The 57671-nt window shown below is 51.2% G+C and carries 50 protein-coding genes and 1 riboswitch (2 of these 51 running past the window's edge); of the genes, 26 read left to right on the top strand and 24 right to left on the bottom strand.

The window, feature by feature from the left end; genetic code table 11:
• On the bottom strand, positions 1 to 988 hold the beginning of the coding sequence (gene uvrA / locus FHS90_RS11385) for an excinuclease ABC subunit UvrA (protein ID WP_182513133.1). Its footprint begins 1832 nt before the window's first position; only the first 988 of its 2820 coding nucleotides appear in the window; its start codon is at positions 986 to 988; its stop codon lies off the left edge, out of view.
• Positions 989 to 1265: 277 nt separating this feature from the next.
• Between uvrA and FHS90_RS11380 the strand changes: the two genes are divergently transcribed.
• Complete coding sequence (locus tag FHS90_RS11380) at positions 1266 to 1403, top strand: 30S ribosomal protein THX (protein WP_182513132.1); 138 nt, start codon at positions 1266 to 1268, stop codon at positions 1401 to 1403.
• A gap of 788 nt (positions 1404 to 2191) precedes the next feature.
• On the opposite strand, the gene FHS90_RS11375 is transcribed toward FHS90_RS11380, so the two are convergent.
• The 4 genes from FHS90_RS11375 to FHS90_RS11360 all read right to left on the bottom strand — a co-directional run bounded on the left by FHS90_RS11375 (position 2192) and on the right by FHS90_RS11360 (position 10519).
• Positions 2192 to 3352 (bottom strand): efflux RND transporter periplasmic adaptor subunit, encoded by a 1161-nt coding sequence (locus tag FHS90_RS11375; RefSeq protein WP_182513131.1) that lies wholly within the window; start codon positions 3350 to 3352, stop codon positions 2192 to 2194.
• Between the two features lies 1 nt (position 3353).
• A complete protein-coding gene (locus FHS90_RS11370; RefSeq protein WP_182513130.1) occupies positions 3354 to 7724 on the bottom strand; it encodes a CusA/CzcA family heavy metal efflux RND transporter in 4371 nt (1456 codons plus the stop codon).
• A gap of 442 nt (positions 7725 to 8166) precedes the next feature.
• Positions 8167 to 8550 carry a hypothetical protein gene (locus FHS90_RS11365; protein WP_182513129.1) on the bottom strand — a complete coding sequence of 128 codons (384 nt, stop codon included), beginning with the start codon at positions 8548 to 8550 and terminating at the stop codon, positions 8167 to 8169.
• A 706-nt stretch (positions 8551 to 9256) separates the two neighbouring features.
• On the bottom strand, positions 9257 to 10519 hold the full coding sequence (locus FHS90_RS11360) for an MFS transporter (RefSeq protein ID WP_182513128.1): 1263 nt from the start codon (positions 10517 to 10519) through the stop codon (positions 9257 to 9259).
• Positions 10520 to 10849: 330 nt separating this feature from the next.
• Between FHS90_RS11360 and FHS90_RS11355 the strand changes: the two genes are divergently transcribed.
• Both FHS90_RS11355 and FHS90_RS11350 read left to right on the top strand, forming a co-directional pair.
• Entirely contained in the window at positions 10850 to 11284 is a 435-nt protein-coding gene (locus FHS90_RS11355) for a hypothetical protein (protein WP_066833048.1), read from the top strand.
• Between the two features lie 227 nt (positions 11285 to 11511).
• Positions 11512 to 11907 (top strand): group III truncated hemoglobin, encoded by a 396-nt coding sequence (locus tag FHS90_RS11350; RefSeq protein ID WP_066833046.1) that lies wholly within the window; start codon positions 11512 to 11514, stop codon positions 11905 to 11907.
• A gap of 292 nt (positions 11908 to 12199) precedes the next feature.
• Here the strand turns inward: FHS90_RS11350 and FHS90_RS11345 are convergent, their stop codons facing one another.
• Positions 12200 to 12607, bottom strand: coding sequence for a DUF202 domain-containing protein (locus FHS90_RS11345; RefSeq protein WP_066833044.1), 408 nt, complete (start codon positions 12605 to 12607; stop codon positions 12200 to 12202).
• A gap of 182 nt (positions 12608 to 12789) precedes the next feature.
• Between FHS90_RS11345 and FHS90_RS11340 the strand changes: the two genes are divergently transcribed.
• The 4 genes from FHS90_RS11340 (at position 12790) to FHS90_RS11325 (ending at position 15479) form a co-directional block, all read left to right on the top strand.
• On the top strand, positions 12790 to 13428 hold the full coding sequence (locus tag FHS90_RS11340; RefSeq protein ID WP_182513127.1) for a DUF6799 domain-containing protein: 639 nt from the start codon (positions 12790 to 12792) through the stop codon (positions 13426 to 13428).
• Between the two features lie 23 nt (positions 13429 to 13451).
• Entirely contained in the window at positions 13452 to 14342 is an 891-nt protein-coding gene (locus FHS90_RS11335; protein ID WP_241498958.1) for a YitT family protein, read from the top strand.
• 332 nt (positions 14343 to 14674) lie between these two features.
• Complete coding sequence (locus tag FHS90_RS11330; protein ID WP_066833039.1) at positions 14675 to 15274, top strand: RNA polymerase sigma factor; 600 nt, start codon at positions 14675 to 14677, stop codon at positions 15272 to 15274.
• Positions 15249 to 15479 (top strand): hypothetical protein, encoded by a 231-nt coding sequence (locus FHS90_RS11325; RefSeq protein WP_066833036.1) that lies wholly within the window; start codon positions 15249 to 15251, stop codon positions 15477 to 15479. The genes FHS90_RS11330 and FHS90_RS11325 overlap by 26 nt, the downstream gene beginning before the upstream one ends.
• Before the next feature lie 54 nt (positions 15480 to 15533).
• Here the strand turns inward: FHS90_RS11325 and FHS90_RS11320 are convergent, their stop codons facing one another.
• Complete coding sequence (locus FHS90_RS11320) at positions 15534 to 16139, bottom strand: hypothetical protein (protein ID WP_182513126.1); 606 nt, start codon at positions 16137 to 16139, stop codon at positions 15534 to 15536.
• Positions 16140 to 16267: 128 nt separating this feature from the next.
• Here FHS90_RS11320 and nth point away from each other — a divergent pair, with 128 nt between their 5' ends.
• The 5 genes from nth (at position 16268) to FHS90_RS11295 (ending at position 19954) form a co-directional block, all read left to right on the top strand.
• Positions 16268 to 16942, top strand: coding sequence for an endonuclease III (gene nth, locus FHS90_RS11315; RefSeq protein WP_066833030.1), 675 nt, complete (start codon positions 16268 to 16270; stop codon positions 16940 to 16942).
• Between the two features lie 131 nt (positions 16943 to 17073).
• Positions 17074 to 17172, top strand: a riboswitch (TPP riboswitch).
• A 68-nt stretch (positions 17173 to 17240) separates the two neighbouring features.
• A complete protein-coding gene (locus tag FHS90_RS11310; RefSeq protein ID WP_182513125.1) occupies positions 17241 to 17963 on the top strand; it encodes a class I SAM-dependent methyltransferase in 723 nt (240 codons plus the stop codon).
• Position 17964: 1 nt separating this feature from the next.
• Positions 17965 to 19020 (top strand): AIR synthase family protein, encoded by a 1056-nt coding sequence (locus FHS90_RS11305; RefSeq protein WP_182513124.1) that lies wholly within the window; start codon positions 17965 to 17967, stop codon positions 19018 to 19020.
• A complete protein-coding gene (locus FHS90_RS11300; RefSeq protein WP_246386928.1) occupies positions 18978 to 19655 on the top strand; it encodes a thiamine phosphate synthase in 678 nt (225 codons plus the stop codon). The genes FHS90_RS11305 and FHS90_RS11300 overlap by 43 nt, the downstream gene beginning before the upstream one ends.
• 2 nt (positions 19656 to 19657) lie before the next feature.
• Positions 19658 to 19954, top strand: coding sequence for a Trm112 family protein (locus FHS90_RS11295; protein ID WP_066833018.1), 297 nt, complete (start codon positions 19658 to 19660; stop codon positions 19952 to 19954).
• A 264-nt stretch (positions 19955 to 20218) separates the two neighbouring features.
• Here the strand turns inward: FHS90_RS11295 and FHS90_RS11290 are convergent, their stop codons facing one another.
• A complete protein-coding gene (locus FHS90_RS11290) occupies positions 20219 to 21418 on the bottom strand; it encodes a glycosyltransferase family 4 protein (RefSeq protein ID WP_182513123.1) in 1200 nt (399 codons plus the stop codon).
• A 383-nt stretch (positions 21419 to 21801) separates the two neighbouring features.
• A complete protein-coding gene (gene gldB / locus FHS90_RS11285) occupies positions 21802 to 22800 on the bottom strand; it encodes a gliding motility lipoprotein GldB (protein WP_246386925.1) in 999 nt (332 codons plus the stop codon).
• Positions 22801 to 22857: 57 nt separating this feature from the next.
• Here gldB and FHS90_RS11280 point away from each other — a divergent pair, with 57 nt between their 5' ends.
• The gene (locus FHS90_RS11280; protein ID WP_182513122.1) at positions 22858 to 23568 is read left to right on the top strand and encodes a porin family protein; all 711 of its coding nucleotides are present in this window, start codon (positions 22858 to 22860) and stop codon (positions 23566 to 23568) included.
• Between the two features lie 899 nt (positions 23569 to 24467).
• Here the strand turns inward: FHS90_RS11280 and FHS90_RS11275 are convergent.
• From FHS90_RS11275 to FHS90_RS11265, 3 genes are all read right to left on the bottom strand, one after another.
• On the bottom strand, positions 24468 to 26072 hold the full coding sequence (locus FHS90_RS11275) for an Rne/Rng family ribonuclease (protein ID WP_066833007.1): 1605 nt from the start codon (positions 26070 to 26072) through the stop codon (positions 24468 to 24470).
• 218 nt (positions 26073 to 26290) lie between these two features.
• Entirely contained in the window at positions 26291 to 27175 is an 885-nt protein-coding gene (locus tag FHS90_RS11270; RefSeq protein WP_182513121.1) for a tetratricopeptide repeat protein, read from the bottom strand.
• 61 nt (positions 27176 to 27236) lie between these two features.
• Positions 27237 to 27542 carry an HU family DNA-binding protein gene (locus FHS90_RS11265; RefSeq protein ID WP_066832997.1) on the bottom strand — a complete coding sequence of 102 codons (306 nt, stop codon included), beginning with the start codon at positions 27540 to 27542 and terminating at the stop codon, positions 27237 to 27239.
• 191 nt (positions 27543 to 27733) lie between these two features.
• Between FHS90_RS11265 and mutY the strand changes: the two genes are divergently transcribed.
• The 6 genes from mutY (at position 27734) to FHS90_RS11235 (ending at position 32750) form a co-directional block, all read left to right on the top strand.
• Positions 27734 to 28810 (top strand): A/G-specific adenine glycosylase, encoded by a 1077-nt coding sequence (mutY, locus tag FHS90_RS11260; protein ID WP_182513120.1) that lies wholly within the window; start codon positions 27734 to 27736, stop codon positions 28808 to 28810.
• Between the two features lie 46 nt (positions 28811 to 28856).
• Positions 28857 to 29345 carry a single-stranded DNA-binding protein gene (locus FHS90_RS11255; RefSeq protein ID WP_066832993.1) on the top strand — a complete coding sequence of 163 codons (489 nt, stop codon included), beginning with the start codon at positions 28857 to 28859 and terminating at the stop codon, positions 29343 to 29345.
• A gap of 26 nt (positions 29346 to 29371) precedes the next feature.
• Positions 29372 to 30727, top strand: coding sequence for a transporter associated domain-containing protein (locus tag FHS90_RS11250; RefSeq protein WP_246386923.1), 1356 nt, complete (start codon positions 29372 to 29374; stop codon positions 30725 to 30727).
• Positions 30714 to 31316 carry a gliding motility lipoprotein GldD gene (gldD, locus tag FHS90_RS11245; RefSeq protein ID WP_182513119.1) on the top strand — a complete coding sequence of 201 codons (603 nt, stop codon included), beginning with the start codon at positions 30714 to 30716 and terminating at the stop codon, positions 31314 to 31316. The genes FHS90_RS11250 and gldD overlap by 14 nt, the downstream gene beginning before the upstream one ends.
• 182 nt (positions 31317 to 31498) lie before the next feature.
• A complete protein-coding gene (locus tag FHS90_RS11240; protein ID WP_182513118.1) occupies positions 31499 to 32278 on the top strand; it encodes a hypothetical protein in 780 nt (259 codons plus the stop codon).
• Positions 32268 to 32750 (top strand): type II toxin-antitoxin system VapC family toxin, encoded by a 483-nt coding sequence (locus FHS90_RS11235; protein ID WP_182513117.1) that lies wholly within the window; start codon positions 32268 to 32270, stop codon positions 32748 to 32750. The genes FHS90_RS11240 and FHS90_RS11235 overlap by 11 nt, the downstream gene beginning before the upstream one ends.
• 76 nt (positions 32751 to 32826) lie before the next feature.
• Here FHS90_RS11235 and FHS90_RS11230 read toward each other — a convergent pair whose 3' ends face one another.
• Positions 32827 to 33978, bottom strand: coding sequence for a serine hydrolase domain-containing protein (locus FHS90_RS11230; protein ID WP_182513116.1), 1152 nt, complete (start codon positions 33976 to 33978; stop codon positions 32827 to 32829).
• 585 nt (positions 33979 to 34563) lie between these two features.
• Between FHS90_RS11230 and FHS90_RS11225 the strand changes: the two genes are divergently transcribed.
• Together FHS90_RS11225 and recG are read left to right on the top strand one after the other, a co-directional pair.
• Positions 34564 to 34905 (top strand): zinc ribbon domain-containing protein YjdM, encoded by a 342-nt coding sequence (locus FHS90_RS11225; RefSeq protein WP_182513115.1) that lies wholly within the window; start codon positions 34564 to 34566, stop codon positions 34903 to 34905.
• 185 nt (positions 34906 to 35090) lie between these two features.
• Positions 35091 to 37187, top strand: coding sequence for an ATP-dependent DNA helicase RecG (recG, locus tag FHS90_RS11220; RefSeq protein ID WP_182513114.1), 2097 nt, complete (start codon positions 35091 to 35093; stop codon positions 37185 to 37187).
• Positions 37188 to 37241: 54 nt separating this feature from the next.
• Here the strand turns inward: recG and FHS90_RS11215 are convergent, their stop codons facing one another.
• The gene (locus FHS90_RS11215; protein ID WP_182513113.1) at positions 37242 to 37475 is read right to left on the bottom strand and encodes a hypothetical protein; all 234 of its coding nucleotides are present in this window, start codon (positions 37473 to 37475) and stop codon (positions 37242 to 37244) included.
• 447 nt (positions 37476 to 37922) lie between these two features.
• Between FHS90_RS11215 and FHS90_RS11210 the strand changes: the two genes are divergently transcribed.
• Positions 37923 to 39374: a hypothetical protein gene (locus FHS90_RS11210; RefSeq protein ID WP_182513112.1), complete on the top strand. Its 1452-nt coding sequence runs from the start codon at positions 37923 to 37925 to the stop codon at positions 39372 to 39374.
• Positions 39375 to 39472: 98 nt separating this feature from the next.
• Positions 39473 to 40111 (top strand): hypothetical protein, encoded by a 639-nt coding sequence (locus FHS90_RS11205; protein WP_182513111.1) that lies wholly within the window; start codon positions 39473 to 39475, stop codon positions 40109 to 40111.
• Positions 40112 to 40225: 114 nt separating this feature from the next.
• On the opposite strand, the gene FHS90_RS11200 is transcribed toward FHS90_RS11205, so the two are convergent.
• From FHS90_RS11200 to FHS90_RS11155, 10 genes are all read right to left on the bottom strand, one after another.
• Positions 40226 to 40681 (bottom strand): hypothetical protein, encoded by a 456-nt coding sequence (locus tag FHS90_RS11200; protein WP_153042638.1) that lies wholly within the window; start codon positions 40679 to 40681, stop codon positions 40226 to 40228.
• An 11-nt stretch (positions 40682 to 40692) separates the two neighbouring features.
• Positions 40693 to 42072, bottom strand: coding sequence for a SusD/RagB family nutrient-binding outer membrane lipoprotein (locus FHS90_RS11195; protein ID WP_182513110.1), 1380 nt, complete (start codon positions 42070 to 42072; stop codon positions 40693 to 40695).
• Between the two features lie 71 nt (positions 42073 to 42143).
• Positions 42144 to 45236: a SusC/RagA family TonB-linked outer membrane protein gene (locus FHS90_RS11190; RefSeq protein ID WP_066832966.1), complete on the bottom strand. Its 3093-nt coding sequence runs from the start codon at positions 45234 to 45236 to the stop codon at positions 42144 to 42146.
• A 372-nt stretch (positions 45237 to 45608) separates the two neighbouring features.
• Positions 45609 to 47396 (bottom strand): acyl-CoA dehydrogenase FadE, encoded by a 1788-nt coding sequence (locus FHS90_RS11185; protein ID WP_182513109.1) that lies wholly within the window; start codon positions 47394 to 47396, stop codon positions 45609 to 45611.
• Between the two features lie 37 nt (positions 47397 to 47433).
• A complete protein-coding gene (locus tag FHS90_RS11180) occupies positions 47434 to 47796 on the bottom strand; it encodes a four helix bundle protein (RefSeq protein WP_066832961.1) in 363 nt (120 codons plus the stop codon).
• A 37-nt stretch (positions 47797 to 47833) separates the two neighbouring features.
• Positions 47834 to 49012 (bottom strand): acetyl-CoA C-acyltransferase, encoded by a 1179-nt coding sequence (locus FHS90_RS11175; RefSeq protein ID WP_182513108.1) that lies wholly within the window; start codon positions 49010 to 49012, stop codon positions 47834 to 47836.
• A gap of 175 nt (positions 49013 to 49187) precedes the next feature.
• A complete protein-coding gene (locus FHS90_RS11170; RefSeq protein ID WP_066832954.1) occupies positions 49188 to 49484 on the bottom strand; it encodes a GIY-YIG nuclease family protein in 297 nt (98 codons plus the stop codon).
• A 280-nt stretch (positions 49485 to 49764) separates the two neighbouring features.
• Complete coding sequence (locus FHS90_RS11165) at positions 49765 to 52167, bottom strand: 3-hydroxyacyl-CoA dehydrogenase/enoyl-CoA hydratase family protein (protein WP_182513107.1); 2403 nt, start codon at positions 52165 to 52167, stop codon at positions 49765 to 49767.
• A 265-nt stretch (positions 52168 to 52432) separates the two neighbouring features.
• Complete coding sequence (locus tag FHS90_RS11160) at positions 52433 to 52891, bottom strand: MarR family winged helix-turn-helix transcriptional regulator (RefSeq protein WP_182513106.1); 459 nt, start codon at positions 52889 to 52891, stop codon at positions 52433 to 52435.
• 183 nt (positions 52892 to 53074) lie between these two features.
• Positions 53075 to 54841 (bottom strand): AMP-dependent synthetase/ligase, encoded by a 1767-nt coding sequence (locus tag FHS90_RS11155; RefSeq protein ID WP_182513105.1) that lies wholly within the window; start codon positions 54839 to 54841, stop codon positions 53075 to 53077.
• A 149-nt stretch (positions 54842 to 54990) separates the two neighbouring features.
• Between FHS90_RS11155 and FHS90_RS11150 the strand changes: the two genes are divergently transcribed.
• The 3 genes from FHS90_RS11150 to FHS90_RS11140 form a co-directional block, all read left to right on the top strand.
• Positions 54991 to 56139, top strand: a complete 1149-nt coding sequence (locus FHS90_RS11150; RefSeq protein WP_066832946.1) for a formimidoylglutamase — start codon at positions 54991 to 54993, stop codon at positions 56137 to 56139.
• A 547-nt stretch (positions 56140 to 56686) separates the two neighbouring features.
• On the top strand, positions 56687 to 56920 hold the full coding sequence (locus tag FHS90_RS11145) for a cytochrome b5 domain-containing protein (protein WP_066832942.1): 234 nt from the start codon (positions 56687 to 56689) through the stop codon (positions 56918 to 56920).
• A 48-nt stretch (positions 56921 to 56968) separates the two neighbouring features.
• A protein-coding gene (locus tag FHS90_RS11140) for a BadF/BadG/BcrA/BcrD ATPase family protein (RefSeq protein WP_066832939.1) crosses the window boundary here: on the top strand, positions 56969 to 57671 show its 5' portion. 149 nt of this gene lie beyond the right edge of the window; only the first 703 of its 852 coding nucleotides appear in the window; it begins with the start codon at positions 56969 to 56971; its stop codon lies off the right edge, out of view.

Here is a 57671-nt window from a genome sequence, read left to right as displayed (position 1 = left end):
CGGTGCGCCACGGCGCGATGGCTCCCTCAAACACGGTCAGGCTTTTGTCTGGAATCACCAGGTCTGGGTCAATGCCAAGGACGCTGCCCCAGCCTTCGCAGGTCTGGCAGGCGCCGTACGGGTTGTTGAAGCTGAAGAAATTGACGCTAGGCTCCTCAAACACCATTCCGTCCAGCTCAAAACGGTTAGAGAAGATGCGTTTCTCGTCGCCCAGCTGTACGTGGCATTCGTCGTGGCCCTCGTAAAACGCGGTCTGCACCGAGTCAGCGAGGCGCATCTGCAGGGTTTTGGCTTCCTCGTCATGCCTGATGACGGCGCGGTCAATGAGAATAAAGACCTCGCCCTTGGGCTCCGGTTTTCCTTCTGAGATGAGTTCCTCAATAAAGAAGGGCTCGCCGTTCAGAATGACGCGGGAATAGCCTTTCTGCAACAGCAAATCCAGCTCTTTGCTCAGTTTGCGGTCTTTGTTTTGCTGCAGCGGCGCCATAATCATGACGCGGGTTCCGTCTTCCAGCGCCATGAGGTAATCTACCACGCTGGTCACGGTGTCTTTCTTCACCTCTTTGCCGGAGACCGGCGAAATGGTCTTGCCAATGCGCGCGTACAGCAACTTGAGGTAATCGTAAATCTCGGTGCTGGTGCCCACGGTGGAGCGGTTGTTCCTTATGCTCACCTTCTGCTCAATGGCAATGGCCGGGCTGATGCCCCTGATGTAATCCACGTCGGGCTTGTCCATGCGGCCCAGGAACTGGCGCGCGTACGAGCTCAAACTCTCCACGTACATGCGCTGGCCTTCGGCGTAGAGCGTGTCAAACGCCAGCGACGATTTGCCGGAGCCGGAAAGGCCGGTGACCACAATGAACTGGTTGCGCGGCAGGGCCACGCTCAGGTTCTTTAAATTATGGACGCGGGCCCGTTTAATGATGATGTGCTCGCGGGCGTCCAGCGCGTCTATTTGGGTATCTTGCGGAATGATGTCTTCTGTCATATAGAAATATAGCCTCTCTAGAACATAAACCGCTCAAGAATAATTCTGTTGCGCGGCCACAAAACGGCGGAAGGCTAAACCGCAAAGGTAGGCATACGCCGCCGCATTTAGAAGCCTGACCGTCAATTGCGTTTTTGGCCTGTTTTCCCAAAAGTAGGCCAAAAACGGCGGAAGAAATTTGCGGGTATTTGGCAGAGTTTGTAACTTTCTTCCCTTCCGTCTCGGAAAAGATTACTTGTCATTTGATTGTTTCACTTACCAATTAATCAGTACCACTATGGGAAAAGGAGATGCTAAAAGCAAAAGAGGAAAAATCAGCAAGGGTTCGTTCGGCAACAGCCGCCCCAAGAAAGCCCAGAACAAAGCGACCAAGTTGGCGAAGCTAGCCCCTAGCAAAGCCGCGGCCAACGCGTAATCATTCTCTCGGCTCACGCCGAAAACAGGAATCCCCGCCAGATTTGGTTCTGGCGGGGATTCCTGTTTTTGACCTGTTTTTAGAAAAACAGCCCCGAAACGCAACTGGCGCAGACACTCGCAGGTGCTGCGCACGCTACGAGGTCTTAGGAGCGGACGATAATGCGGCGGCCAGCGGATTGAACCCACCCCTACCCCTCCCAGGAGGGGAGTCTTGTTGCATAGGAACGGAGTCTCATATCAGTAGAAGCCTTTCCCATGGAATGGTAGAGCACGAAAGCTACACCCGTGATGATGGCTTTGACCACACTTTAGCTGATACTCCCCCTTTGAAGGGGGCGAAGGGGATGTTGACACCTGCTGATCCGCGCATCGCAGAGGCATGGCCATACGGCAGATGCCCTACGCATTCCAGATATTCCCCTCCTCGGAGGGGTAGGGGTGGGTTCTACGCATGGCAGATATTCCCATGGCTCCCGGCGAGTCTGGAGACTCGCACCACTACATGTCACGAGTCAGAGACTCGCGCCAGTGTTTTTTTTCAATGAGCCTATTTAGCATTTCCAAAAATGAGCTTTAGATAGCTTCTGTACTGGCGCCAGCACCCGCTTGTGTCGCTGTTTTGGCTCTTCTTTTGCGAAAACAGGCCAGAAGCAAACAGCTTCAAAAGACTACAAAAAAGCAGACACTTGCGCCAATGATCAGAAAATACTAAACAGGCTCAATAACCAATCAGCGATTCTCCCAAGACCTCGTAGCGTCCGGAGGACCTGCGAGCGTCTGCGCCCATTACTCTTCCTCCTCCTTGTTCTCCTGCATGGCCAGCAAATTATGCGCGCCTTTCACAGCAATGCGGTTAGAATTTTGCAGTTCCGCGGGTAGCTGCACTTCTACAAAGCCATTTCCCTTGAGACCCGTCTGCACCTCTACGCGTTTAAATGTGCGGTTGCCAGAACTCGCATAGATGTAGGAAACCCCTTGAAACTGCACCACGGCGCTTTCGGGTAGGGCGGTGACTGCGCGTTCTTTGGTGGGTACGGTGGCCGTCACGTACATACCGGGGAGCAACTTGTGTTCATCATGGTGGTCCAGGTGCGCGTGCACAGGCACTGTCTTGTCACCTTCCACGCTGTGGCCTACCAAGATGATTTCCGCGGAGCGGGGAGTGGCGTCATTGGGCAGGGTGTAGGTGAGGCGCTGGCCGGGGCTCAGGCACGGTACGTCTTTCTCAAAGGCGTTGAGCTTGAGGTGCAGGTCATCGGTGTTCACCAGTTCAAACAGCACATCGGTGGAACTCACCATCTTGCCCACATTCACCAATGTGTTTTTTACGAAGCCGTTGATGGGCGAGACGATGTTGATGGTGCGGCTGATTTTCCCGTTTTGCAGGCGGGCCGGGTTGATGTTGATCATGAGCAGTTTCTCCCGCAGCGCGGCCAGGCTGTTCTGCAAGACTTCACGCTCAGTCTTCACCTGTTGCAGGTTCTTGAGGGCGCTCACCTTCTCCTGGGTGAGTTCCTGCTGACGGGCATACTCCAGATTGGCCAGTTGCAGGCGGGCGCGGGTGTCCAAGTAATCCTGTTGCAGCTGCACGTAATCTTGGTGCTGGAGGGTGGCCAGCACCTGGCCTTTGTTGATGTGCTGACCCGGTAGCAGGTTCATGGTTTTTACGAAGCCGCCATAGGGCACCGAGACACTCACCAAACTGGTGGGCGGCACGTCAATTTCCCCGGAGAGCTGCAAAGTGTTGCCCAGTTTCTGCTGCGAAGGCGCGCCTAACTCAATGCCGGTGTTCTGCATCTGCTGCTCGGTGAGCGTAATCACGTCCGGGTTTTCTGGGGCAGCGGCGGATTGGGCGGCAGGCGTTTCCGTTTCGGGGCTGTTTTTCTCAGAACAGGCCGAAACCAGGAAAAGCCCGGCGATGGCGAAGGATAAAAAGTTAGTTCTCATATTAGTTGCCTCCTAGGTATTGGAGTTGAAAGACGTTTAACTGATAATCCAGCAGGAGCTGGAGGTAATTCTGCTGGGTGCGCAACTGCTGGTCGGCGGCCTGAAGGTAGCTCAGGTAGCTGGCCTCGCCGCTGCGGTAGGCTTTGTCGGCTTGAGTGAGGGCCAGGCGGGCGTTCACCAGCACCTGTTCCCGGTAAAAGTGCAGGCTCTGCCGAAGCCGCTGGTGTGTTTCCTGCGCCGCCTGCCACTCACTCTGCAAGAGGTGCTGCTGGTTTTGGAGCGAGGCCTCGGCGGCCTGTTTGCCCAAAGCGGCGGCTTTCACGCGCGCCCGCTGCGCCCCTTGCCAGAGCGGCACCGCCACCCCCGCTTCCACGCCCTGGAACCGCCGGCTTCTATCTGCGGCCGTTTCTGCCCGCCCGTTGATGTCATAAGTGCCAATCAACGATTGGTTGAAATACCCCAAGGTAATATCAGGGGCTAATCTGCTTTTCTCCACCTGCCGCTCGCGGTCGGCTACGGCAATCTGCTGTTGGTGCACTTGCAGGAGCGGGTGGTTCTGAGTTTCGGCTGCGCCGATGGAAGTGCTGTCCAGTTGCAGCGGCTGCGGCGTGATGTGCAAGGGTTGCGGGGCCTGTACCAAGGCATTCAGCTGCGCCTGGGCCACGGCTAAAGCGCTCTGGTTCTGCCGGAGGCGGTCAGTGAGTTCCAGCCGTTGGGTGGTGGCGGTGGTTTTCTCCAGCAGCCCCGTCTCACCCGTCCTGAACCTAACCTCGGCGGCTCGCTCCAATACTTGAAAAATGCTGTCTTGCCGCTGTAGCAGTTGGTGGGTCTGGTACAGAAATGCCAACCGGGCGTAGGCCTGCTTCACCTGGTACAGCAGTTCGTGCTGCTCCAGATTCAGTTGCTGCTGGCTCAGGTTCTTCTGCTCCTGCAACAGCTTACTCTGCGCCTTCCACACCGTGGGGAACGGAATGGTCTGGCTTATACCTATGCGGTCATCGGTGACGGGGCTGTTGATTTCGCCCTGGCTGTAAGAAAGCTCGGTCTTGGGAATATCCACCGCGGTTTTCTGCAAGGCTCCCCGCATTTCCACCTCCAAGGCCGCGCTTTTGAGCTGTTGGTTGTGCTGCTTAGTCAATTCCAGCACTTGCGGCATTGACAAGGTTTGCGATGGAGTGCCTTGTGCCTGCGTGTTCAAGGGTAATGCCAGACCGAGCGGCAGAAACCACAGCGCTGCTGATTTCTTCAACCCACCGAAGCCTTTCTCAGAGAAATAATAGATGATGGGCAGCACCACCAGCGTGAGCAGCGTGGCCGAGAGCAGTCCGCCAATGACCACGGTGGCCAAGGGTTTCTGCACTTCGGCGCCCGCCGAGGAAGACAAGGCCATGGGCAGGAAACCGAGGGAGGCCACGGTGGCCGTCATGATAATGGGCCGCAGGCGGGCGGCCGTTCCTTCGCGTATGATTTGTTCCAGGTTGGTCATGCCGCTGGCTTTTAATTGGTTGAAATACCCTATCATCACAATGCCGTTGAGCACCGCTACCCCGAAGAGCGCAATGAAGCCCACGCCCGCCGAGATGCTGAACGGCATGTCGCGCAGGAGCAAGGCAAACACACCACCAATGGCCGATAGCGGAATGGCCGTGAAGATGAGAATAGACTGTTTAATGGATTTAAAGGCGAAAAACAGCAACACAAAGATGAGCGCCAGCGCCAGCGGGACCGCCACCGAGAGTCGTTCTTTGGCTTCAATCAGGTTCTGGAACTCGCCGCCGTAAGTGATGGTGTAGCCGGGCGGTAACTGAATCTGCGCCTCAATTTTCTGCTGAATCTCGGTGACAATGCTCTGCACATCGCGGTTGCGCACGTTAAACCCAATGGTGATGCGGCGGCGGGTGCCGTCGCGCTGAATCTGGTTGGGACCTTCCTTCATCTCCACCTGGGCAATGTGCTCCAGCGGAATCTGCAGGCCGTTTTCATTGCTGACGTACAGGCGCTGCACGTCAGCAATGTCCTGCCGGTTCTGTTGGTTCAGGCGCACCACCAGGTCAAAGCGTTTCTCGCCTTCATAGACCTGCCCCGCAATCTCGCCGGCAAACGCCGAGGTCACGGTGCGGTTCACGTCTTCAATGGTGAGGCCGTAGCGGGCAATCTGCTCGCGGTCATACTGCACCACCACCTGCGGCAGTCCGCTCATTTCCTCAATGTATAGGTCTTGCGCGCCTTCAATGGGCTGCACCAGTTTGCCAATTTTCTGGGCGTACAGGGCCAGTTGGTCCATGTCTTCGCCGTAAATTTTGAGCACCACGTCTTGCCGCGCCCCCGTCATCAACTCATTAAACCGCATCTGAATGGGCTGCTGCACGCCAAAGGTGGCTTGAGGCAAGTTCTGGTGCAGCACATCAGACATTTTGTTGGCGAGTTCTACGCGGGAGCTGGCGCTGGTCCATTCAGCGCGTTCTTTCAGGACCACAATCATGTCGCCCAGCTCTACGGGGTTGGGTTCGGTGGGCACTTCGGCAGAGCCGATTTTGGTGACCACTTTCTCTACCTCGGGGAAGGTCTGCTTGAGCACTTTAGAGGCTTTCTGCACCACCTCAATGGTCTCGTTGAGGGAGCTGCCCGTGAGCACGCGGGTTTCAATGGCAAAATCGCCTTCGTCCAAAGACGGAATAAACTCGCCGCCCATTTGCGTGAACAGCACCAAACTCAATGCGAACAGGCCCAAAGCAATGCCCAACACCAACGTTTTGGCGCGCAGCGCGAAGTTGAGCAACGGCTGGTACGCCCGGTTAATGGCCTGCATGATGCGGTCTGAAATGTTCTCTTTGTGCTGGGTTTTTCGGCTCAAGACCAGCGAGGCCATCATGGGCACGTAGGTGAGCGACAACAGGAAAGCGCCCAGAATAGCGAAGGAAACCGTCTGCGCCATGGGTTTGAACATCTTGCCCTCAATACCCACCAGCGCCAGAATGGGCAGATAGACAATGAGAATAATAATCTGCCCAAACGACGCAAAGCCCATCATTTTGCTGGCCGAGCCCTGCACTTCGTCGTCCATCTGCTTGCGCGAGAGCTTGAACACGCCCTGCTGCGCGTACTCGCTGGTATGGATGCTGTGAATGACCGCCTCCACAATAATCACGGCCCCGTCCACAATCAGCCCGAAATCCAGCGCGCCCAAGCTCATGAGGTTACCAGACACCCCGAACACGTTCATGAGCGAGATGGCAAACAGCATGGCCAGCGGAATCACGGAGGCCACCAGCAAGCCCGCCCGCCAGTTGCCCAACAGCAGCACCAGCACAAACACCACAATCAACGCGCCCTCCGCCAGGTTTTTCTCTACCGTATTGATGGCGCGGTTCACCAGTTTAGTGCGGTCCAGGAACGGCTCCAGCACCACGCCCGGCGGCAGGGTTTTCCGGATTTCGGATACCTTGTCTTTCACCCGCTGGATCACCTGGGACGAGTTTTCGCCTTTGAGCATCATCACAATGCCGCCCGCCACTTCGCCCTGCTCGTTCACCATGGCGCCGTACCGAATGGCCGAGCCCTCGCGCACCTCGGCCACGTCCCTGATTAAGACCGGCGCGCCGCCCGCGGTGTTGGTGACCACAATACGGCCAATGTCCTCGGGGCTCTGCACCAGCCCTTCGGTGCGGATGAAGTAGGCGTTGGGGTCTTTCTCAATGTAAGCGCCACCCGCGTTGGCGTTGTTTTTCTCCAGCGCGTTAAAAATATGGGTGATGGTGAGGTTGAAACTGCGCAGCTTCTCGGGGTTGATGGCCACTTCGTACTGCTTCAGCTTACCCCCGAAACTGCTGACTTCAGCCACGCCGGGCGTTCCCAGCAGTTGCCGCCGCACAATCCAGTCCTGAATGGTGCGCAGTTCGGTGGCGTTGTATTGGCTTTCATATCCGGCCGCCGGCCGAAGCTCGTACTGGTAAATCTCGCCCAAACCGCTGGAAATAGGGGCCAAGGTGGGCGAACCCATGCCTTCGGGAATCTGCTCCTCTGCTTCTTTCAGTTTCTCGGTGATCTGCTGGCGGGCCCAGTAAATATCGCGGTCCTCGTCAAAGACCACCGTCACCAGAGACAGCCCGAAACGGGAAAACGACCTGATCTCGGTCACGCCCGGCACGCTGGCCACCGACTGCTCCACGGGGAAAGAGATGAGCCGCTCCACCTCCTGCGCCCCCAACGACGGCGACACCGTGATGACCTGGACCTGGTTGTTGGTGATGTCGGGCACGGCATCAATGGGCAGGCGCTGCACGTTGTACACGCCCCACGCCACCAGCGCCACCGTAAGCAAGCCAATCACCAGCTTGTTCTTGATGGAAAACTCTATAATCTTCTGTAACATGTTCTTGATTGGGGATGACGCTGTTTTCGGCCTGTTTTCTGAAAAACAGGCCAAAAACGGCAAGACCGGAGAACGCCTGAACGGTTGCCGTCCGGGCGGTTCTTAGGGAAATAAGGTTGATTGGGGAATTGGCATAGACGCTCGCAGGTCCTCCGGACGCTACGAGGTCTTTTGAGTAGGCGCTTTTTCGTTTTCGGGCTGTTTTTCAGAAAATAGGTCAAAAACGGAAATGCGCCTCGTGTGCAGGACTGAATGCACCAGATCTTCCTTTAAGAACCAAATCTTTCTTTGTCATCCTGGAAGGAACTTGGTTGCGAACGGTAGTGACGTATCTTGAACGCTAATCTAGTTTGCTCACAAGGTTCTTTCAGAATGACAAAAAGTGAGAAGCCTGGGCTTTTGAAAGTAGCCAGACTGCTGATGCTGCCAATAAAAAGGAGATTTACGCCACTTGCGGCGGTTGCCAGATGCTGCCGGTAAAAGCGTCTGCGACCCGGGGTTGAGGGTGGGAAAGGTAGTGCTGCGGCTCCTGCGTTTCCTGTAGCTGAAAGGTAGGCTGCAGCAGCGGCATGGCCACAAAGTAATCATACGCCGAGTTGCCCATCTGCTTGAGCGGGAGCCGGTCGTGGTTTTCTGAGGGAGTATTTTCAGAACCCTGGTAGTGCATGTGCAGGAACTCGGAGAAGCTCAACTGTCCGTTCAGGGCCACATGCGTCTGGTAGTGCTGCAGCAGGTCAGAGATTTTGGAAAGCTCATGCAGGTCAGAGTTGGGCAGCAGGGAGCCCAGGAAAAGATACACCGCAAAAAAGATAACCCTGATTTTCAAAGCAGCTGCCTAAGTTCTATAAGCAAAGATAGCGGGAATAGTAGAAAGATGGAAGCCAAAGATGAAGAGAGAGGGCGTGGGTACAGACGCTCGCAGGTCCTCCGGACGCTACGAGGTCTTGGGAGAATTGCTGATTGGTTATTGAAAAGAAAAAACAAGCACTGGCGCGAGTCTCTGACTCGTGACATGTAGTGGTGCGAGTCTCCAGACTCGCCGGGAACCATGGTAATATCTGCCATGCGTAGAACCCACCCCTACCCCTCTGAGGAGGGGAATATCTGCCATGCGTGGAGCATTTGCCGTATGGCCATGCCTCTGCGATGCGTGGTTCGGCAGGTGTCAACATCCCCTTCGCCCCCTTCAAAGGGGGAGTATCAGCTAGGGTGTGGCCACCGCCATCGTCACAGGTGTAGCTTTCGTGCTCTACCATTCCATGGGAAAGGCTTCTACTTGTATGAGGCTCCGTTCCTATGCAACAAGACTCCCCTCCTCGGAGAGGTAGGGGTGGGTTCAATTAGCTGGCCGCCGCATTATCGTCCGCTCCCAAGACCTCGTAGCGTGCGCAGCACCTGCGAGCGTCTGCGCCAACGGCTTTTGCCCAGACTTAAGGTCATTCGGCAAAGGTCACATAAAAGCGTGTTCCCGTTTAGGGTCTGTTTTTAGAAAAACGGCCCCTAAACGGGAAGAATTTTACTTTCAGCTTTTTCTACAAACTCAACTTACGGAGCTTATCTGCTTTCCAGGCGGTAAACGCCACAATCAAAATGGTCATAGAACCACCAAACACCACTGACGGCACCACACCCAGCAGCTTGGCCGCCAGACCAGACTCAAACGACCCGATCTCGTTGCTGGACCCCACAAAGATGTTGTTCACGCTGGAGACGCGGCCTTTCATGTGCTCTGGCGTGAGCGTGTGAATCAACGTAGACCTGATAATGACCGAGACACTATCCAGCACGCCACTCATCAGCAGCAGCGCAAATGACAGCCAGAACAACTGCGACAGCCCGAACCCAATGATACAGGCGCCAAACCCGGCCACTGCCCACAGCATCTTCTTCCCGGCGTTAAAGGTAATCGGCCGGTAGGCCATGAACACCGCCATGGTCACCGAACCAATGGCCGGAGCCGACCGTAGCGCGCCCAATCCCTGCGGACCAATCTTCAAAATGTCAGACGCAAAAATAGGCAGCAAGGCCACGGCTCCGCCGAAGAGGACCGCAAACATATCCAGCGCCAGCGCACTCAAAATAATCTGGTTCCCAAACACAAATTTCAGCCCCGTCTGCAAACTTTCTTTGATGTTGAGTTTGGGACCATCACTCAGCGGCAGCGGCCTACCCGCAATAAAACCATAGAGCACCAGCGCCAGCAATACCAGCGCGGCATCAACACTGAACGCGGCCGTCACTCCGCCAAACGCATACACCAACCCGCCAATGGCCGGGCCCGCCACTGAGGCCGCCTGCCAGGTAGAGCTGCTCCAGGTAATGGCATTGGCGTAGAACTTCCGGTCTGGCAAGAGCTGCGGCATAAATGAGAACGTGGCCGGCCCCATGAACCCGCGCGCCAACCCGCTCAGGAAAATGACCGAGTAAATGGGCGTGGTGCCGAACTGGTGCAGCACCTGCCCCACATCTAAGGTATAGAACAGCAGTGCCAGCGAACAGAACAACAGCACGCTCAGCACCGTCATGATAATGCGCTTGCGCGGAACAATATCGGCCACGTGGCCGGCGTAGAGCGCCACCGTGATAGACGGTATGGCTTCTACCAACCCAATCAAGCCCAGCGCCAGCGGGTCTTTGGTGAGGTCATAGATCTGCCACCCCACCACCACCGCCTGTATCTGCATGGCCAGGGTAATGCAGAAACGGGCCGAGATATAAAGCCGGAACTCAGGAATGCGGAGCACGGCGTACGGGTCATGCCGTTCTTCTTCTGGGGGATTTACAGGTGTAGCCACTGGTAAAATTAAGTATGAGCCTGTTTAAAATTTGTCTTTCGTGCTGCCAAGAAACCTGACTTCACGCTATTCTCGCCTTAGTCATTGCTACGAGGCTCTAAAACCGCACAGGCAGAAACTTACGCTGACACTCTCCGCTTACGAATTCAGGATGTGAATAAGGTCAAAGGCAAAGGTACGGCAATTTCCAGTTCCAGATTTATTTCAGATGTTCTTGAACGATTCCCTTCAGGGTAGATGTTGGCTATATAACCATCCTCCTATTTTTTAAGGAGGTATTGCTATGTTGAGGACAATCTTTTGTAAGTTTACATCTGATACTATTAGCTTATGTCTCCTATCTTTTTAGACGCCATTGCACTAGCTTACCGCCCAGACCTGGACGTGCTGTTCCTGCGTTGGCCACAGCCAGTATATGCCCTCTCGGTACGGGAGGTGTATCAGCAGGTGCTGGAATTAGCCCAGGAGACCAACGCGCGGTATTGGCTCTTTGACGTGCGCAGCCGGGGGCCTTTGTCTCCGGAAGACCAGAAATGGGTGAATGAGACCTTTTACCCACAGTTACACGCGCAGTTAGACCGCGCCGTGCATGTGGCGTACCTGCTTACCCCAGCCCACGCTGAAGACACTTTTACAATTGAAAGTGCTGAAAAACTGCGGCAGGCACCCTGGTATGGCCAATCAGTAGATTTCGAGGGCTTCACCTCAGAAACCGATGCGCTGCACTGGCTAAAGAAATGCCAGTTGGTAGAGGTTGAGCATTAACTTCTCTTATATTTCTAAAAGCATAGCCCCGTCTGTTCTTAAAGCAGACGGGGCTATGCTTTTACAGGGAGTGCACCCACCTCAAGAACCATGCTTGCCGGCTACTTCCTGTTTTTGAGCTGTTTTCAGAAAAACAGGCCAGAAATGACCTTTATCATTTCAACCTTGGGGCAGAAGAAGTATTCTTGCAGCGTTAACATAAAGGAAGCCAGCGCTTCCCAATTGGTATGAGCGAAGGATTGAAAACAGATATTGCCACTGAAGATGACATTAAACTTCTGGTGGATACATTTTATAACAATGTAAATCAGGATGAGCTGCTGGGCCCTGTCTTCAATGACGTTGCCCACGTTGACTGGGCGCACCACCTGCCCAAGATGTACAACTTCTGGAGCACGGTGCTGTTTGGGTCCATGGCCTACAAAGGGCAGCCGTTTCCCAGACACTTGTCACTGCCCATTGAGCGGGCGCACTTCACCCGCTGGATTGTCCTGTTCACCCAAACCGTAGAAGATCTTTTTGCCGGCGAGATGGCTGACCAGGCCAAACAGAAAGCCACCAGCATTGCCAACATCTTCCAGATGAAGATGGGCCTCTGGGCAACTCCCCTGGTGAAGCCATAAATCTGTTTTTAGCCTGTTTTTCTAAAAACAGGCTAAAAACAGGATGTTGAAAAGGGAACAACCGCATTTCTTATAAAGCAAGAAGCGGCTGCCTTACAGGGCAGCCGCTTCTTGCTTTATGGAATATGATCTATGTTCAGATGGAAGGCCCCACGATCCGGAGTCGCGCCTGCCATTCGGGAAGAGAACAGAAAAAGAAGTGGGCGGTTTTGCACTCCAACTACACCTTCATCGGCCCGCCGCCGCACTTCCAATATTGTTTATATACAATAATTCAACTTCTGCTATATTACTAGATGGCCATGTTGTGGTGACCGCCACTGAGTTCTTTCGCCTTTTCGGCTTTTAAAATAGCCAGCATCTGCTTGGCCGGCACGTAGGCTTCACGCTTGCGTTTGATCAGCTCCCGCTTGGCCAGGAACTTTCTCACCCCTACAAAGCCTATTCCCAGCCCTACCGGAATTAAAACGGCAGCCAACCACATAGAAGCAGTGGTGTTAAAAAACTGATGAAGCGAAAACCCTGCAATAACCAGTGAGAGTGCAGTGCGCAGATACGCCAGAAACGTACGCTCATTAGAGAACTCGGTGCGCTCAATGGCGAGCGTCTCCTTGATCTCAGTGTTCGCTTTTTCCTTTATCTTGAGGTCTCTCTTTACCTCTTTCCTGAAATCTGGTGTCATGTAAATGTTATATTCCATAGCACATTCATATACGCCCCCGTGCCAGTAAAGATTAGCCCCATCATTGAACATTTAAAAGAACATAATTGCATATTTGAAATAAATTACGTATTCTGAATCAATTTATTTTAGTTTGCTCTTTTTGCTCCTGCGCCAAGGCCTACGTATAGAGACTATTTATTACCCTAAGCACTACTTACATGAAAGCATTTGTTCTGCCTCTCTGCTTCCTGGCGGCCGCCCTCTGCGGCACATCAACAGTGGCTCTGGCCCAGCAAACCACTGCCACCTCTGACTCACTGGTGACCAGGGCCAACATCAAAGACAACACCATCTTCTGGCGTGACGGCAAACTGGTACAGAACAAAGGCGGCAAGCTGCATGAAGTACAGGAGCCAATTGTGTATGACAACGGCACCACCGTACTGCCAGACGGCCGCGTACGCACCAAAGACGGCAAAACCCTTACCCTGAAACTAAAACATGCGGTGAGCCCGCAGGGACGGGTGGTATTGGTAGCCGATGATATTTTTACCTACGGCGCCATTGTTGACCATGAGCGCCAGGTGGTAGGCGACACGGAGACCAGAATTGTGGTCATTGACGGGCAGGTGTCCAGCGTGAGCAACCACAAAGAGAAACAGGTGTACAGCCTGGGGCAGGAGAAAAGAATCCAGCTGCTGGAACAGCTGGCACAGCTCCTGGAGCAGCGCAGCAAGCTGCTGGAGGCCGCCCTCTCAGACAGTGACCGCAAGAACATGGAGGCATATTACAACGGCCTGAACAAGCAACTGTCTGCGGTTGAGCTACAGCTAAAAAACCTGCCCGCCGCTAAGTAAGCCACAATTAGAACCTAGCTATTTTGAGTTCCTCACTGATTACGCCTTCTACTTCTGTTGTAAAACGCCGGCAGCCCTGGGGGGCCGTGCGTGATGCGTTGTTGATTTGCTTCGGGATTGGCTCTGCGGGCCTGGGCCTGAAAGGATTCCTGATCCCCAACCATTTCATTGACGGCGGGGTGACCGGGGTTTCCATGCTCTTGTCTAAGGGCAGCGGTCTGCCGTTGCCGCTCCTCATTCTGGCAATGAACGCCCCTTTCCTTATTGCCGGCTACCGGCAGGTGGCGCGGTCATTTGCCCTGAAGAGTTTGCTGGCGGTGGTAGGCCTGGCGTTGCTCCTGCTGTTTGTAGAGTTCCCCACCCTCACAGATGACAAACTGCTGACCGCTGTATTTGGCGGGTTCTTCCTGGGCGCGGGCATTGGGCTCTCCATCAGGGGCGGAAGCGTCTTAGACGGCACCGAGATCCTGGCGCTCCTGGTCAGCAAGCGCACCAGCCTCACCATAGGTGACGTGATCCTGGTCATCAACCTGATCATTTTCCTGGTGGCGGCCTTCCTGCTGGGCCTGGAACCGGCCATGTACTCGGTGCTCACGTACCTGACCGCCTCCAAAACCATTGACTTCATCATTCACGGGATTGAGGAATACACCGGCGTGACCATTGTCTCAGTGCACAGTGACAGCATTCGGCAGGGCATCTTGACCCAGCTTGGCCGTGCCGTGACCATTTACAAAGGCCAGCGCGGCTTCTCTGGTGACGAGGTAGACATTTTGTTCTGCGTGGTGACGCGCCTGGAGGTGCAGCGCCTGAAGACGTTGATTGCTGACATGGACCCCAGTGCCTTTATGATTATGCACAGCATCAATGACACCTCTGGCGGCATGATCAAAAAACGCCCACTTTCACACTAACTTTCTTGTTTTAAAGCCTTTCCTTCTTATTTCTGGCGCTGTTTTTGTGGAAATTTCTTTAGAACGAGTTAAAATTGGGCCGCATTGGCCTCTATTCTTTTTAGAGGCTGATCTTGGCATAGAAGCGCTGTGTCTTTACTTACGCTGTTTCTGACCTGTTTTTCTGAAATCAGCAGAAAAACAGAAAAATATTTTTCTACAGGTCTACCAACTGTTGTATTTGATTTTCACTCTTTCTATATTTGATACACATAGAAACAGAAATCACATCAATTCACGCTAACCTCACAATATGGCTTAAACCTCTACGTTACCTAATATGTAGATTTTAGATGAACATAGTACAGCTCAGCGATTCGGCGCTTGTAACGTCGTACATCGCAGGTAACGAGAGTGCGTTTGAGGAATTGGTTAGCCGTCATAAAAGTAAGGTTTTCACCACCATTCTACTTATAGTTAAAGATACCTATACCGCAGAAGACCTCCTGCAGGAGACATTTGTGAAGGCAATCCATACTATGAAAAGCGGCCGTTACAATGAAGAAGGGAAGTTTTCATCCTGGATCTGCCGTATCGCCCATAACCTGGCTATTGACTATTTCCGGCGGGAGAAGCGGAGCCCCATGATTACCCTGGAAGACGGCAGCAATGTGTTCAACACGTTGAGCTTCTCTGAGGAGTCAGTGGAATCCATCAGGATCAAAGAGGAAACCCACGCCCGGCTGCGTGAATTAATTCAGCAGCTGCCGGCGGCGCAGAAAGAGGTGCTCATCATGCGCCACTACGCTGACATGAGTTTTCAGGAGATTGCAGAGGCTACCGGGGTTAGCATCAACACGGCTTTGGGCAGAATGAGATACGCATTAATCAACTTGCGGAAAAAAATGTCCCTAGATACAAAAGCCTATGATCAAAACCTTTACTCAGAATGATCTGGTACAATACCTCTACAACGAGCTGCCCAGACGGCAGCGCCAATTGCTGGAAGACGCCTTGATGGTAGACCAGGGCCTGGCAGAGGCTTGTGCCGATTTACTCATTGCGCAGGTGAACCTGGATGACGCCTTCGCCCAGCCCAGCCAACGGGTGTGTGACGCCATCATCAGCTACTCCAGAACGGTAAGTTTGCATCCGTAGCAGGTTCTGCAAAAAACAAAAAAGCACCAGTTTTAGAGCTGGTGCTTTTTTGTTTTAATCTACTCGGTTAATGGATTTTCCGTTAGGAAGCAAAAGTTGAATAAGGCCATGCGTTTTATTGTAATAGGCTGTTGCAGAGTCTTTTCTTGCATATTCTGGTACAACTCTGTAGGCTCTTAATGAGTAAACATGGTCATACCTTAGGCCATTGATTAACATTGTTCCAGCAAATGGCTTCACTGTATTTGGGTTTGCGTAAACATGATAATCATTTATCTTCATGAAGAAGCCGCCTCCAAATGAACCTTCTTCTGTTTTAAGGTCAATGTTTAACATGAGTTCACCATTACCTATTGGACTGTAACTTACTTCAAAGCTTTCTTGGTAAGAGGTGCCAAACCATCCAGACATCTGAAAGAAGTCTCTGGAGTAATCAACTTGTACTAACTCATTGACAACATTGCTTGTATCAGAAAACTTAAGTACTTGCCCTTCCTGGTATGCTAAAAATTCTAACTCCCTATCATTGAATTTATAATACTTTTCCTTGAAACATGAAGTCAAGCTTACTACCAGAGATAGTACAGCAAATACACGAACAGAAGAGCGAATAGTAGACATATATCTTTTTTTAAGCGTGACTATCTCTAATAATGACATTTAGAAGTGTCCTTTCCCCTACTCTACAATTTTTCCTTCAACTACATTATAATCAATTGCACTACATACTGACCCTCATACTTACCTTTTCTCTAATTTAGCAACTCTTAATCTATCAAGTGTTAGTTATGCGCAAACAAGAGCGGTACCGTCACCTTATTTCCTACTTCACCCATAACTTTCCGGAACCGGAGACGGAACTGGCGTACCGCAACCCGTATGAACTGCTTATTGCGGTGGTGTTGAGCGCGCAGTGCACAGACAAACGGGTCAACCTGGTCACGCCTCCGCTTTTTGAGGCCTACCCTTCGGCAGAGATATTAGCCACGGCTACCGCCGAAGATATTTTCCCTTACATCAAAAGCATCTCGTACCCCAACAACAAAGCCAAGCACTTGGCAGGCTTGGGCAAGATGCTGGTAGAGCGTTTCTCAGGTGAAGTACCGGCCACGGTAGAAGAACTACAGCAACTGCCGGGCGTGGGCCGGAAAACCGCCAACGTCATTGCCTCTGTCATCTTCAACATGCCTACCATGGCCGTAGATACGCACGTATTCCGGGTTTCTAAACGCTTAGGACTGGTAGACGCTAAGGCGCGCACGCCGCTGGAGGTGGAGAAGGAATTGATGAAGAACACGCCGCTGGAATTAGTGCCCAAAGCCCACCATTGGCTTATTCTACATGGCCGCTACATTTGCCTGGCCCGCACCCCGCAGTGCGAGCGTTGCCCACTTACCCACTTTTGCCGCTACTATGAAAAGAACTGGCCCAACAAGCCAGACGACCCACAGAACAAGTTATAACCTGTTTTTGGCCTGTTTTCCAAAAAATAAGCCATAAACAGCAAGAATCGTCCTTTAACTATTTTTGTGCCGGATCAACAATGAGGCTTTTGAAATAAGCATGGCTTAAACAAATTTAAGTAAGTTTGTAAAGTAAACGCACGGGGTGCCTGACTAGAAATGTTAGGCTGAGATCATACCCGCCACCTGATTTGGATAATGCCAACGTAGGGATGCTGTATTAAATACTCCATTTTGTACTCCATTCTTTCTGGGCATACCCATTGAATGGAGTTTTTTGTTTTAACAAAACTGCAACATGGAGCTACAGAAAAAATCCTCTGAATTAATTCCCCAGAGCCAGCAAAACTGGCAAAACAGACCTGAATGGTTCTTCAACCGCGAACACACTGATACCTACGAGCAATGGTATGAAGGCCGCTACAAAAGAGCCGAGGTCTGGCAAAAGAAGGTCATGGAACAGCTGGTTTCCAAAGACATACGCATTAAGACCCTGCTTGAGTTTGGCTGCGGCACCACCCGCTTTACCAGATGGTGGCACCAGATAGGCATAGAAGCCACCGGCGGCGACATTTCCCCCCTCATGCTGTCACAGGCGGTGCACCTCTTCAAAGGTGATTTGGTCATGGCCGACTCACACCACATGCCCTTCAAAGACCATACCTTTGACTCTCTGGCTTTCATCACTACGTTTGAGTATTACAAAGACCCCGTTAAAGTTATTAGAGAAGCAGCCAGGGTAGCCAAATACGGTATTGCCATGGGCATGATGAACCGGAACTCGCCCAAAGTTCTGAGAAGGCGGGTGCAGCAGATGTTCGGGAAAAACCCGTTTTACGTCACCGCCACTTTTTATTCACCAGCCAAACTAACTGAGATAATTCACCAGGCGCTGGCCGGCAGAGAATATACCATTGAATGGACTTGCACAGGCCTTCCTAAATGGTTTCCGGTACAGCAATGGGGGCTGCCCTACGGCGATTTTTTCGGGTTATACATCAAACTAAACGATGTAGACTAGAATGGAAGATAAACTTGGAAAGATAGACCACCCTCTATTCACCAACATCATCCGGGAGAATTGCGGGTACCCAAGAAAGGACGTGCTGGTGGGCCCAGGATTTGGGGTAGATGTCTCAGTGGTACGTTTGCCCGGTGGTATGGCCATGGCCACCACCAGTGACCCATTATCGCTTATTCCATCATTGGGTCTGGAAGAATCTGCCTGGCTTTCGGTACACCTAATGGCCAATGACATGGCTACCACGGGTTTTGCGCCTATGTACGGGCAATTTGTGCTCAACCTGCCGGCTACGTTTTCCAAAGAGGATTTTAAAACTTACTGGCAGTACATTCACCAATACTGCGCTAATGTGGGAGTAGCTATTACCGGAGGGCATACCGGCTTTATTGAAGGGCAGAACTCTACCATTGCTGGAGGCGGTACGTTTACCACCATTGCCCCTCAGGCGCAAATCCTTACTTCGCAGAATGCCCGGCCAGGAGACACTATTCTGGTGACCAAACAATGCGCACTTTCCTCTACTTCCATCTTGGCCATGAGTTTTCCGGAAACGGTGAAGAATAAACTGGGCCAGGAAACTTATCAGAAGGCCTGCGACATGTTTTACCAAACATCATCGCTCAAAGATGCTTTGACCGCCGTTGGCGCCCCAACTGCGCGTAACCAAGTAACTGCCATGCATGATGTAACCGAAGGTGGTGTGCTGGGGGCCATATATGAACTGGCCAGCGCCTCTGGCAACGGGGCCGTGATTTTTAACGACCAGATTCCCATTGGAAACATTCAGCAGGACGTCTGCTCTCTCTTCTCTATAGACCCGCGCTACTGCGTGGGTGCTGGCTCTATGGTTATTACCTGTAAAAAAGAGGCCGCACATGGTATCATAGCACACCTTGCCGCTGAAGGCATAGCCTGTTGCGCTGTTGGAGAAATAAGAGAAAGAGAAAGCGGCATAAAGTTGATAGCAAACGGAGAAGCATCTGACTTGGTGTATCTGGCAGAAGACCCTTATTGGGCCGCCTTCTTCAACGCCTTTCGGGAGGGATGGAAGTAATGGGAAAGAAGCGAAAAGTAGAGTCAGGAGTTTATTTGGTCATAGACCCATCTTTGGAGGAAGATATTTTACTCCAAAAGCTACAACTAGTTCTTCAGAAAAAGATTGCCGCGGTACAGCTCTGGGACAATTTCCTGCCGGACAAAGATTATCTGCCGTTGATTCAGAAAATCACTGTGCTTTGCCACGAGAAGAATGTTCCGGTACTTATAAACAACCAGTGGGAGTGGCTGCAAACCACCGCCTTAGATGGCGTTCACTTTGACGCTCCGCCTGAAGATTTAGAGCAGATAAAAACCTCTCTTAACAGAGACTTTATAACGGGTCTTACCTGCAACAATGATTTGGCTTTGGTGCGGTGGGCAAATGACCAAAGGCTGGATTATATTTCCTTTTGCTCCATTTTTCCTTCCTCTACCAGCACCAGTTGTGAATTGGTAGATTTTGAGACCATCAAAGAAGCTAAAAGAATAACCGCTATGCCCATCTTTTTAGCCGGCGGAATAAAACCTGACAACATGCCTGAACTACAGGAACTACCTTTTGATGGAGTAGCGGTGGTATCAGGCATAATGAGTGCAGAAAAGCCAGGCGTGGCTATTACAAAATATCTGAAACAACTGAAACTAATCTAGTGATGAGACTTGAAACTATAAAGAAATTGTGCTGCCCCTTTGATAAAGCAGACATTGAACTAACCACCATTACCCAAGACCCTAGCGGGAACATACTGGAAGGCTTTTTTACGTGTAGTGAGTGCAGCCGCCTTTATCCTATTGTAAAAGGAATCCCGATCATGAGCCCCGACGAATACCGTGAGATAAATTTAGAGAAACCGCTGTTGGCCAAGTGGCAGCAGCATCTACAAGGTAAAACGTTTGAAAACTTCAGGCTAGTACCACAAAAAGGCGAGAAGGATAAATTTATAGGGTGACCAGAGGCGCTGAGGCAATCTGCGTGGCTTTTGTGGCTTGCTTTATTTACTTGCCCATTAACCCCCCTGGTATTTCATTTATAAATAGATGGAGCGGGAAACAGCAGAAACGGAAAAGCGATAGAAGCAGAGAAGTATAGGAAATTGCTGCACCAGCAGGAAAGAAAAAAGAATGGGCAATGGGGGCAGAAATGAGTTGTAATAAGGAAGGAGGCAGCATTGTTCAATCAATTCATCTGCTATGATGCATCCTAAGTTCTCTTCTTACTTTCTCCCCACCACTTCCTCAAATATCTGCTCCAATACTGGCACCATCTGTAACCTATCAAACTGCTGTTGAGCCACACTAGCGGCATTTTTCCGCATTACTGCCAGCTCCTGCTCATTCCCCAACTGCTGCACCAGAGTAGCGGCCAAGGCCTCAGCGTCTCCGGCCGGAACGTACCAACCACACTGGCTCGCTTCTACCAGCTGCTTTGTCCAGCCAGCATTGGTCACCACAACGGGCGTACCCACCGCCAGGCTGTCAAAAAGCTTACCGGGGGAGTTTGCTTTGAGCACTGGCAAATCAATAAACGAAACAATTGACACTGCTGCCAGCGAGAACAAGGTAAAAACCTGGTGCCGAGGCATAGGGGGGAGCAGCAGGATATTGGTTTGCACGGCGGCTGCTTCTTGCAGCAATGGCTCATCATACCCTTGACCGGTAAAAACGAAGTACAACTTAGGCTGGTCTTGCAGTAATTTAGCAGCCTCCACCAGCATAGGAATGTCATTGGCCCGGCCATACGTACCAGCATAGAGCACTACTTGCTTCCCCTCAAGCCCCAACTTATGTAGCAAGGCTTGCTTTGCAGAAGCGGAGACAGGCGTGGCTGGTATGTCAGTCCCATTGACCAGCGTAGTGATTTTATCTGGTGCAATACCCAGCTCCTGAATGTATCGCCCCATGTCTGTTGACAGCGGAATGATGTGCGAAGCTGATTGGTAGAGGTTCTTCTCCAATCGGTAAAGCTCCCGCTGCACCGGCTTCCAGGGTACAGCCCCCATCTGGATGGGGAAAGACGGCCACAAGTCCTGCACCTCAAACACCCACGGCACTTGATGGTACTTGGCAACTCTAGCTGCCGCCCAGGCAGTGGTCAGTGGGGTGGACACGCCCCACACAACATCTGGCTTTTCTATTTCTTTGCCTTTTCTTATTGCCTGCAAGGCAAAATCACTGAAAGCTTTCACCCGTTGCCACACTCCCATTTTATTATGATATGGCACCTGAATGGAAACCAACTCCACACCAGGAGGCACCCATGCATATTGGTGCGTGAGTCTTTTGCTTTCCCAGGCGTTAGAGGTGACGAGCGTGACACGGTGGCGCTTTACCAGTTCAGCCATGAAACTGTAATGCCGGCAGGTAGCGGGGCAGTCAGGGTTGTGGTGATACTGATGAAACAGCGCAATGTGCATGGGAGTCGGAACAATGGATTACGTTTTCGGCCTGTTTTTACAAAAACAGGCCGAAAACAGAAAGTGAAAGTAATTCAAAACTAAGTGAGGAGACAGAAGTAATGACCCACTCTCTGGCACCCTGAAAGGATCTCGGTTGCGAACGGCAATTGCTTCTCCTGAGCGCTTTCATAGCTCGCTCACGGTTCCCTAAGATTCTTCCAGAATGGCAGAAGGTTTAGTTGATTATGCCCACTTACAAATTTGCGCTCACCCGCTTTAGAATCTTTAAAGGATAAAGTACTGGACCATCTTCGGCCAAAGGCCGAAAAATTAAAATCACATAGCATGCGACTGCCCAAAATATGCCTCCCATCTTGCTACGTGCTACCTGCTACCCTACATTAAGATTTTTTCTGCGGCTTGTATTTAGAGGCTTCTAAGATCTTACGGGCGTTCTTTTCTTCCATAAGCTGCTGCAGGGTCACATTGGGGTTGCTTTCCATGTATTGGCGCACAATTTGCCAGCCTACCCAGGTGCCAATGCGGCCGGGGCAGCGGGCACTGATCTCGGGCACGTTGGGGCGCTCGCCAATATACTTCCTGATCACAAACTGCCCGGTCTCATACAGCAGGCTCTTCTCCACAAAATGCGCCCAGATCTTGCCTTCGTTGTACTGCACATCTGCCAGCTCCTGGCCTGTGAAGCCAATGATGAGTGAATCTGGGGTGCAGGGCATCATCTGCTCCACAAAATAGTACGACTTGCCAAAATCAATCATCTCATCCAGCATGGCGCCGCTCAGAAAGTCTGTCTTGTTGAATTTGTTGGAGACCAGCAACATGGCGGTGGGCACCAGGTACGGTTTCTCATAGCGCTCCAGAATGTACTGCGGCGCCTGCGGCCGGTAAGGGGCCTTCTTGCCAATGAAGAAATCCAGCCCCAGCACCATCAGGCTGTCGCCCACGTACAGGTCCCGGCTCAGGCCGGTGATAAACGTCTGCACCTGTGGCACCTGAAACTTAGGGTAATAATATTTCACGTGCTTGAACGCGTTCTCCAGCTCCTGCTCCACGTCTTTCAACTCCCCAAACGTGTTGTCTGACTCCCGCACCAGTTTGTGAATACTGGTGTCTGTGGCCAGCTTCAGGAGGCTTTGCGCCAGAATCTCCTGGTTAGGGTAACCTTTCTGCTGCAGGAATTTGTCCGCGAACAGCGGGTGCCGGCTCAGGAACTCCTGCATCTGGGGCAGCGCTTTTATTTGGAAAAACTCCTTCTCCAACCGCTCAACCTCTAAGTTAACCGGTATATTCTCTACTTCCTCTGCCATCTGGCACGTCTGTTGCTGCTGACAACCGGCAAACAGCAACAGAGTAAAAAGCAGGTATAGATATTTCTGCATGAATTCTTCGTTTATCTTTAAGCAAATTTACTCAACATTCGGCAATACCACTTACTTATGAAGACGATCCGCTACAGTATCCTATTTTGTCTGGTGGCAATTTTGTTCCTGGGCTCCCGCCACGCAGAAGCGCAGGTAGAAATTGGGGTGAAGTTTGCCCCTTCTATCACTTCAAACCGCACCTTGGCGCAAGACAAATACAATTTTGAAGGCGACGGCGTGGGCGGTGGCTTTGGGGTGGGCGTCATAGCCGATTATTTCTTTGGCGCAAACTATGCCGTGAGTTCCGGTTTAATGTACAACATCAAGGGCGGTACCGTGCGCTACAGCTATACCCAACCCATAGCCCCGGGGGCTCTGGATGGCGCTACCAGTATCACAATGTCAGGAGAAGATGATTTAAGCCTGCAGTACCTGGAAATCCCTATTGCCTTGAAACTTTTCACCAATGAGATTTCTACAGACACCAAGCTCTATTTTCAGGCAGGCGGTTCTTTGAACACCATGCTGGCCGCAAAAGTAAACGACAAAAAAGTAGACAGTGAAGGCGACAAATTCACCAAGCGTTTCAACCTGTTTGAGATTGATGTGCTGATTGGGGTGGGGGTAGAGCGGCAGATTGGGGTCAGCACCAAGCTCTTTGGCGGTATCACCTACCACCGCGGCCTTACAGATGTAGATGACGACCACTACGCCGGTATTTTCAAGGATGACAAAGTGGAGCTGAAAAATGATGTCTTCTCCCTTGACTTCGGGATTAAATTTTAGAGCATTTCTGTTTTTGGCCTGTTTTCTGGAAAACAGGCCAAAAACAGAAATGCAGTGTTCCTTCTCCCTTTGGGAGAAGGTTAGGATGAGGGCAAGGCGGTCCAAACCATAATTAGCGCAGACCCTCGCCATTAAGTAGTTGCAGGCTCATTGAACACACCCCTACCCCTCAGAGGAGGGGAGTCTCCGGGAATGCGTGCGGGCGTATGCCATACGCCCCTACCTCTGCAATGCGTGCCCTCCTGTGTCAACATCCCCCTTCGCCCCCTTCAAAGGGGAATATCAGAAATGTATGTAAGTAACTCCCGCGCTTTAGAGGGGGGGCATCAAGAGCACAGCGAGAAAGCAACTGCTAAGAAGTGATAATGGATAATTACAACCGCTTGCCTTTTCGTTTCTCACCTACTTCCTAGAAAACAGCGTGGAAACGCAGTAGCTCCTTATCAGTCCTGCGGGAGCGGGCAACGCAGTGCCGCCAGGCACGCAGGCGCGTAGCGGGTGCACGTACAGGCGGTTCCAGGTAGCAGTGGCTACGGAAGCAATGGAAGGAATAGCGGTTGCCAGGTGCGAAATTAAACCAAGGGAAGCCTGTCTGAGCCTCAGAGAGTTCTTCCTTTCTTGATTCTTTTGGTTAGGTTGAGCATCAAGGCTCAACGTGATAAACGCGAGTAGAAAGTAATATAGCCAGAGGTTTGGCAGAAGCAGTTGGAAGAGTATTACGCCTATCTGAAAATAGCCAACATAAAACTGGCAGCTAATAAATACACGCAGCAACCAGAATTTCATGAGCGTTTTTGGCCTGTTTTCCTAAAAGTAGCCTAAAAACAGAACGTACTATAACAGAAAAGCCCCTGCCGGTAAGCAGGGGCTTTCTTTATTATGAAAGGAGCAGAAAAAACTTATTCTCCTTCTACGGCACGGTCTTGGAGACCATTCACTTCTGAATAACTTGAGCGAAGCTCAATTTCATCGCCGTGTTCATCCATCACCTTGAAATCTGTGAGGCCAAGGGAGGTATCTTTCATCACGTTCACCCACTTAAAGTGTTTCAGGAACCACTTCCGTTGGCGGGAAATGAGGCCTTTGGTGTAGTACGCATGCAAGAACGGATGCACATACAGCGTAATGTTTTTCTGATTCTGGCGGGTGAGCAGATCTTCAATGGTCTGATCAATGTCGTCGGTTACCAGAATGCTGGCAGATATTTTCCCGCTGCCTCCGCAGGTAGGGCATACCTCACCGGTTACTATGTTTTGCTCAGGCCGTACGCGCTGGCGGGTGATCTGCATGAGCCCGAATTTGGAGATGGGCAGCACCGTGTACTTAGACCGGTCTTTCTTCATCTCTTCCTTCACCACGTCCTGCACTTTCTGCCGGTTCTCAGCAGATTTCATGTCAATGAAATCTACTACAATGATTCCGCCCAGGTCCCGGAGGCGCAGCTGACGCGCCACCTCTTTTGCCGCAGTTAGATTCACATTCAGCGCGGTGGCCTCCTGGTCCGTTTCGGAGTTGGATTTGTTCCCGCTGTTCACATCTATCACGTGCAGGGCCTCTGTGTGTTCAATCACCAGATACCCCCCACCCGGAATGCTCACTGTCTTCCCAAACAGGGATTTCAGCTGCTTTTCAATGTTAAAGTGTTCAAAGGTCTTCACCTTGCCCGTGTAATGCTTCAGAATCTTCAGCTTATCTGGGGCAATGGTTTCAATGTAAGTTTTGATTTCATCATGCAGCTTGGGGTCATCAACCACAATGCTGTCAAAACTTTCATTCAAAATGTCTCTCAACATGGAGGAGGAGCGGCCAAGCTCCCCAATCACTTTGTCGCGCTCTTTGGCGGTCTTCAAAGTGGCAATGCCTTCTTCCCAGGTAGCCAGCATACCTCTGAGGTCCTTGTCCAGCTCAGCCACTTCGCGGCCTTCAGCCACAGTGCGGATGATCACGCCAAAATTCTCTGGTTTAATAGAAGAAATAAGGCGTTTTAGACGCGTACGCTCCTCTTTGCTCACTATTTTCTTAGACACACTCACGGTGTTAGAAAATGGCACGAGCACCAGGTAACGGCCGGCCAGGGAGATCTCACAGGAGAGCCGGGGCCCTTTTGTAGAGATTGGCTCTTTTACAATCTGCACCAAGATCTGCTGTCCTTTTTTAAGGACGTCTGCCATCTTGCCCAGCTTGTCAATTTCTGGTTCAAACTTGATCTGGGTAAGCTTGGCAGAGGCATTCTTCTGGGTCTGCACCGTTTTCACGTATTTGTTCAGAGTCTTGATGTTCTCTCCCAAATCATGGTAGTGCAGGAACGCGTCTTTGGTGTAGCCAATGTCTATGAACGCTGCGTTCAAGCCAGGCATCACCTTTTTCACGGTTCCCAGAAAAATATCCCCCACGCTGTAGTTGGTATCATTTTTATCAAAATGATACTCCACCAGCCGCTTATCCTGAAGAAGGGCTATTCGTTCTCCATCTTGAGTAGAATTAATGATTAATTCGTTACTCAATGTCTTAGTAGCTTAGATGAAAGAATATACCAAAGCCCAGTATCACCTCTGCGGCAACCTGGGCTCAAAGAAAAACAGGCGCGAACCTATTTCTTCTTGTGTCTATTCTTTCTAAGACGCTTCTTTCTTTTGTGGGTAGCGATCTTATGTCTTTTTCTTTTTTTACCGCAAGGCATAATCTTGATGTTTTATAAGTGAAAAATATTTTAACTCCTCTTTTACTGGGCGCTGTTCAGCTTCTGCAGGTAACTGTCTACTGAAGCCAACACTTCCGGCTCTTTGCTCAGTTCCTTTACCCGCATAAACGCTTTCTGCGCCTCTTGCTTCTGCTTGGTCTCTGCCAGAGAAACGCCCAAGTAGAACGTAGCATCTACATGCTTAGGGTTTACCGCCAGCAGTTCCTGAAAACGCGTTACCGCCTTATCATACTGATTAGACTGCATAGAAAGAACTCCCAGGTTAAACAGAGCCTTCTCATTTTTAGGGTCTGCCGAGATCACCTCCCGCAACAGGGTAATTCCCTGCATGGGCGTTTCGCTGGCGATGTACGTCATAGCCAGGTTCGTCTTGGCATCCAGATTGGCAGGGTTGTTTTTCAGCACCTGCGCATACAGCCCCTGCGCCTTTTGCCCCAGTTGCTGTGAACGCTCCTGGGTAGCGGCAAAGGTGAACGCCTCAAAGTACTGGTCGGCCGCTTTCTGGAAGCTTTTCTCCCCTGGTCTTACGGCGGCTACCTGCTCATAGAAATACCCGGCGCTGTCATGCTTGGCAATAGCCGCGTATTTCTGCGCCAGTTCATCTGCTACTTTGCCTTTGTCCTGAGGGCTACTGGCCCGGTTGAATTTGGCTCGCAGGTCTGCAATCTCTTTCAACTGGGCGGGCGTAGCCGTCATGTGGGCATTGGCGGCATCTGCCGGGGCCGCCGCCTCAGCTGCATGGTCTTCATGGCCCTCATGGTTGGGGTCATGGCTAGACTCGGCGGCGGCTCCGTTAGAGGCAAGGTCAGCCTTTTTATCTTTGTTAATCACCACTTTAGGCAATAAAGCCAACAGAACGGCCAGCACTACGGCAGAAAAAATGAGTGCTAACTTACCTTTTGACATATCTATTGAATCTGGAAATGATTATTAAACAAAGAGTTAAGGCTGCAAAACTACGAAAAAACTAAGAAACGACCTCAGCTTTAATTTTCTTACTGTTTTTGATCTTGGCGACAAACGTTTTAGATGGTTTGAAGCTTGGGATAAAATGCTCATCAATGATGATAGAGGTGTTTTTAGATATGTTACGGGCAACTTTTTTGGCGCGCTTCTTATTCACAAAGCTTCCAAAGCCACGCACATAAATGTTATTACCATCGGCCATTGAGTCTTTCACCACTTTGAAGAATGCTTCAACGGTAGCTGCAACATCAGACTTTTCAATCCCTGTCTTATCTGCAATCTCTGATATAACTTCTGCTTTAGTCACTTGTTTAAACGTTTTAAGTAATTGAGTGAAGATGAATATGTTTGTACAAACGTTTACCGCTGTCACACGGCACCTCGAAATCGGGGCACAAAGGTAACCGCCTTTTTTGAGTAGTAAAACTATTTGTTTAAAAAATCTGTTGGTTTTCAGCGCGTATACCCCGCAGCTAGCCAAGATGTTAAAGCCCCTGCATGGCCCACCCAACCAATTCTTTCTTTACAAATACCCTTATTGCCTGGTATCACCGCCACAAGCGGGCACTGCCCTGGCGTGAGACCACTGACCCGTATGCCATCTGGCTTTCTGAGGTTATTCTGCAGCAAACCCGGGTAAAACAAGGCCTGCCTTACTACCTCAGGTTCCTGGAGCAGTTCCCCACGGTGTACTCCCTAGCAAACGCCCCCCAAGACGAAGTATTGCGCCTATGGCAGGGGCTGGGCTACTATTCCCGCGCCAGAAACCTGCATTTCACCGCCAAACAGGTGGTAGAGCAGTTTGGGGGGCAGTTTCCTAAAAGTTACCAGGGGCTGCTGCAATTGAAGGGAATTGGCTCTTACACCGCCGCCGCCATCGCTTCTTTTGCCTACCAGGAACAGGTGGCCGTGCTGGATGGGAACGTGTACCGCGTGCTGGCCCGGGTCTTTGGCAAGCACGAGAACATTGCCGCCCCGGCGAGCAAAAAAGTGTTTGAGGCTCTGGCCAATGAGTTGATTCCGGCCGGCGAGCCGGACACTTACAACCAGGCCATTATGGAGTTTGGCGCTATCCAGTGCACGCCGGTGGCCCCAGACTGTTTGTTCTGCCCGCTGCAACAGACGTGCTTCGCGTTTCTGAACGGGTTGGTTTCGGCGCTGCCGGTGAAAGAGAAAGCCAAGAGCAGCCGCCAACGGTTCTTCCACTACCTGGTTCTGCGGGTAGGCGACCAGCTGTATATGAAAAAGCGCACCCAGAACGACATCTGGATGGGCCTGTATGATTTCCACACCATAGAATCAGACACAGCCAAGCTGACCCCAGAGCACCTGCAGGGGCAGGCGGCAGAGACGCTAGCCACTAACCTTACCCCTTTTTCTTCTACCGGCAAAACGTATAAACACGTGTTGAGCCATCAGAAAATTATGGCGCAGTTTTACCTTGTTTCGCTTGATTCCCGTTTAAGGGGAGAGACTGAAGAAAGCATTGGGCTGCGGCTATATTCCATTTCAGAAATAGAAGACTTGCCCAAGCCAGTATTGATAGATTCATTTTTGAAAGAGCACTTCTTTTAGTATATTTATAAGTTATTTTAAGTTTGCACCCCCTTTATACAATTCTATGGCAAGCATTAATAAAGTTATCTTGATTGGCAACCTTGGCAAAGACCCGGAGGTGAGGCACTTAGAAGGCGGTGTGGCGGTAGCCCGTTTCCCTTTGGCCACCTCTGAGACGTTCAAAGACAAGAACGGCGAGCGCCAGGAGCGCACAGAGTGGCACAACATAGTGCTGTGGCGCGGCTTGGCCGAAGTCTCTGAGAAATACCTCAAGAAAGGCCAGTCAGTTTATATTGAAGGCAGAATCAGGTCTAACAATTATACAGACAAAGACGGCATACAGCGGTACAGCACTGAGATTGTAGCAGACAACATGACCATGCTGGGTGGCCGCTCTGAAGGCGGCAACGGCGGTCAGAACAACGGCGGCGGAAGCTACGGCAATGAACAAGCCTCTTCCGGCGGCGGAAACGCCGGCGCCAGTTCTGCCAGCAAAGGCGGCAGCACCCGTTCGGCGGCCTATGAGGAAGAGCCAGACGACCTGCCCTTCTAACCTATTGTTGAACCAATTCTTTTCACTTGGAAAGTATACCTCCATCAGGAGAGCCCTACAGTTGGGGCTCTCTTCTTACTTTAACCCTTCCCCAGGTTGACCCGGCGGCATGGGCGTGGCCAACTGCCTTGCTCCTGCTGTTCTTTGTGAGCAGCCTGGCCATAACGGCTGCCCTGGCTGCTTTTCAGCGCTTTCTGGCCACTGCCCAGAATAACGCCGGCCTTAAAATGGCCGCCCACGTACAGCACCTTTCGCAGGCACCAGAGCGGGTGATTCTGGCCGGAGCGTTCCTGAACTCCACATTGCACCTGCTGCTGGCCCTCTCTGTTTTTAAACTTCTTACCCATGTTCTTGCACCCGGCGCGGCGCACCAGTGGCTGGCGTTGCTGGGCATAGCCCTAGGGCTGGCAGCGGTTCTGCTAGCGGCCCGGCTGCTTTCTGCCGCATGGGGAAGGAAACAGCAAAGCCAGCACCAGCCAGCTCTGCTGCCCGTGATTCAGGTTATTTCAACTTTAGGCGCCCCCTTTGTGGCCGTTTTCCTGCCACTGCAGCGTATGATGGGCCGCACCCGTGAAGCCTTCGGGACGCCGTCTGCCACTGAGGAGCTGTCACAGTCCCTGGACCATGCCCCTTCGGCACCAGCCTCACCAGAAGAGAAAGGCTTGCTGAAAGCCATTGTGAACTTCAGCTCTATTACCGTGCGGCAGATAATGCGGGCGCGGGTAGATATTATTGCGTTCAACCGCCGCATGCCGTTTCCTGCGCTGCTCAAACAGGTGCATAACTGGGGCTACAGCCGCGTGCCGGTGTACTCAGACGGACTGGACAAGATTGACGGCGTGCTGTACGTAAAAGACCTGCTGCCCCACCTCAATGCCCCAGCAGATTTTACCTGGCAGAACCTGATCAGAACCCCGTACTTTGTACCAGAATCTAAGAAGATTGACGAGCTGTTGCGTGAATTCCAGGAGCGGCGGGTGCACATGGCCATTGTGGTGAACGAGTACGGCGACACCACCGGCCTGCTTACCCTGGAAGATGTGATTGAGGAGATTGTGGGCGAAATCCATGACGAGTTGGACGACGAAGAGGACCGCTACTATACGCAACTGGATGAACACACGTTCCTGTTTGAGGGCCGCACCTCTCTGCACGATTTCTGCAAAATTGTAGATCCGCCCGCTGAGCTGCTCAAGGAGATCAGGGGCGAAGTGGAGTCACTGGCCGGCTTAATGCTGCGCCTGTTCTCCCGCATACCGCACACCGGCGAGGAAATGCAATTGGGGCCCTATATCTTCAAGATAGAAGCCGCTGATAGTAAAAAGATTAAAAAAGTACGCGTGCACCAGATTGTGCCGCACCCTAACAATGAAGAAGACTAATTTTCTGTACATACTTGCCGCCATATGCGGAAGCCTTTTCTTAGCCAGTTGCTCCGGTGATGACTACACGCCCAAGCCCAAAGGCTATAACCGCATTGACTTGCCCGTGGCCAAATACCAGCCCCTGCAGGAGCGGCACCCGTACACGTTTGAGCACTCGGTGTACGCCAAGGTACTCAAAGACTCCTCCCGTATTGCCGAGCCGCATTGGATTGACCTGTACTACCCGCAGTTCAAGGCCAACGTGCAGCTCACCTACAAGAACTTCAACCAAGACCCAAAGGCATTCAACGCTTTGGTAGAAGACGCGCGCAAACTTACCAGCAGGCACCAAATCAAGGCCTACGCCATTGAGGAAAGCCAGATTAAAACACCCACCGGCATCACCGCCAGCGTCTTCGAGCTGGAAGGCGAAGTGCCCAGCCAGTTCCAGTTCTACCTCACCGACAGCACCAAACACTTCTTTAGAGGTGCCCTCTACTTCAGGACCGCCACCGCCAATGACTCACTGGCCCCGGTCATTGAGTACTTGAAGAAAGACGTGGTGCACCTGCTGAATACGCTGCACTGGACGGAGCAAGTGAAGTAAGTTTTCGTTTTGGGGCTGTTTTGGCGAAAACAGGCCGGAAACGGAAAACTGAAGTTTATTAAATAAAAGCCGAATGGTATCTTGTATACTGTTCGGCTTTTTCATTTATTTCATCAGTTAGGTGAACTTTACCACAGCTCCCAAACATATCTAAAACCCGACTTAATCCGTTACTTTTGTGTATGGACAAAATTGGAAGCATCGAAATTCGTGTCATAGGAAACAAAGGGAGCTTAACGCTATCCCCAGACAACTATGACATTAAAGAGATTGCTCTAATTCTTCAAAATATAGAAGACCTTCTTTTTCCCAACAATAAGAAAGATAGGCCAATCATTACATATGATATTGAAGAAGGCTCAGTAAGAAATATATTCAAAACTAGTCTTCAAGCAATCATTGGCTTCAGTGCTGTAATAACCCAAATAGAAAAAGTAAATTCTATTGATTTCTTAGACTTAAAGACTGCACAAGCCATTGAAAATATTCAAAGCCTTTCTTATCAAAAGAACTATGACTTTGAAATTAAAACTTCTGTATCTGAAGATACGGCTTTAAAAATAACCCCTAACACTAAGTTTTTCAGAACAGAAAATATTTGGATTGACGCAGAGCTGTACTTCTATGGCACATTAACAAATGCCGGAGGAAAAACGAAAGCCAATATACATTTAGATACTGATGAGTTTGGCTCCCTGACAATAGAAGCTCCTAAAGTATATCTGCAAAATCAAGAAGAGAACCTATTGTATAAGAAATTTGGAGTAAGAGCAACTGGGAAACAAAACCTAGAAACGGGCGAAATTGACAAATCAAGCCTAAAACTTCTTCAATTAATTGACTTTAGCCCCAAATATGATGACCAATACCTTGATACCTTAATCACCAAGGCAAAGTCAAACTGGAAGGATATCAATGCCAATGACTGGTTGAATAATATCAGAGGCGGTTATGACGCATAGTGTTCTCTTAGATACAAGTTTCTTTATAAGGCTCTTAAACGATGAAGACCCACTCCATCAGAATGCAAGGGAATATTTCCGCTATTTCCTTAATAAAGGCGTAACCCTAAAAGTATCAACCATCACAATTGCAGAATATTGCGTTCTTGGTAAAATAGACCAACTACCTCTCCGCAATATTCAGATTATACCTTTCAATCTTGACCACGCGCAAAGAGCAGGAGAATTTGCCAGAATTATATTTGAAGGAAAAGGCGCTCTAAAAGAGCAACTCATGCCTAGAGCTATTATACCTAATGACTCAAAGCTTTTTGCGCAAGCAGACGTTGATAAAACCATCACTCATTTTGTCACGTCTGATGCACGGTCAGGTGTGATAATTGAAATACTTAGAAGTAAAGCCCGCGCAAAATTTGAGTTCTTAGATATTAGCACACCTTATCATCAAGCGTTCGGATTGCTTGATTTGTAAGTTCATTTGCTTTTTAAAAATTAGCGCCTATCCGTTTTCGGCCTATTTTCGCCAAAACAGGCCGAAAACACCTACACTATTTCCCAACCTTCACCACATTCTCATACAGACTGCGCATGGTCAGGTGCAAGATGTCCCTAATCTCATCTTCTGAAGACGTGGTATGGCAGCCGTTGGTCATCACCACAAACCCGAACTTCTCCTTCGGGTGGAAGAACATAGCGCTGTACAGGCCGTAGGCTGAGCCGGTATGCCCCACCAGCACCTCACCCGGAATCAGGTTGCCCGCCGTGCGCAGCGCCAGCCCGTAATGAGACACGTCTGTGGTTTTGACAACGGGTGTTTGCATGAGCTTCGCGCTTTTTTTGGAGAGAATACGGCCGCCCGGGTAACGGCCCTGGTTCAGATGCATGAGCATATAGGTGGCCAAATCCCTGGCAGAGATTTTCATTCCGCCGGTAGGCGAAAACACAGGCGTGCTCTGGGCCATCACGTAACTTTTGATTTCCTCTGAGCGGGGCGCATAGGCTGCCGGTGACGGTGTGAAAGTGCTACTGCCCGCGCTGTACTCATAGAGCGTGACAAACTTGGAGCGGTCCAGCGAATCTACGCAGTAGCCGCCGTACAGCCCCAGCGGGTCCAGAATGTGCCGCTTCACGTATTGGTCAAACCGCTGGCCGGTGGCACGCTCAATTACCGCGCCCACCAGGTTGAAGTTGAGGTTACAGTAGGTGTACTGCGTGCCGGGCGCATAATCTGCGTAGCACTTCTGCCAGTTGGGGTTCTTGTCTGGGTGAATCACGTCCAGGTTGAAATAGCCGTTGCGGTCTAAGATGCTGGAGGTGTGCGAGAGCACCATCTTGAGCGTGATCACTTTGTCCGGAAACTTGGGGTTGCGCACGGTAAAACCCACCAGCTTACTGAAATCATCGTCCAGCGACATTTTCTTGGCTTCTACCAGTTGCATGACAGACGTGGCCGAAAACGATTTGGAGATGGAGGCAATCCGGAAAAGATCATTCTCTGAGAGCGGAAGGTTCTGCTCCACGTCTTTCAGCCCCAGCGCGCGGGTGTAGACAATTTTCCCGTCTTTCACCACCGCCACGGCCAGCCCCACTGCTTTCTTCTGCTCCATTATCTGGCGCAGACCGGCTTCGGCGTTGTCTACCTGGGCAAAACCACGCACTGAAAAACAGACCAGAATCAAGGCAAGGAAAACGCGTCTCATGGGAGGGGAGTTAGATGGAAAATGCTTAGCGGCAGGAAAATAGGGAACCCCGCAGCCATTTCCAAACTACTCCCCCGCAGGCGGAACACAGGAACGGGAGAAACGCTCAGATTTGCAGTAGGCAAGATGAGCCTTCCGTTTTTGGCCTGTTTTCTGAAAAACAGGCCAAAAACGGAAGGCTCAGAGAGTAATCGAATAACTTAAGAATCATGAGCATCGGCGGGGCCGAAAACTCGCAAGTGGCCACTTAATGGCGTAACGCTCTACCAGCGTGGAAGGTGCTTGCTAATAACCCGTAATAGCCTAGCACAGATATTCCCTCCTTTCTTTAGTTAGTAGATATAGGCACATACGAAAAGCAGGATCTTTTGGCTGCGCATTCCCGGTGAACAATTTGTTACCAGACAGGCCCGGCCGGCTTTTTTGCAAGGGGCGGGGCGTGAATCCTCCCGCGGCACACCCTCTAATTAGATTAGCCCCTCTCACCTCTTTTCTGTAATTTTACCAGCCTGTCCAGCCCCTGTTTTCGGGCTGTTTTCCAGAAAACAGCCCGAAAACGCAAGGCGCACCCATAAACCAACTACCATGTCTGAAGAATTGAAACAATGCCCCAATTGCAGTTCACCGTATGGCTACGCAACAGGAGCTGACACCTACGCCTGCCCTGAATGTGGGAACGAGTGGAACCAGGCTGAATTAGCCGAAGAAGGAGTCCTGAAAGTGGTAGACGCCAACGGAAACGTGCTGCAGAACGGTGATTCTGTGGTGGTCATCAAAGACTTGCCCGTGAAAGGCGCCCCCAAACCCGTAAAGGCCGGCACCAAAGTGAAAAACATACGCCTCACCGACGGAGACCACAACATTGACTGCAAGATTGACGGTTTTGGGTCTATGGCGCTTAAATCTGAGTTTGTGCGCAAAGCGTAATGCCGCTGCAGCAGCCGGGAGGCTCTTCCCAGAAGGAGGTCCTGGAAGCACATTCTCTAAGAAGGCAGCCTCCTTTCTGCTAGCCCCGCTCCCATCTTTTGCGTAACTTTACCAACTGGCTTCGCTCCTGTTTCTGGGCTATTTTCTCAAAAACAGGCTAAAAACAGGAAGCGCCTCCCAACTACGTGTCATCCGGCTTTTTCCATACCAAGATAGAGTTCCTCAAGGGCGTGGGGCCCCAGCGGGCCACATTGCTGCAGACCGAGCTGGGCATCTTCACCTACGGCGACCTCATTCAGCACTACCCGTTCCGGTACATGGACCGCACGCAGTTCCACGCCATTGCCGAGCTGACCGAAGACATGCAGTATGTGCAGATCAAAGGCCGCATCCTGGAGAAAAACCTATTGGGCGAAGGCCGTAAACAACGCCTCTCGGCCATTATCAGAGACGCCTCCGGCGAAATGGAACTGGTCTGGTTCAAAGGCGTAAAATTCATGACGGGCCAACTCAAGGTGAACCATGAATACATCGCTTTCGGCAAGCCGAGTTTGTTTAACGGCCGGTTCAACATGGCGCACCCAGAGCTGGAAGAACTCTCTGAGGTAAAGCTGGAGCAGACATATCTGCAGCCCGTTTACCATACCTCTGAAAAACTCAAGAACCACCGCGTAGACAGCAAGGCCATCAGCCGCATGATGCAGGAGCTCCTGAAACAGGCGCCCACGCACCTGCCTGAGACGCTCACCCCTGAGCTGGTGGACCAGTACCGCATGGTGTCTAAGCGCGAGGCCATGCTGCAGATTCACTTCCCCAAGAATTGGGATACCCTGGCGGCGGCGCGGTTCAGGTTAAAGTTTGAAGAACTGTTCTACACCCAGCTCAAGCTCCTGCGCACCGCCACCAAACGCCGCGCCGAACTGGCCGGGCAGGTATTTAATAAAACACCTACCCTCACTGAGTTCTACAAGAACCACCTGCCCTTTGACCTTACCAATGCCCAGAAGCGCGTGGTGCGCGAGATCTACCAGGACGTGACCAGCGGCAAGCAGATGAACCGCCTCTTGCAGGGCGATGTGGGCAGCGGCAAAACCATTGTGGCCTTCGTGACCATGCTCCTGGCCACCGACAACGGAGCCCAGGCCTGCCTCATGGCCCCCACTGAGATTCTCGCTGACCAGCACTACCAGGGACTGAAACAGTACGCAGACAAACTGGGCATAGTGCTGGGCAAACTCACCGGTTCCACCAAAAAGAAAGACCGTAAGCCCATTCATGAGCAACTCCGCTCTGGTGAAATGCAGATGATTGTGGGCACCCACGCCCTGCTGGAAGACGAAGTACAGTTCCATAACCTGGGCCTCTGCATTGTAGACGAACAGCACCGCTTTGGCGTGGCGCAGCGCTCCAAGCTCTGGCAGAAGAACCCCCGCATCATTCCGCACGTGCTGGTCATGACAGCCACACCAATCCCCAGAACCCTGGCCATGACGCTGTACGGTGATTTGGAAGTATCTGTGATTGATGAGCTCCCGGCGGGCCGGAAAGAAATTATTACCGTGCACCGCTATGACAGCAACCGCCTGCGGGTGTTCGGGTTCATACGTGAGCAGATAAAGCTGGGGCGGCAGGTGTACATTGTCTACCCGCTCATTGAAGAGTCTGAAGGCCTGGACTACAAAGACCTTATGGACGGCTACGAGAGTGTGACCCGCGCGTTCCCGGAGTACCGCGTGAGCATGGTGCACGGCAAACTCAAACCCCAGGACAAAGACTATGAGATGCAGCGCTTCGTGAAGCACGAGACGCACATTATGGTGGCTACCACCGTGATTGAGGTAGGCGTAAATGTGCCCAACGCCAGCGTGATGGTGATTGAAAACGCCGAGCGGTTTGGCCTGGCCCAGCTGCACCAGCTGCGGGGCCGCGTAGGCCGGGGCGCCGACCAAAGCTACTGCATCTTAATGACGGGCTATAAACTCAGCAAGGAAGGCAAGACGCGCATTGAAACCATGGTGCGGACCAACAACGGCTTTGAGATTGCCGACATTGACCTGAAACTGCGCGGACCGGGAGATTTGATGGGGACCCAGCAAAGCGGGGTTTTAGATTTGCTAATTGCTGACCTGGCCAAAGACGCCAAGATTTTGAAAGAGAGCCGGGCGGCCGCTCTGCAGATCATAGAAAAAGACCCGGACTTAAGCCTTCCAGAGCATGCCAACTTACTGAGGCACATCCGGTCGCTGAGCCACAACACCGTGAACTGGAGCCGTATCAGCTAGACTTGAGTCTGGGTCTTTTTAGGGGAGAAAAATTCGTTTCTCTGAGGGAGCAGATTAATTCAATGAATACGTAAAGGTTTTCTCAGTAGTAGTTCCTTCTTTGGTTACAGGTTCTAAAATATGATTTGTCTTCTGGGTGAAAGGAAGTGGTGCTTTTGTGTCTAAGGAATAAATATCCTGGTTTGTTGCTTCCACTTTCTGAACAGTACCATTGGCAGAGTCTTCTTTTAAGAATTTTCCAACAAGAATAAGCCCAACCAGCACAAACATCTTAAATGTAAATCTCATAAAATAAACGTTAAAGGTGTTTTATTTAATTATGTATGGTAAATGTACGCGATCTCCCGCGCTTAAGTAATTATCAAGAGGTAACCCTTCTGTTAAGTAATTATCAAGCAACCTTTCTGCGCAGATCTTACCATTTTATGCCTACCAAGCTGATAAGCCTAGGTATGTACGGCAGGCCTGACTTCGGGTTTTTATCTTCCTCAGAAAAAGTTTTCCACACTACCGTTAGTATAAGTACTTATTCCTGAAATAGTACTCTCTCCAAATTCCCGCCAGGTTACCTCTCTGCGCAATGCGGGCGCAAAGATACGCACAAAAAAATCAATTATCTAACTGTTAACAATTTACAGACTCCGCTCAGGGGTTGGTTTATTGCAAATTCTATAAAAAGCAGCCTTCAATCAGTGTAAAGAGGTATATTTGTCTACTTATTAAATATGAATTTTTATGAATTATCATTTCCCCAGACTTCTTTTTCTTATAGTAGCTGGCATATTCTTCTGTAAAACTGACAGCTTTAGCCAAAAGATCAAGTCTGCGTCTTTCACGTATGCCCCTGAGACCGCCGGGAATTACTACAACCAGCAGATACCGCGTAAATCATACCCCGTCAATGCCACTGATTTTGTCATCCTGAGCCGGAAGTCTAACCAGACCTATGCCGTAGAGCGCTATGGCGCAGACCTGAAAACCAGATGGTCGGCTCCTTTTTCCCTTCTGGGTTCAGAATCTCTGGTGGCCTTTGCGGTCAGCGCCAAAACAGCCCTGGTGGTGACGCACCGCATAGACCCGGAACAAGGCAGCCAGGCGTTGTATGGCACCATCCTTGACCTTACCACGGGCAAGGAGCTGCAGCAGAAGAAACTGCAGGAAGCACCCAGCAAAAGCCGCAGGCTTACCCTTTCTGTCTCAGAAGATGGTTCTAAACTGGTTACCTACCACTCTATCACGCGTGATGAACAGCTGCGCTCTATGCTGGCCGTGGTCTATGACGCCACCACCCTCAATAAGATCAAAGAGCGGCCGTATGACTTTGGGGGCACCAACGGCCAGGTAACCGCGCAGGTGCACATTGACAACCGCGGTGACCAATACGTGTCTCTGCTAACAGATAACAACATGCGCCTGAGTGTGCGCCGCTACAACAACCAGGACAATGAGATCAAAGTGATGGAGGTGATGGTGGGCGGCGTGTTTGACGGGGAGAAACGCTACGTCCTGGACGCCCATTACCAGCTGGCCCAGGATAGCAGCCTGTACGCGGCAGTCTTAGTGGCCGAAGAGAAATCTGGGGACTACCGCAGCCTGAAACTGGTGAAGTTTGACTACGCTATCAACAATATGCGCTTCGCGGAAGAGTTTGTCTTTACCCCTGAGTTTTCACAGCGGGTGGCCAAAGCCAGCGGTGCCAACCGCCTGGAGGACATCTACCTGTCAGACATTCTGGTGAGCACAGAAGGCCAGGCCCTGGTACTGGCCGAAAAGAAATATGAGGAAGGCGGCGAGAACAGTCCCTATCACGCCAAAGAACTGCTGCTGTTCTCCTATGATGAGTACCTGAACCCCACCTGGAACTCAGTCATTTTAAAGAACCAGGTGGCCCCCGCCACTGAGGGCTTTGCCGGCATCTCTTACAGTGCCCGCCTCTTTGGGAACCGCCTGCAGCTGCTCACGCTGGAAACCCTGAACGGCAAAACAGATCTGTACAACCGCTCCATCCATCTCCTTACCGGCACCTCAGACACGCCAAAGCCTATGGGCTTGAACGTAGCCAATGATATGGGGGCCGCCTACGTCAAAGATTTTACCACGTGGCTGGAGGAGAACAGCATCATTGCCGTGAACCGTCCCTCTAAAGCCTCAGCGGGTCTTCGGCTAAGCCGAATCACCTTTAAATAGCCATTCTGTTTTCGGCCTGTTTTCGCCAAAACAGGCCGAAAACGGAAAATAGCCGAGCAGAGAAATGCACATGACGTAAGCTCCTTAGCGCTACACTTATGCACCTACAGGATCTCCTTTTCCCCCTGGATTTCACCTTCAAGGTTACTACCCTTGCCAACCGGCTCTCCGTCACAGACGCAAACGGCCGTAGAGCTCTCTATGTGAAGCAGCTTCACCATGATGAATTCTCAGAGTCAAGCTTATTGAACATTGACCCTTTTATAGACGAGATAACGGTTTTCAAAGATGCTTCTGAGGCAGAAGCCATTTACACCATCAAAGCAGTTCCCTGGAAAAATTTTACTGCTTCCTTCGGGTTCTTAGATGCCAAGGGGCAGGTCTTAGGCTACGTAGCCCGCGTTACGTGGGTGCCTGAATTGGCGGCGCATTACCAGGTATTTGACCAGCACCTGCAAGCCATCTTTACCATAAGAGAAGGGGCGGGATGGGTAAGGGCAAGCGACACTGCTTTAGGGAAAATCCCTTTTATAGGCTTGTTCACTGGTTACTTTTTCAACCCGTCTTACCATGTCACGCGGCCCGGTGGCGCATTGGTCGCCACCCTCCAAAAGCAGAAATCCTTTTTAGCCCGCAAATTCACCGTCTACAAAGAAAGCACCTGCACAGTCATTGAGCAGGAACAGATACTGCTCAGTTTGCTCTTGATGACTATTCAGGAGAGACGCCGCGGATAGACCCAGAACGTTACAATTAAAAAAACAGAACGCCCCGCTAAATCAGCGGGGCGTTCTGTTTTTGAGCTGTTCTGGCCAAAACAGGCCTAAAACGCATTTTAAAGATTTGGCTTCTTACTGGGGAACTGTAAACACCACACTATCTCTGGCAGGGTACTGCTCCAGCCCCTGGTTTGCCACACGTGCCTGTATGGTGAACTTACTTCCTGGGGCAACAGTAGCTGGTACCTGGTAATTAAAGAGAAGCGAGTCTGTACGGGTTATTTTGCTATAAGCGGGCTTATATGCACTCTCCCCTATTTTGGTTAACTGGCCCCCTGACCGCATGTAAAACTGAATATCCTTGATCTGGCCCTCAGACCAGAACCGCAGATCCAGTGTCAGGTTGGTACCGGGCTGTACAGTGGCGGTGGCAGGAGTAACTAGTTTGAAGGTGGAGATTCTAGGCACATACCCCAAGTCCTCTTTGATGATCTCTTCCAGATCTTCGGTTGGGTCTTCATCACAGGAGCTAAATGTTAAGGCAAGCCCCATCAATAAGAAAGCAAGTAAACTATTAATCTTTTTCATGTCTTAGCTGTTTATTGGAATAACCATAAGATGTCTGTCTGGGTAACTCCCTTTGGCAAGCAGGTATTCACACCGGGCTCCTCATCTGCCAGATTAGAGCGCTGCACCCAAGGGTTGCCTGGGAGTTGGTTCACAACAGGTTTCGAAAGCCCTGGATAAACCGTCTGGCTATACTGGTAACGCCGCATATCTACCCATGTCTCAATTTGAAGAAACAGCGCCAGATACTTCTGCAGCATGATGTCCTGAAGCGTGAGAGTAGCCGCACTCAATGCCACGGTTGGGCTGGCCAGATAGGTAGTGATTTCACCTGCCGGCACCCCCACTTTAGCCATACTGGCTTCTATCCCTCTCCTGTAAGCGGCATACGCCTCTGGTTTATTGGTATTGAAAAGAGCCTCAGCAATAATAAACTGCATTTCTGCATACGTAATAAACAAGATGGGCGCCACGGCCCTGGTATGCCAGGAGGAGGCCGTCATGTTCACATTGACATCTGCCTGGGTACCTGCCACCGCACCTGGTGTGAGACCAATGTAGGAAGCCCCAGTGCCTGACTTTGTCACCAGAATAGGCAAACGGGGATCTGTCACCCCTTGAAATCTGCCACCCCGCCCACTCAATAAATCAATCACATAAGAGCTTGGCTGCATGATTTTGCTTGTAGCATTGCCCAAAAAGCCAAACCAGGGGTTAGGGTTCTGAGTCTCATAATTCAGCTGCAGGTCATCTGCATTAGACGTGAAGGACGCCGCCGCCTCCTGCGCTGCCATAGCCAGCATAGCTGGCTCCTTCTCACTCAGGTGCAGAAAGTAGCGGGCTCTTACCGCTCTGGCCGCTTTTGTCCATTTAGTCAGGTCCCCGTTATAAATCAGGTCATTCTGTACCGTTTGTAAGCTGGGAAGGGTAGGCAGTGGCCGCGCCAGGTCTACAATGGCGCCATCTAAAAGCGCTTTTATGTGCACCCGGTACAAGTCTTCCATCTTATCATAGCAGGGATACAGATTGGCCGTTCCTTTGTTTGCCTCAGAGTAAGGGGCGTCCCCATAAATATCTGCCACAGTCATCAGGTTCAAGGCCAGCAGGGTTTTGGCAATGCCTGAGTAATTATAAGCACCGGCAGCCTCAGCCCTTGCAATAATGTCTTGAAGCGCAGGCAGGGCATCTGAATAAAACGGCTGCCACAGCTGATCAAAGCCATACGGTGCAAATTGACTCACCGTCTGGCCTGTAAGGTACTCTGGATACTGTATTCCATACTGGGCAGCGCCATATTGCGTATTGGCAGAAAAACGCTCAGCAGACGGAAGCAAGGTAGGCAGAGTCGCCTCCTCCCCACTTACTCTTGACGGATCTGTATTTACATCAAGCAGGTCACTACAAGCACCCATACACAAGGTGCTAAAGGCGACTGCTGCACTATATATTATCTTTCTCAATATTATCTTTCTCATAATAAGAATCAAAAGCTAAAGTTTAAACCAAAATAAACACTTCTGGTAGCGGGTATATTGGTACCCACGTAACCAAAGACATTGCTGCCTGGCCCATAGGCGCTCTGCTCTGGGTCAAACCCTACAAAGGGAGAGGACATCCAAAGGTTGTTTCCTGTAACAGAGGCCGTCACATTTGAGAAGGGGGTTTTCCCCAATAGTCCCTTAGGCAAGGTATAAGAAAGGCTTACGTTTTGCAGGCGCAGCACAGAGGCTTCCTGAAAACCGTTATATTCACTGGCCAACCGGTACCTGAAAGCCTGGCTATAGAAGTTTGCCACGTCCAGCACCACCGGAGTTGTATTCTCTACCCAAACCGGGTTCTCTGTGGTACCCGTATTGACTACACCGTCAAAAATCACTAACCGGTTACGGAGCTCTGTTTCTGCACCAGTTGGCGCCTCGCCACCAGTAGAACCATAACGCATACGTCTGTTAATGTCAAAAGCGTAGCCTCCTTTTCTGAAGTTGAACAAGAAGCTCAGTTCAAAATTCTTGTACCGCAAAGTGTTGTTCCAGCCCCCTTCAAAATCAGGGAACGCATTTCCCAGATAAGTGTCTTCAGACAGTGCAGCCCCCTTCCACTGGTTGTTTACGTTTGGGTAACCATCTACAATGACTAACCGTCCGTTTGCAGGGCTTGCAGGATCTTCAACTCTGCTAAGTTTCCAGCCATACCAGTCACCGGGTCTTCCGCCAGGCTGAATTCGCTGTTTTACCCAAGGGCTCTCTGGCTGGAACGTGATTACGCTTACCCCCTCTGGCATTTCCAGCACCTCGCCCCGCAGGCGGGAAAAGTTGAAAATAGTGTTCCAGCTAAAGTCACCGCCTTTGATGACATCTGCATCTACCACTAACTCCAGCACCCGGTTCTGGATTTCCCCAGCATTGGTCACATAGGTTGAGAAACCTGTGGAGCGGCTGGTGGGGATAGGCACAATCTGGTCAACAGAGTTCTGAATAGCATAGTTGGCGTCCAGACGCAGCCTGTTCCCCAGAAACGCCAGCTCTACCCCAAATTCAAAGCCTTTGGTACGCTCTGGCCGCAGCGTCTCTGACCCAATGGTCTCACTTCTTCTAACACCCGCCACCCCTAAGAAGGGAGCCTGGGTGGTGTAGTAGTTCCCAAGCAGATAAGGGGCAGCATCTTTCCCTACCTCCGCGTAAGAAGCCCTCAGTTTACCGTAGTTAAAATAGCGGTTACCTGAAAGCCCTAAAGTCTCACTGAAGATGTAGGCTAAACTTACAGATGGGTAGAAGAAGGATCTGTTTGCTTTAGGCAAGGTAGAGGACCAGTCATTACGGCCTGTCACATTTAAGAAGACGGTTTCCCTATAGTTCAGCTTTGCATCTCCAAACACCCCAATGATGTTGCGTTCAGACGGGTAAGAGCGAACGGTGTATTGCCCCAGGTTATTCACACTGTTAAAGTCTGGCAGAATGAAGTTGGTTCCTGAGCCGTTCACATCTGTAGTGTTGATCATGGTCACCTGGTTCCCAAGTGACACCGTGAGTCCAAAGTTTTCATTAAGCTGCCGGTCTCCCGTGAGCAATAAATTGCTGTTAATCTCCTGGTAGGTGAGGTACTGCTCAGAAATACTGCCTCGGCTGGTAGCCGAAATTAAGACGGTAGGGCGGGTCACTACATTACGTTGGGTCCCATAGTAGTCAATACCGGCACGGTAGTCCAGCGCAAGCCAATCAGTAAACCTGTAATTTAACCCCATGTTGCCTATGATGCGGTTCAGGGTTTCTGTCTGGTAAGCATTCTCAGCAAAGAAAAGCGGGTTGTCTAACTGCGTAGTATATCTGTTCTGGGTTCCGTCAGGGTTCAGATAGTTTTCAATGTTCACGTCTGGCGCGTACCTGGAGGCATAAGAGATGACCCCTGAGCCACCTACCCCGTTTCTGGGGTTCGTATTGTTTGAATTAATAAAGTTAGCAGAGGCGTCTATCTTCAGCCGTTCAGTAGCCTGCAGGGTACCTGCAATCTTAGCGGTTGTTCGCTCATATTCAGAATTAGGCACCACCCCGGTTTGGTCCAGGCGGCCCAGGGAACCGTAGAAAGTAGCCTTGTCAGTACCTCCTGAGAAAGAAAAATTATTCTGATACTGGTGCCCCGTGTTGAATACCTGGTCCCACTGGTCATATACAGGCTCTCCCGCCGGAATAGGTGGCCCATCTGCCCGGTAATCAGCAGGATTGTAAATGCCATTGAAACCGCGCCCGTACTTATCCTGCATGGGGGGCGTACGGTACACGTCATCAAAGCTGACAGAGGTGCGGTAATTAAAGGTTGTTTTACCCGCCTGACCAGACTTGGTAGTGATGATCACAGCACCGTTAGAAGCCCGCAATCCATACAAAGCAGACGCGGCAGGCCCTTTCAGCACAGAGATAGAGGCTATATCATCTGGGTTGATATCAGCAAAACGGTTGCTATTGGTAAACGTGCTCCCTTCCCTTCCTCCTGTAATATCTGTCTGGTTACTTACAGGAACACCGTCTATCACAAAAAGAGGCTGATTATTGGCACTAGGATTTAAGGAGTTGATACCCCGTATCACAATTGTAGAACCAGCCCCGGGGGTACCGCCTGCACTGGTAATGCTCACCCCGGCCACTCTTCCACGCAGAGCATTCAAAGCATTGGGCTGATTGGTTTCCTGGATCAGTTTGCTATCCACCTCCTGCACCGCGTAGGTCAGTGCCTTCCGCTCCTGAACCACCCCAAATGCCGTTACCACCACCTCATCTAAGGCACGTGCATCTTCATTCAAGATAACATTGATGGTCTGCTGATTGCCAACCGTCACCTCTCTTGTCACAAAACCTATAAAGGAGAAAACCAGCACTGAATTGGGTCCAGGAACTGTAATAGAGAATTGGCCGTCTGCGCCAGTTGAAGCACCATTGGTGGGGGAGCCTTTCTCTAATACGGTTACGCCGGGAAGCGCCTCTCTGGACTTGCCCGAGGTGACCTGCCCGGTTATTCTAATTTGGGCAAACGAATTCAAGCTCGCTATGACCAATAGAAGTAATAAAAGTAGGTGTTTTATCATAGTTATTAGGTGTATTGGTAGATTATTTCGGCCAAATTAGCAGAAAAATTACGACATGAAAAACGTTTTTATTCTTTTTAAATTTATTTAACCAATTAAATAATACTTAATTTAACAGTAATTCATCATGTTGATTATCAAACGTTTGTAATTACAATATCTTAAATTTAAATAAAACAACTTTACATATTAAAACATTAACTCATTGCTTTTTATTTATAAAAGCAAAAAAAAGAGACCCTACGTTTTATGATAAATAAAGTTTCAAACATCTAGTTTTTTTACATTATCATAAAAACAGAACGCCCCGCTGTATTAGCGGGGCGTTCTGTTTTTGAGCTGTTTTGGCCAAAACAGGCCGAAAACGTAAAATTAGTACACGAACTCGTTTGCCTTGATCATCTCAGCGGCAATACGGCGGCGGGCTTCTTTGGTGTTGTAGGGCTCCAGTTTGGTGAAACGCTTCAGACCAATCAACAACAGTTTCTGCTCATCACCTGGTTCAGACATGGCGGCAATGGCTTCTTTCCCGGCTTTGTTGATGCGGTCAGCGGCGTCATTAATCACCACGCGCATCATGTCCAGCTGGCGGCTGGTGGCTTCTTCGCCGTTGCGGCTCACCAGTTTCTCTACGCGCAGCATGGTAGACTCGGCAATGTAGGTCTGGATGGCCATGTCAGCGATATACATCAAGACTTCCTGCTCTTTGTCAAGCGTCATCATGAACTTCTGCACGGCGGTACCGGCGGTCAGCAACACGGCTTTCTTGAATTTACCCACGGCTTTCTTCTCATAGGCAAACAGGCTGGTGTCCTCGTCGCCAAAATCAGGGATGGCCATCAGCTCGTTCTGCACGTTGGCGGCCGGGCCCATCAAATCCAGTTCGCCTTTCATAGCTTTTTTCAACACCATGTCTACAATGAGCATACGGTTGATTTCATTGGTGCCTTCAAAGATGCGGTTGATACGGGCATCGCGGTACGCGCGGTCCATGGGATAATCAGCTGAGAAACCGTAGCCTCCGTAAATCTGTACGCCTTCGTCTACCACGTAGTCCAACACTTCAGAGCCGTCTACTTTCAAGATAGCGGCTTCCACAGCGAACTCACGGGCGGCTTCCAACACAGCTTCATTGTAGCTTTTACCGGCGGCCAATAGCTCTTGCTCCTTCACGTGAATGTCATGGCCACAACGGTACAGCGCAGATTCTACCGCGAAGATTCTGATGGCCTGCTCCGCTAGTTTATGACGAATGGCTCCGAACTTGGAGATTGGAATTTTGAACTGGATGCGCTCATTGGCATATTTCACCGACAGGTCTGCTACGCTTTTACAAGCACCCAAACACGCCGCCGCCAGTTTAATACGGCCAATGTTCAGGATGTTGAACGCAATCAAGTGGCCTTTGCCAATCTCGCCCAGCACGTTTTCCTTCGGCACTTTGCAGTCAGTTAAGAACACCTGGCGGGTAGAAGAACCTTTGATACCCATCTTGTGCTCCTCAGGGCCTAGGCTCAGACCTTCGTAGCCTTTCTCTACAATGAAGCCGGTGAACTTGTCGCCGTCTACCTGCGCGAAGACAATGAACACATCGGCGAAGCCGGCGTTCGTAATCCACATTTTCTGGCCGTTCAAGATGTAGTTTTCGCCTTCCACGTCCAGTACTGCTTTGGTCTTCGCGGCCAAGGCATCAGAACCGGAACCTGGCTCTGTCAAGCAATAAGATGCCGACCATTCGCCGGAGGCGAGTTTAGGAATGTACTTGGCTTTCTGCTCCTCTGTACCGAAGTACAGGATGGGCAGCGTACCGATACCGGTATGCGCGGCAAACGCCACCGGGAACGAGTGCCCAGACCCCACCGATTCGGTTACGAGCAAAGACGAGTTAAAGTCCATGCTCAGCCCGCCGTACTCCTCCGGGATGGCTACGCCAAACAGGCCGAGTTCCCCGGCTTTTTTCATTAAGCCTTCCATCAGGCCTTCCTCGTGGTTGTCCAGGCGCTCCACCAACGGGTACACCTCGGTCTGCACAAACTGCTGGGCCGTCTCGGCCATCATGCGCTGCTCCTCAGAGAAATCCTCCGGGATGAAAATATCTGCGGCGTTGGTTTCTTTGATGATGAACTCACCGCCTTTTAAGGTTTTGTTAGTTGCTTCCATATTTTAAGACTCTAGATTCTAGATGTTAGATTTTAGACTATTTATTCTTTTTGATGATAGACTGTTGAAACCCATAAATCATGCGCTGCACTTGGTTCATCTTTTGTAACATGTCCTGGTAATCGTTTTCCTTTACAAAGCCAAAAGCATGTGCCAGAACTAACTGCGTGTCCACTTCAAAGGCAGAACCTAACGCAAATCCTAAAAACTGAACGAACTCTTTATCAGAGTTTCTTCCGGCCCCTTCTGAAATATTAGAGGCGACAGAAACAACCGCACGATTCATCTGCGATGTTAGACCATACTTCTCGTTCGCCGGGAAAGTAGAAGTCAACTCGTACACTTGCTTTGCAAGCGAAATTGCCTCCTGCCATACCTTTAATTCCCTAAAATTGTGCATCAGAAAAGTCTAGTATCTAACATCTAGCGTCTAACATCTATTTAAGCAGTTCATAGATACCAGCCACGCCCTGGCCACCGCCCACACAGGCCGTCACCATGCCATATTTCTTGTTCATGCGGCGGAGGTCACTGAACAGCTGCACGCTGAGTTTGGCACCGGTACAACCCAACGGGTGACCAAGCGCAATGGCGCCGCCGTTCGGGTTGAGTTTGTCTGGGTCAATGCCCAGTTCCCGCATCACGGCGATGGACTGTGACGCGAAGGCCTCGTTCATCTCAATGATGTCAATGTCCTGCAGGTTCATGCCGGCGTTTTTCAAGGCCTTCGGAATGGCTTTTACCGGGCCCATGCCCATGATGCGCGGGTCCACGCCTTCGGCGGCGTAAGACACCAGGCGGGCGATGGGCTCAATGTTCAGTTCTTTCACCATGCGCTCGCTCATGACCAGCACAAAAGCAGCCCCGTCTGAGGTCTGCGAAGAATTCCCGGCCGTCACGCTTCCGTTGGCGGCAAAAACCGGACGCAGCTTGGCCAATCGCTCCAGCGACGTATCAGCGCGGGGACCTTCATCGGTGTCTACCACATAGGAGCGGGTTTTCTTTTTGCCGTTCTCGTCTAAGAAAGTCTCTTCCACCGTAATAGGCACAATCTGATCTTTGAACCGACCTTCCTGAATGGCTCTGATGGCTTTCTGGTGCGAGGCAAAGGCAAAGGCATCCTGGTCTTCGCGGCTCACATTGAAGTCATTGGCCACGGCCTCGGCGGTCAAGCCCATGCTCAGGTAATATTCCGGGTGCTCTTTGGCGATCTTGTAGTTCGGCACGGTTTTCCAGCCCACCACCGGCACCAGGCTCATAGACTCGGCGCCTCCGGCGATGACACAGTCGGCCATGCCCGCCTGAATCTTGAAAGATGCCGTGGCGATGGTTTCAATACCCGAGCCGCAGTAGCGGTTCATGATGGCACCGGGCACGTTGATGGGCAGCGACAGGAGCGAAATCATACGCCCCATCTGCAGGCCCTGCTCGGCCTCGGGCACCGCGTTCCCTACCAGCAGGTCGTCTACGCGGGCAGGGTCCAGCTGCGGCACCGATGCCAGCAGGTGTTTGATCACATCGGCGGCCAAATCATCGGGCCGGGTGAACCGGAATACGCCGCGCGGGGCTTTCCCCACGGCGGTTCTGAATCCGGCAACTATATAGGCAGTTTGCATTTTCTTTTCTGTTTTTGAGGTGTTTTTATAAAAACAAGCTGAAAACGAGTTTCATTCTATTTTCTCTTCTTGATACTCCCTGTCATCCTGAAAGGACCTTGTGGGCTAACTGTAATTAATTCTAAAGCCACCCCACTTTTGTCATTCTGAAAGAATCTCGGTGGCGAACGGTAGTTCAGTCGGCTACTTTCAGGAAAAGCAGCTTCGGGTTAATGGTCTTAATCAAAGCTACTTTTTCTTCTCTGCTCATTAGTTTCAGTTCTGTCTCCCGGTCAATGGCATGCTGCACAAAGGTGTGCCGCTCATAATAGAGCAACTTGTAGCAGTAGTACCTTCCGGCAAACGTCTCAGGCTTCCCTCTGTTCTCCCGGTGTTCATACAGCCTGCGGAGCAGGTCATTGGTCATTCCCACGTAGAGCACAGTCTTTGTAGGGTTTGACGTGATATAGACAAAGTAGTTATGCTGTTTCATGCCCGCTGCCTGTCTAGTTCGCCACCAAGATTCTTCCAGAATGACAAAAAAGGGGAAGGCTGTTTGTAAACGCCTTGCCTTCTATTGCATGTTTCATTCGCCCACTGTTCCCTAAGTTCTTTTCAGTATGACAGAGAGGGAAGAGACGTTGCTTGAGTGAAATCAAACTTCTTTCAGAATGACAAAGAGAGGAGCGGCCGGTTGCCAAAGCTCCTGAGAGCAAACTTTCCGTTTTTGGCCTGTTTTCTGAAAACTAGGCCAAAAACAGAAGAGTCAACCCCTAATTCCGCAGCGGTTTACCCGTAGTCAAGATGCTCTTGATGCGCTCCAGGGTCTTACGCTCACCGCAGAGACTCAGGAAGGCTTCGCGCTCCAGGTCCAGCAGGTATTGCTCAGAGACTTCAGACGGCATGGAGAGGTCACCGCCGCACATGACGTAGGCCAGCTTCTCAGAGATTTTGCGGTCGTGCTCAGAGATGAAACCACCGGCCTGCATGGCGTAAGCGCCCGTCACGAACATGCCCAATCCGCCGCGGCCCTGCACTTTGATGTTGGTCTTGGGCGTGGGTTTGGTGTAACCGGCTTCGGCTAAGAGAATGGCTTCGGCCTTGGCTTCGGCAATAAGGCGGTTGTTGTTCAAAGTGATGCCATCGCCGCGGCGCATAAAGCCAAGGTCAAAAGCCTCAGCAGCCGAGGTAGAGACTTTGGCCGTACCAATGGTCATGAACACGTTGCGCAGGGCGTTGTATTCGGTGTCACCTTCTTCATAGGCCGCCGAGGTACGCAAGGTCATTTCCTTCGTTCCGCCGCCGCCTGGGATCAAGCCTACCCCGAACTCTACCAGCCCGATGTAACTTTCAGCGGCCGCCTGCACGCGGTCGGCGTGTAAGCAAAGCTCGCAGCCCCCACCCAAGGTTAAACCATGCGGCGCGGCCACCACCGGAATAGCCGAGTAGCGCATGCGCATCATGGTGTTCTGGAACTGCCGGATCATGAGGTTCAGTTCGTCATACTCCTGGTCCAGTGCGTACATGAACACCAGGCCCAGGTTGGCTCCCGCCGAGAAATTAGCGGCCTCATTGCCCACAACCACGCCTCTGAAATTCTGCTCGGCCAGGTCAATGCCTTTGTTCAACCCCTGAATGATCTCGCTGCCAATAGAGTTCATCTTAGAGTGGAACTCCACGTTCAGGATGCCGTCGCCCAGGTCAATGATAGAGCAGCCGGCGTTTTTCCAGACTACGTTGGTGCCGCGCAGCACGTCCAGCAGCACAAATTTCTCGGTGCCCGGAATCTGCTTGTATTCTTTGGTGGGGATGTCATAGTACTGGCGCTGGCCGTTGTGGCTGCGGTAGAAACTCTCGTGCCCGGCCTCCAGCATCTCGTACACCCACTGGGCCGGCTTATACCCGGCGGTTTCCATGGCGCTCACGGTCTCGCGTACACCCACGGCATCCCAGGTCTCAAAAGGCCCCAGCTCCCACCCGAAGCCCGCACGCATGGCATCATCAATGCGGTAGAGTTCGTCAGAAATCTCCGGAATCCGGTTGGTTACGTACTGGAACAGCCCAAAGGAAGTCTCCCGAAAGAAGTCGCCCGCTTTGTCCTGCACCTGACTGAACGCTTTGAGGCGCTTGCGCAGGTCTTCAATGGGCTTAAGCATCTCCATGCTCTGGAATTTGACCTTCTGCTTGGGCCCGTATTCTAGGGTTTTCAGGTCCAGCGTGAGAATCTCAGTGGCTCCCTGGGCGTTTTTGGTTTTCTTGTAAAAGCCTTGTCTGGTTTTATCGCCTAACCAGTTTTTCTCCAGCATCTGCTGAATGTAGGCGGGCAACTGGAACAGGTCACGGGCTTCGTCTTTCTCACCAGATTGGTACAAGCCTTGGGCTACCTTGGCCAGTGTGTCCAGACCTACCACATCAGACGTTCTGAAGGTGGCTGATTTGGGTCTTCCTACTACCGGGCCGGTTAAGCGGTCTACTTCGTCTACATTCAGGCCGAGTTTCTCCATCACGTGCAGCACCTGCATGATGCCGTAGATACCCACGCGGTTGGCGATGAACGCCGGGGTGTCTTTGGCCAGCACGGTGGTTTTGCCCAGGAACAGGTCCCCGTATTCCAGCAGAAACTGCGTGATTTCAGGGTCTGTGTAAGGGGTTGGAATTATCTCCAGCAACTTGAGGTAGCGCGGCGGGTTGAAGAAGTGGGTACCGCAGAAGTGTTTTTGGAAATCTTCTGAACGGCCTTCGGCCATCAAGTGAATAGGAATACCAGAGGTATTAGAGGTAATCAGCGTGCCCGGCTTGCGGTATTGCTCCACCTTCTCAAAGATGGACTGCTTGATTTTCAGGTTCTCCACCACCACCTCAATGGTCCAGTCGCAGTCGGCAATGCCTTTGAGGTCATCATCAAAGTTACCGGTCTTGATGAGGCTGGCTTTGGTTTTCTCGTAGAGCGGTGCGGGGTTAGACGTAATGGCCGTCTGGAGGGCGGTGTTCACAATGCGGTTGCGCACCAGCTTGTTCTCCAGCGTAAGGCCTTTGGCCTGTTCCTCGGGCAGAAGCTCCCGCGGCACCATGTCCAGCAGCAGCACCTGCACGCCAATGTTCGCGAAGTGGCAGGCAATGCGCGAGCCCATCACGCCCGAGCCCAGCACCGCCACTTTCTTGATAATTCTCTTCATAGTTGCTCTTAATTATGTATCACGATGTGCGTATCACGTAGCACGATTAATTCTATTTAAGCTTTTAGGTACTCCTCCGTCCCCTTTGAAGGGGGTAGGAGAATGATTACTCGTGTTGATAATCGCATTCCCGAGAATCAATCCTTTTCCTATTTAAGCTAAGTACTCTTTTCTTCAAATGCCCTTGTCATCCCCTCCCTTCAAAGGGGGGAAGAGCAGTTTCTGTTTTCGGCCTGTTTTAGCCAAAACAGGTCAGAAACGCCTTTCATTTTTCACTGTTTCCTTCGTCAGAAAAAACATCTTTAGACTCAATCAAACTGTTAATCTGGCCAATCACCTGAAAAAACACCTGCAGCTGGCTCTCCGGGATCACCTCCCGCACTTTATAATTGAACTGCTTTACGGTGATGCGGCTCACCTCCCGTTTCTCCAGCCCCAGTTCTGTCAAGAGAATGCGCACGCTCCGCTTGTCCTGGGTGTCTGCCACTTTGTAGATAAGGCCTTTCTCTTCCATGCTTTTCAAGATGCGCGTCAGGCTGCGGGCTTCCAGCCCCAGCAGCGGCGCAATCTTGGTGGCGGCCGTGCCCTGGTCAGGGTCAATGTTCAGGAGCACAAACCCAATGGAGGTGGTGATGTCATTCTTGGCCGCCTCTGCATTGTACATACGCGCAATGGCATGCCAGCACACCTTTATATTATAGTCTACCGTCTCACTTGCTTTCATGGAATGTCTGTAGGTCTATACCTCTCTTACCAAATTTAGAAAAATTTGTTATGCTTGCATACTATAATTGAAGATTTTTTTCTCTCGGCAAGAAGAAATGCGTTTTTACCTTATTTTACGGAAAACAGCCCGAAAACGTGCGCACAAAAAAAGCCCCGCGTTTGGGCGGGGCTTTCTATAAATCTACGCACTCCGGTAGAGGCTGTCAATCAGCGCGCGGTTGTTGTTGGTGATGATTTTGCGCTTGATGCTCAGTTTAGGCGTCATCTCACCAGATTCAACGCTCCAGAGGTTGGGCAGCAGCACAAACTTTTTGATTTTCTCATACTGCGCCAGTTGCTCGTTGGCTTTGTCTATCTCCTTCTGGAACTTGTCCAGCACCTCGGGCTTCTTAATCATTTCCTCATTGGTGGTGTAGTTGATGCTGTGGATTCTGCACCACTCCTGCAGGCCTTCAAACGCTGGCACAATCAAAGCCCCCGGGAATTTCTCGCCCTCGCCTACCACCATTACCTGCTCAATCACCAGCGACTCCTTGAGTTTGTTCTCAATGAGCTGCGGGGCAATGTACTTACCGCCACTGGTTTTGAACATCTCTTTCTTACGGTCTGTGATTTTAAGGTACTTGCCTTCTACAAACTCGCCAATGTCACCGGTGTGGAACCAGCCGTCCGGGTCAATGACTTCGGCGGTGAGGTCTGGGCGCTTGTAGTAGCCCACCATCACACTCTCAGAACGGGTCAGGATTTCGCCGTCTTCGGCAATTTTGATTTCAACGCGGTCAATGGCCGGGCCCACGGTGCCAATCACGTTGTTCTCGGGCTCGTAGCGGTTCACGGCAATCACCGGCGATGTCTCCGTAAGGCCGTAGCCCTCCATTACCCTGATGTCGGCCCCCCAGAACACGCGGGCTAACCTTGGCTGCAGAGCGGCTCCGCCGGAAACAATGACTTTTACTTTTCCGCCCAGCGCCTCTTTCCATTTGGAGAAGATGAGCTTGCGGGCCAGTTTGAGCTGCACATCATAAAAGAAGCCCGGTGATTTACGGGTATCATATTTCTGCCCCAGAGCCAGCGCCCAGAAGAACAGCGCTTTTTTCACGCCGGTGAGTTCTCCGCCTTTGGCGACAATTTTGTCATACACTTTCTCCAGCAGGCGCGGCACCGTCACAAAGATGTCTGGGCTCACCTCTTTCAGGTTATCAGCCACCTTTTCAATGCTTTCGGCAAAATAGATAGAAACGCCCACACTCATATAAATACAAGACACCATGCGCTCATAAATGTGGCAGAGCGGCAAAAAGCTCAAGGCGCGGTGGCTCTGGTTCACGGGCACGTACGGCATAGCCGACATGAAATTACTCACCAGGTTGTTGTGCGAAAGCATAACCCCCTTAGGGGCACCGGTGGTACCGGAAGTATAAATGATGGAGAGCAAGTCTGAGGGCTGCACGGCGGCTTTGTGCGGCTCCAGCGTGGCCGCGTCTTCGCCTTCGCCTAATTGCAGCAGCTCGGTCCAGTGCCTGGCGCCGGGCACGCGGTCAAACGTGTAAATACCCTGGATACCAGGCAGCCCCGTGGCGGCTTCTTTTACTTTGTTATATAAGTCTTCTGTAGAAACCAGAATAAGCTTGGTCTCAGAATCTTGCAGTATATACCGGTAGTCTTCAACGGTAATGGTAGGGTACATGGGTACGCTCACCGCCCCCGTCTGCTGAATACCGTAGTCGGCAAACACCCACTCCGGGCGGTTCATGGAGATAAGGGCTACCTTGTCGTCTTTCCTGATGCCCATTTTCAGCAAGGCCAGGCTCAGCGTGTTCACCGTTTTTATTACCTCCTGGGTACTGTATTTCACCCACTCGCCATTTATTTTTGTAGCCAGGCAGTCTGGCTGCGGAAATTCCTGCACCTGTTGCGTCAGCAAGTCAAAAACGCGGGTCACTTTCATAGTGCTGTTGTCTAGTTTATTGGGGTAAGATAATGCAAATTCTGGTTAAAAAAAATTTAACGCTTTTGCTTGTTACACGCAGATTTCCTAAAAAAGTATTCCTGCCCTGCCCTTTATTTAGCTAAATTTGATTTTTGCCCCTCCGTTTCATGAACCTTTCCATCTTCTTTGAGCCGCTGCCGGAAGACACCTTCGGCATTGCCGACAACCCCAAGTCAGTGGGTGGCTACCTGGCGCCGTTCATTCATACGTTCCCAGACTGGCGCAGTGCCGAGGTGGTGCTTGTAGGCCTGCCCGAGTACCGCGGCACCACCGGCACGGTTGACCTCACCTACCAGGGCCCCAACCTGATTCGCCAGCAGCTGTACCGTCTCATGAAAGGCACCGGCTCCTGGCTGGTCATGGACCTGGGCAACCTGCTGCCCGGCATTGAACTGGAAGACACCTACCTGCGCCTGAAAGAAGTAGTAGAGATACTGGTAGATGCGGGCAAACTGCCTCTTCTGCTGGGCGGCTCCCATGATCTCACCTACGGACAGTTCCTGGGCTACGAGCATCTGCACAAAACCGCCAGCCTGGCTCTTTTTGACTCCCAGCTAGACCTTCTTGAGAACGAAGACGCCACCCCAGAGCAGAGCCACCTGCACCGCATTCTGCTGCACGACCCCAATTACCTGTTCAGCCTGAGCCATCTGGGCCACCAAACCTACCTCACAGACAACCACACCCTGGCGGCGCTGGAGAAGCTGCATTTTGAGTTGTACCGCATTGGCCAGGTACGGCAGAACCTAAAGGAGATAGAACCGGTGATCAGGCAGGCTGACCTGGTAAGCTTTGACGTTTCTGCCATACGCCACCAAGACGCCCCGGGCCAGCTGCAGGCAAACCCCTTCGGGTTTACCGGTGAAGAGGCGTGCCAACTGGCCTGGTATGCGGGACAGAGTGAACAGCTAACGTCCTTTGGTCTTTACGGGTACCGGCCTGAGCACGACCACCGCCACCTCACCGCCACCACGCTGGCCACCATGGTGTGGTACGTGATAGAAGGGTATTACCAGCGCCAGCAGCCGCTGAACTTTCAGAGCAACCAGTTTATGCGGTTCTCAGTGGGTTTCCATGACAACCCCAACAAGATGATTTTCTATAAAAACCGGCAGAATGATAAATGGTGGATGGAGGTAGAGGATTTCTCAGGTCTGCGCCCGCCCCTTATCATTCCCTGCAGCTATCAGGACTACCTGACCGCCGCCGACGGGGAAGTGCCCAACAGGTGGATTCTGACGCAGAGCAGAATGTAATCTTCCAATGATTGAAGGGGCAATTGCGTGAATGAATGGGGAGTAAGAATAAATTATTTCCCATGATTTGATTTTTCTCGGCAGCTCTTGTTTGGAGGGAAATCAGATTTACCCATGGAGCAGTTGAAGGGGTTAACGAAAGCAGAATTTGTCTCGCGGTTTAGGCAGAGAACCAAGATGCTGGCATTGCAGGCCATGAGGTTTAGCCAGCAATTACCCAGAACTGAAGAAGCGGTTATTATGAAAAGGCAGCTCTTACGTTAGGTCACTTCTGTGGCGGCAAATTACAGGGCAGCCAGCCGGGCAGGGTCAAGCGCAGAGTTTCATGCTAATATTATGCATTGGCGTAGAGGAAGCTGATGAAACCATGTTTGGCTGGAGCTATTCACTGAGTCAGAAACCGTATCTTCTAAAATTGCGGCAACCTTACTACACGAAACCACAGAAATTTTGCTTGCTTTGTCAAAAGCCGGAAAGAACACCACTTAATAAGTACACATTCGCTCATAATTTGGCATTCGCTTCTTCACTCCTTCACTCCTTAAAAATGCTCCCAGAATACACCCGCTCCCAACTGGCCCTGCGCAACGGGCAAGACCGTGACGAGATCTGGGTAGCGTACCAGGGAGAGATATATGACGTGACTAAATCACGGCTGTGGCGCCGCGGGCAGCATTATGAGCATTGGGCAGGCCAGGATCTCACAGATGAGTTGAAAGATGCGCCCCATACAGAATATGTATTTGATAAATTCTCTGTGGTAGGATTATTAAAAAAATAACCAATCTTTGAGTGCTTATTAAGTTTTTTACCCTTCTAGTATCTTCTTATGATTCTCATCGCCGATAGCGGCTCTACCAAAACTTCCTGGCGTTTGTTAACCGCTGAAGGTGAAGTGGCCCAAGCCCATACCATAGGGATCAACCCTTACTATCAGGAAAGCGCTGAAATTACCCAAAGCCTGCAGGAGAGCCTGCTGCCGCAGTTGCCCCAACACATGCCCGAGGAAATATACTTCTACGGGGCGGGTTGCAGCGCCAAAGACAAACAGGAGGTAGTTGCCTCGGCCTTGAGAGCGCTGTTCCCCAGTAGTGACGTGTCAGTGCACCATGACCTGGAGGCCGCCGCCCGGGCTTTGTGTGGCCATGAAGAAGGTATTGCCTGCATTTTAGGCACCGGCTCCAACTCCTGCCACTATGACGGCGAGAAAATAGTGGAAAGCATGCCCAACCTGGGGTTCATTCTGGGTGATGAAGGCAGCGGGGGCTACATGGGCAAACTGCTTGTTCAGGCATATCTTAACCTGGAATTGCCCCAGGATCTGCACCAGGCCTTTTTTGAGCGCTACCAGGTAGGCCGTGACGAGATCATTGACCAGGTGTACCGCAAGCCTTACCCTAACCGGTACATGGCGGGTTTTGCCAAGTTCATGCATGACCACCGCAACCACCCGTACCTCTACCAGATGATCTTCAAGTGCTTTGCAGACTTCTTTGAGAAGACCGTCACTAAATACCCAGACTACCAGCAGC

It is taken from the genome of Rufibacter ruber, assembly GCF_014138425.1.
GTDB lineage: Bacteria > Bacteroidota > Bacteroidia > Cytophagales > Hymenobacteraceae > Nibribacter > Nibribacter ruber_C.
Note: the sequence above shows the minus strand (reverse complement) of the source record. Positions and strands in the feature narration are given on the sequence as shown.

Excerpts from the sequence above, each read along its gene's own strand:
- FHS90_RS11255 (WP_066832993.1), top strand. The coding sequence starts at position 28,857 with ATGGCAAGCATTAATAAAGTTATCTTGATTGGCAACCTTGGCAAAGAC.
- FHS90_RS11310 (WP_182513125.1), top strand. The coding sequence starts at position 17,241 with ATGGAGCTACAGAAAAAATCCTCTGAATTAATTCCCCAGAGCCAGCAA.
- FHS90_RS11180 (WP_066832961.1), bottom strand. The coding sequence starts at position 47,796 with ATGCACAATTTTAGGGAATTAAAGGTATGGCAGGAGGCAATTTCGCTT.
- FHS90_RS11185 (WP_182513109.1), bottom strand. The coding sequence starts at position 47,396 with ATGGAAGCAACTAACAAAACCTTAAAAGGCGGTGAGTTCATCATCAAA.
- FHS90_RS11160 (WP_182513106.1), bottom strand. The coding sequence starts at position 52,891 with ATGAAAGCAAGTGAGACGGTAGACTATAATATAAAGGTGTGCTGGCAT.
- FHS90_RS11240 (WP_182513118.1), top strand. The coding sequence starts at position 31,499 with ATGGACAAAATTGGAAGCATCGAAATTCGTGTCATAGGAAACAAAGGG.
- FHS90_RS11355 (WP_066833048.1), top strand. The coding sequence starts at position 10,850 with ATGTCTCCTATCTTTTTAGACGCCATTGCACTAGCTTACCGCCCAGAC.
- FHS90_RS11145 (WP_066832942.1), top strand. The coding sequence starts at position 56,687 with ATGCTCCCAGAATACACCCGCTCCCAACTGGCCCTGCGCAACGGGCAA.
- FHS90_RS11200 (WP_153042638.1), bottom strand. The coding sequence starts at position 40,681 with ATGAAAAAGATTAATAGTTTACTTGCTTTCTTATTGATGGGGCTTGCC.
- FHS90_RS11320 (WP_182513126.1), bottom strand. The coding sequence starts at position 16,139 with ATGTCATTATTAGAGATAGTCACGCTTAAAAAAAGATATATGTCTACT.
- FHS90_RS11175 (WP_182513108.1), bottom strand. The coding sequence starts at position 49,012 with ATGCAAACTGCCTATATAGTTGCCGGATTCAGAACCGCCGTGGGGAAA.
- FHS90_RS11210 (WP_182513112.1), top strand. The coding sequence starts at position 37,923 with ATGAATTATCATTTCCCCAGACTTCTTTTTCTTATAGTAGCTGGCATA.
- FHS90_RS11150 (WP_066832946.1), top strand. The coding sequence starts at position 54,991 with ATGAACCTTTCCATCTTCTTTGAGCCGCTGCCGGAAGACACCTTCGGC.
- FHS90_RS11170 (WP_066832954.1), bottom strand. The coding sequence starts at position 49,484 with ATGAAACAGCATAACTACTTTGTCTATATCACGTCAAACCCTACAAAG.
- FHS90_RS11230 (WP_182513116.1), bottom strand. The coding sequence starts at position 33,978 with ATGAGACGCGTTTTCCTTGCCTTGATTCTGGTCTGTTTTTCAGTGCGT.
- FHS90_RS11305 (WP_182513124.1), top strand. The coding sequence starts at position 17,965 with ATGGAAGATAAACTTGGAAAGATAGACCACCCTCTATTCACCAACATC.
- FHS90_RS11155 (WP_182513105.1), bottom strand. The coding sequence starts at position 54,841 with ATGAAAGTGACCCGCGTTTTTGACTTGCTGACGCAACAGGTGCAGGAA.
- FHS90_RS11325 (WP_066833036.1), top strand. The coding sequence starts at position 15,249 with ATGATCAAAACCTTTACTCAGAATGATCTGGTACAATACCTCTACAAC.
- FHS90_RS11350 (WP_066833046.1), top strand. The coding sequence starts at position 11,512 with ATGAGCGAAGGATTGAAAACAGATATTGCCACTGAAGATGACATTAAA.
- FHS90_RS11235 (WP_182513117.1), top strand. The coding sequence starts at position 32,268 with ATGACGCATAGTGTTCTCTTAGATACAAGTTTCTTTATAAGGCTCTTA.
- gldB (WP_246386925.1), bottom strand. The coding sequence starts at position 22,800 with ATGCAGAAATATCTATACCTGCTTTTTACTCTGTTGCTGTTTGCCGGT.
- FHS90_RS11280 (WP_182513122.1), top strand. The coding sequence starts at position 22,858 with ATGAAGACGATCCGCTACAGTATCCTATTTTGTCTGGTGGCAATTTTG.
- FHS90_RS11375 (WP_182513131.1), bottom strand. The coding sequence starts at position 3,352 with ATGAGAACTAACTTTTTATCCTTCGCCATCGCCGGGCTTTTCCTGGTT.
- FHS90_RS11345 (WP_066833044.1), bottom strand. The coding sequence starts at position 12,607 with ATGGAATATAACATTTACATGACACCAGATTTCAGGAAAGAGGTAAAG.
- FHS90_RS11195 (WP_182513110.1), bottom strand. The coding sequence starts at position 42,072 with ATGGGTGCTTGTAGTGACCTGCTTGATGTAAATACAGATCCGTCAAGA.
- FHS90_RS11330 (WP_066833039.1), top strand. The coding sequence starts at position 14,675 with ATGAACATAGTACAGCTCAGCGATTCGGCGCTTGTAACGTCGTACATC.
- FHS90_RS11340 (WP_182513127.1), top strand. The coding sequence starts at position 12,790 with ATGAAAGCATTTGTTCTGCCTCTCTGCTTCCTGGCGGCCGCCCTCTGC.
- FHS90_RS11165 (WP_182513107.1), bottom strand. The coding sequence starts at position 52,167 with ATGAAGAGAATTATCAAGAAAGTGGCGGTGCTGGGCTCGGGCGTGATG.
- FHS90_RS11295 (WP_066833018.1), top strand. The coding sequence starts at position 19,658 with ATGAGACTTGAAACTATAAAGAAATTGTGCTGCCCCTTTGATAAAGCA.
- FHS90_RS11380 (WP_182513132.1), top strand. The coding sequence starts at position 1,266 with ATGGGAAAAGGAGATGCTAAAAGCAAAAGAGGAAAAATCAGCAAGGGT.
- FHS90_RS11205 (WP_182513111.1), top strand. The coding sequence starts at position 39,473 with ATGCACCTACAGGATCTCCTTTTCCCCCTGGATTTCACCTTCAAGGTT.
- FHS90_RS11225 (WP_182513115.1), top strand. The coding sequence starts at position 34,564 with ATGTCTGAAGAATTGAAACAATGCCCCAATTGCAGTTCACCGTATGGC.
- nth (WP_066833030.1), top strand. The coding sequence starts at position 16,268 with ATGCGCAAACAAGAGCGGTACCGTCACCTTATTTCCTACTTCACCCAT.
- mutY (WP_182513120.1), top strand. The coding sequence starts at position 27,734 with ATGGCCCACCCAACCAATTCTTTCTTTACAAATACCCTTATTGCCTGG.
- FHS90_RS11290 (WP_182513123.1), bottom strand. The coding sequence starts at position 21,418 with ATGCACATTGCGCTGTTTCATCAGTATCACCACAACCCTGACTGCCCC.
- gldD (WP_182513119.1), top strand. The coding sequence starts at position 30,714 with ATGAAGAAGACTAATTTTCTGTACATACTTGCCGCCATATGCGGAAGC.
- FHS90_RS11190 (WP_066832966.1), bottom strand. The coding sequence starts at position 45,236 with ATGATAAAACACCTACTTTTATTACTTCTATTGGTCATAGCGAGCTTG.
- FHS90_RS11270 (WP_182513121.1), bottom strand. The coding sequence starts at position 27,175 with ATGTCAAAAGGTAAGTTAGCACTCATTTTTTCTGCCGTAGTGCTGGCC.
- FHS90_RS11370 (WP_182513130.1), bottom strand. The coding sequence starts at position 7,724 with ATGTTACAGAAGATTATAGAGTTTTCCATCAAGAACAAGCTGGTGATT.
- FHS90_RS11215 (WP_182513113.1), bottom strand. The coding sequence starts at position 37,475 with ATGAGATTTACATTTAAGATGTTTGTGCTGGTTGGGCTTATTCTTGTT.